The sequence below is a fragment of the Actinomadura harenae genome (assembly GCF_003696215.1).
GTDB classification, from domain to species: Bacteria; Actinomycetota; Actinomycetes; order Streptosporangiales; family Streptosporangiaceae; genus Spirillospora; species Spirillospora harenae.
Window position 1 is genome coordinate 1 of the sequence record NZ_RFFG01000037.1, and the last position, 56367, is coordinate 56367.

The following is a 56367-nucleotide window of genomic DNA, read 5'->3' on the forward strand; positions in this document are numbered from 1 at the left end:
GGCGGGCGCGGCGTCGGCCTGCTCGGCCGCGATCAGCGCCGCGAGCCGGGTGCGGGCGGCGGCCGTCTCGTCCTGTGTGGGGGGCCGGGGCGTGCCGTAGCCGTCGCGGACCGTCCGGATCTCATCCATGGTCGTCCTCCTGAGCATGCATCGGGTTGGTTCCGCCGAGCGCCTCGCGCAGCTTTCTTCGAGCCCGGTTCAGCCGTGAGCCGACCGTCCCGTACGGGATGCCGAGCGCCGCGGCGACCTCCTGGTGGCTGAGGTCGGCGAGCGCGACCAGCAGCAGGACGTCCCGGTCGCCGTCGGACAGCGCGGCGAGCGCCCCGGCCAGCGCGCCGCGCAGTCCGGCGGCGTCCACCGCGAGGTCGACGCGGTCGGCGTGCCCCTCGGCGTCCCGGTCGGGGCCGAGCCTGGCGCGGGCCCGCAGCGCGCGCACCTCGGCGCGGCGCTGCTTGCCGACCAGGTTGGTGGCGATGCCGTAGAGCCAGGTCCGGACGGTCGCCCGGGACGGGTCGTAGCGGTGCCGCACCCGGAACGCCTCCAGGAACGTCTGCGACGCGACGTCCGCGGCGGCGTCCGCGCCGAGGCGGCGGGACGCGTAGCCGTGGATCTCCGCGTGGTAGGCGTCGAAGATCGCGCCGAAACGCTCCGGATGCGTCCTGGACGAGGTCAGCACGGCCGAGTCGTCGACCCGGGACCGGGCGACGAGGGACTCCCTTGTCATGTGGGCCTTTCCGTGGCGCGGAGGGCGGTCGTCCGTTATCACCCGAAGCCCCCGGAGCCTTTCACGCCCCCTTCGGCCTGACTCGGACCGTTTCGTCCTCCTGAGGCAGGGGCCCGGCTCCTCCTCGGGGAGGGTTCGCCCCTGAGAAACCCGGAATCCGGGAACGGGAATAGGGCGCTCAGGCGTCCTGTTGATCGAGACGTCAGCAAAGTTGAGTCCGCTCGACTCAAGTCATTTGACAAGAGATCCTCGGGGCGGCACCCTGACAGACAGCGGAAGACTCTCGCCGGGCGCGGCGGGTCCCCCCGGACCCGGAGCCCCGGCGCACGGTTAGCAAGATCCACGGAGGACGAGACATGGGACGTGCGGTCGGCATCGACCTCGGGACGACCAACTCGGTCGTCGCGATTCTGGAGGGCGGAGAGCCCACGGTCATCGCCAACGCGGAGGGGTCGCGGACCACGCCGTCCGTCGTCGCCTTCGCCAAGAACGGCGAGGTCCTCGTCGGTGAGGTCGCCAAGCGGCAGGCCGTCACCAACGTTGACCGCACCATCCGGTCGGTCAAGCGCGAGATGGGCACCGACTGGAAGCAGAAGATCGACGACAAGGAGTTCACGCCGCAGCAGATCTCGGCGTTCGTGCTCCAGAAGCTCAAGCGGGACGCCGAGGCGTTCCTCGGTGAGACGGTGACCGACGCGGTCATCACCGTCCCCGCGTACTTCTCCGACCACCAGCGCCAGGCCACCAAGGAGGCCGGCCAGATCGCGGGCCTGAACGTCCTGCGCATCATCAACGAGCCGACCTCGGCCGCGCTGGCGTACCACCTGGAGAAGGAGAACGAGGCCACCATCCTGGTCTTCGACCTCGGCGGCGGCACGTTCGACGTGTCCCTGCTGGAGGTCGGCGACGGCGTCGTCGAGGTCAAGGCGACCTCCGGCGACAACCACCTCGGCGGCGACGACTGGGACAACAAGGTCGTCGACTGGCTGGTCGAGCGCTTCAAGAACGCCAACGGCGTCGACCTGTCCAAGGACAAGATGGCCCTGCAGCGGCTCCGCGAGGCCAGCGAGAAGGCCAAGATCGAGCTGTCAAGCTCGTCCGAGACGCAGATCAACCTGCCCTACATCACCGCCTCGGCGGAGGGCCCCCTGCACCTGGACGAGAAGCTCACCCGGGCCGAGTTCCAGCGCCTGACCAGCGACCTGCTCGAGCGCACCAAGGCGCCGTTCCAGCAGGTGCTGAAGGACGCGAACATCACCGTCGACGGCATCGACCAGGTCGTCCTGGTCGGCGGTTCGACCCGTATGCCCGCCGTCTCCGAGATGGTCAAGGAGCTGACCGGCGGCAAGGACCCGAACAAGGGTGTGAACCCTGACGAGGTCGTCGCGATCGGCGCGTCCCTCCAGGCCGGTGTCCTGAAGGGCGAGGTCAAGGACGTCCTCCTGCTGGACGTCACCCCGCTGTCGCTCGGCATCGAGACCAAGGGCGGCATCTTCACCAAGATCATCGAGCGCAACACCACGATCCCGACCAAGCGGTCGGAGACCTTCACCACGGCCGACGACAACCAGCCGTCCGTGGAGATCCAGGTCTACCAGGGCGAGCGCGAGATCGCGGCGTACAACAAGAAGCTCGGCACCTTCCAGCTGACCGGCCTGCCCCCGGCGCCCCGCGGCGTCCCGCAGATCGAGGTCACCTTCGACATCGACGCCAACGGCATCGTGAACGTCTCCGCGAAGGACCTCGGCACCGGCAAGGAGCAGTCGATGGTCATCACCGGCGGCTCGGCGCTGCCGAAGGACGACATCAGCCGCATGATGCAGGAGGCCGAGCAGTACGCCGAGGAGGACCGCAAGCGCAAGGAGGAGGCCGAGGTCCGCAACCAGGCCGACACCCTCGCGTACTCGACCGAGAAGTTCCTCCGCGAGAACGGCGACAAGGTCCCGGACGAGCTGAAGACCGAGGTCGAGGCGGGCGTCGCCGAGGTCAAGAAGGCCCTGGAGGGCACCGACGTCGAGGCGATCAAGTCCTCGGCCGAGAAGCTCGCCCAGACCAGCCAGAAGATGGGCGCCGCCATGTACGCCCAGAACCCGGAGGGCGCCGCCCAGCCGGGCGGCGAGCAGGCCGGCGGCGCGGCGGGCGACCAGCCGCAGGACGACGAGGTCGTCGACGCCGAGATCGTGGACGACGAAAAGCCGAAGGGTGAGGCCAAGTGACCTCACCCCGTGAGGAACACGACGGCCCGGTGATCCGCGACCGGCGGCGCATCGACCCGGAGACGGGCAAGGTCCGGGAGGCGGGGGCGGACGAGACGTCCGCCCCCGCCCCCGGGGCCCCCGCCGCCGAGCCGGAGAACGGCGAGGCCGCCGCGTACAAGCAGCAGCTGGCCGAGCGCACCGCCGACCTGCAGCGGCTGAAGGCGGAGTACGACAACTACCGCAAGCGCGTCGAGCGCGACCGCGTCGCGGTCCGCGAGCAGGCGCTGGCGAGCGTGCTCTCCGAACTGCTGCCGGTCCTGGACGACATCGGCCGGGCCCGTGACCACAACGAGCTGACCGGCGGGTTCAAGTCGGTCGCCGAGGCGCTGGAGGGGGTGACCGGCAAGCTCGGCCTCGAGCGCTTCGGTGAGAAGGGCGAGCCGTTCGACCCGATGGTGCACGAGGCGCTGATGCACTCCTACTCGGCCGAGGTCACCGAGACCAGCGTCGCGGACGTCCTCCAGCCGGGGTACCGGATCGGTGAGCGCGTCATGCGGCCCGCACGGGTCGCCGTCGCCGAGCCGCAGGACGGTGACGCCGCCGAGCAGGCCGGGAACGACCTGCCCGAGTAGCGGTCCGCCGCCCGGACGAGGGTCCGGGCGGCACCGACGGCCCCGGGCGACCGCCTGGGCCGCGCCACGGCCCGGCGACCGCCCGGGCCACGGCCCCGGCGGTGGACGCGGGCCGACCGGCACGACCCGTTCCGGGCCGTCCTCCCCAGCGTGGGGCGCGGGACGGCCCGGGGCACCCACCGGCAGCAGACAAGGGAAGACGCGGAAGGCGAGGATCATTTGAGCACCAAGGACTACCTCGAGAAGGACTACTACAAGGTCCTCGGTGTCTCGAAGAACGCCTCGCAGGACGAGATCAAGAAGGCCTACCGCAAGCTCGCCCAGCAGTACCACCCGGACCGCAACAAGGGCGACGCGGACGCCGAGGAGCGGTTCAAGGAGGTCTCCGAGGCGAACAGCGTCCTGTCGGACGAGCAGCGCCGCAAGGAGTACGACCAGGTCCGCTCGATGCCGAGCGGCTTCCGGGGCGCCGGCGGCGGGCAGGGCGGCGGCTTCGGTTTCGACCTGGGGGACCTCTTCGGGCAGGGCGGCCAGCCCCCCGGCGGCGGCGCGGGGACGCACGGCGCCGGCGAGCGCATCGGCGACCTGTTCGGCGGCCTGTTCAACCGCGGCGGCACCCGCACCGGCACGGGCCAGCGGCGGGCGCGGCGCGGCGCCGACGTCGAGACCGAGGTCGGCCTGACGTTCGCGCAGGCCATGAACGGCGTGACCGTCCCGCTCAAGCTGACCAGCGAGGCGGCCTGTCCCACCTGCCACGGCACCGGCGCGAAGGCCGGCACCGTCCCGCGGGTGTGCCCCAACTGCGAGGGCACCGGGCAGGAGACCCGCAACCTCGGCAACTTCGGGTTCAGCGAGCCCTGCCACATCTGCCGCGGCCGCGGCCTGGTCGTGGACGACCCGTGCCCGACCTGCAGCGGCAGCGGCCGCGCGACCGGCACCCGCACCATCCAGGCCCGCATCCCGGCGGGCGTCGCCGACGGCCAGAAGATCCGTCTCAAGGCCAAGGGCGCGCCCGGCGAGAACGGCGGCCCCTCGGGCGACCTCTACGTGAACATCAAGGTCACGCCGCACAAGGTGTTCGGCCGCAGCGGCGACAACCTCACCCTGACCGTCCCGGTGACGTTCCCCGAGGCCGCGCTCGGCGCGGAGATCAGGGTGCCGACGTTCCAGGGGCAGCCCGTCACCCTGCGCGTCCCGGAGGGCACGCCCAACGGGCGGACGTTCCGGGTCCGCGGCCGGGGCGCGGCACGGCGCGACGGCAGCAAGGGCGACCTTCTGGTCACGGTGGACGTCCAGGTGCCGGACAAGCTCGACGACCAGACCCGCACGGCGCTGGAGTCGCTGCGGTCGTCCGGTGTGGGCGACGACCTGCGCGGCGGACTGCTCCGGCAGGCCGGGGAGGAGTAGGTGCACCATGGACCCCTTCGGCGATGACACGCCGGTCTATGTGATCTCGGTGGCGGCGCAGCTGTCCGGGCTGCACCCGCAGACGCTGCGCACCTACGACCGGCTCGGCCTGGTGTCCCCGGGCCGCACGCAGGGCCGGGGACGCCGCTACTCCATGCGCGACATCGTGGCCCTCCGCGAGATCCAGCGGCTCTCGCAGGAGGAGGGCATCAACCTGTCGGGCATCAAGCACATCCTGGAACTGCAGCGCGAGAACGCGCGGCTGGGCGACGAGCTCCACCGCGCGCAGGACGCCCTGCAGGACCTCGCCAACGAACTCGAATCGACCCGCGCGGTCGCGGCGCGTCTCGCGCAGCAGCGCCGTCGCGGTGAATCCGGTGACGCTCCCGGGGGAGACCTCGTGCCCGTCCGCGCCACGGGCGTGGTCGTGTGGCACGAGCGCGGCCGGGACCACTAGCCGGGACCAGGGGGATATCCGACGATGGACTACAAGCTCACTCAGAAGTCCCAGGAGGCGGTGTCGCTCGCGGTGCGCCGCGCGGCCGCCGAGGGCAACCCGCAGGTCGAGCCTCCGCACCTGCTCGTCGCGCTGATCCAGCTGACCGACGGCACCGCCGTCCCGCTGCTGGAGGCCGTCGGCGCGGACTGGAAGGCCGTCCGCAGCCGCGCCGAGGAGCTGCTCGGGGCGCTGCCGAAGGCGGCCGGCTCGACCGTGGCGTCCCCGCAGATGTCGCGGCAGCTGATCGTCGCGGTGAACACCGCCGCCAACCGCGCCCGGCAGCTCGAGGACGAGTACGTCTCCACCGAGCACCTGCTGGTCGGCCTCGCCGCCGACGGCGGGCCGGTCGCGGGGCTGCTGAAGGAGTACGGCGCGACCCCGAACGCGCTGCTGGAGGCGTTCGAGAAGGTCCGCGGGCACGCCCGCGTCACCTCCGAGAACCCCGAGGAGACCTTCCAGGCGCTGGAGAAGTACGGCGTCGACCTGACCGCCGCCGCGCGCGACGGCAAGCTCGACCCGGTGATCGGCCGCGACGCCGAGATCCGGCGCGTCGTGCAGGTGCTGTCCCGGCGCACCAAGAACAACCCGGTGCTCATCGGCGAGCCCGGCGTCGGCAAGACCGCCGTCGTCGAGGGCCTCGCCCAGCGGATCATCGCCGGTGACGTGCCCGAGTCGCTGCGCGGCAAGACGCTGGTGTCGCTCGACCTCGGCGCGATGGTCGCGGGCGCCAAGTACCGCGGCGAGTTCGAGGAGCGGCTGAAGGCCGTCCTGAACGAGATCAAGGAGTCCGAGGGGCAGGTCGTCACGTTCATCGACGAGCTGCACACGGTCGTCGGCGCGGGCGCGAGCGAGGGCTCGATGGACGCCGGCAACATGCTCAAGCCGATGCTGGCCCGCGGCGAGCTGCGCATGATCGGCGCGACCACGCTGGACGAGTACCGCGAGCGGATCGAGAAGGACCCGGCCCTCGAGCGCCGGTTCCAGCAGGTCTTCGTGGGCGAGCCGTCCGTCGAGGACACCGTCGCGATCCTGCGCGGGCTGAAGGGCCGCTACGAGGCGCACCACAAGGTGCAGATCAACGACTCGGCGCTGGTCGCCGCGGCGACGCTGTCCGACCGGTACATCACCTCCCGGTTCCTGCCGGACAAGGCGATCGACCTGGTGGACGAGGCGGCGTCCCGGCTGCGCATGGAGATCGACTCCCGTCCGGTCGAGATCGACGAGCTGCAGCGCTCGGTCGACCGGCTGAAGATGGAGGAGATGGCGCTCGCGAAGGAGACCGACGCGGCGTCCGTCCAGCGCCTGGAGCGCCTCCGCAAGGACCTGGCCGACAAGCAGGAGCACCTGAACGTCCTGAACGCCCGCTGGGAGAAGGAGAAGGCCGGGCTGAACCGCGTCGGCGAGGTCAAGGAGCGCATCGACGCGATGCGGTCCGAGGCCGAGAAGGCGCAGCGCGAGGGCGACTACGAGACCGCGTCCCGGCTCACCTACGCGGAGATCCCGCAGCTGGAGAAGGAGCTGGCCGAGGCGTCCGCCGAGCAGGCCGACGAAGACCACGCCATGGTCAAGGAGGAGGTCGGCCCCGACGACGTCGCCGACGTCGTCGGCTCGTGGACCGGCATCCCCGCCGGCCGCCTGATGGAGGGCGAGACCGCCAAGCTGCTCCGCATGGAGGACGAGCTGGGCCACCGCCTCATCGGCCAGCGCGCCGCCGTCCAGGCCGTGTCTGACTCCGTCCGCCGCGCCCGCGCGGGCATCTCCGACCCGGACCGTCCGACGGGCTCGTTCCTGTTCCTCGGCCCGACCGGCGTCGGCAAGACCGAGCTGGCCAAGGCCCTCGCGGAGTTCCTGTTCGACGACGAGCGGGCGATGACCCGCATCGACATGTCGGAGTACTCCGAGAAGCACGCGGTGGCCCGACTCGTCGGCGCGCCTCCCGGCTACGTCGGCTACGAGGAGGGCGGCCAGCTCACCGAGGCCGTCCGGCGGCGCCCGTACTCGGTCGTCCTGCTGGACGAGGTGGAGAAGGCGCACCCCGAGGTCTTCGACATCCTGCTCCAGGTCCTCGACGACGGCCGCCTCACCGACGGCCAGGGCCGCACGGTGGACTTCCGGAACACGATCCTGATCCTGACGTCCAACATCGGCTCGCAGTTCCTCGTCGACCCGTCCCTGGAGAACGGCGCCAAGCGCGAGGCGGTCATGACGGCCGTCCGGTCCTCCTTCAAGCCCGAGTTCCTGAACCGGCTGGACGACGTCATCGTCTTCGACGCCCTGTCCACCGACGAGCTCACCCGCATCGTCGACCTCCAGGTCGACCGCCTGTCCCGCCGCCTGGCCGACCGCCGCCTGCGCCTCACCGTCACCGAGGCCGCCCGCGAGTGGCTCGCGCTCACCGGCTACGACCCCCTGTACGGGGCCCGTCCGCTCCGCCGCCTCGTCCAGACCGCCATCGGCGACCGCCTGGCCAAGGAACTCCTCTCGGGAGCCATCCAGGACGGCGAGGAGGTCCGCGTGGACCTGGACGAACTCGCCGACACCCTCACGGTGACCCAGGCCCCCTGACCCACCACCGAGGGGCGCCCCGACGGGCGCCCCTCGACATGACACAACTCACCCCACACCGACCACGAGCCCCTCGCCCGCACGCCGGCCACATGGGCAGCGCGGGCGTCGGCAGTGGGCGGGGCTCCTCTGGGTCAGGGGTGGGTGGGGCGCATGCCTTCCAGGAAGCGGTCCAGGCCGTAGTCGAACTCGTCCTGGGGGACGCTCTCGGTGACGGGTGAAGCATCGCGGTGGGCCTCGTAGAGCCTGGCCAGGCGGGGGTGGGCGCTCACCGCGTGTTCCATGGCGGGACGGACCTGCTCCAGCCACTCCTCTTCGGTCTTGCCGCTGCGGGCCAGGGCGAGGAGCCAGGCGGCCTCGGACATCGTCCAGCCGATGACGTAGGCGAACAGGGCCTTCACGGCGCTGTCGCCCTCCCGCAGTCCGAAGCCGGCGTCCTCGAGCAGGCCGAGCATCTCGTCGGTCAGGCGGACGACGTTGGGGCCGAGGTAGGTGGAGCCGACCAGGCCCAGGATGGGCGCGATCCACGGGTGGCGCAGGATCATCTCGCGCATCTCGTGCGCGAGGGCGCGGACGGCGGGACGCCACTCGGCGGGGTCGTCGAGGGCGGGGACGCGCAGCTCACCGTAGATCTCGTCCACCACCAGCTCGAGCAGCTGGTCCTTGTTGGCGACGTGCCGGTAGAGGGACGTCGCGCCCGCGTTCAGGGCCTGGCCGAGCTTGCGCATGCTCAGCGCGTCCACGCCTTCGGCGTCCAGAAGCTTGATCGCCTCGGTGACGATCTGCTCCCGGTTCAGTGCCGGGCGCGTGGTCCGGATCTTCTCCGGACGCGCCCAGACCGAGGAGAACACCTGGTCGTCGGCCATCTGCGGCCTCCTTTCGGGATCGGATCCAGCCTAGCGCACGGCGTACTCGCTTGCGCACACTGTTCCGCCATGCGTACAGTGTTCCCAACGACGCGAACACTGTACGCACCGGGAGACGAGATGAACCGCAATCCACGACGCTGGTGGATCCTTGTGGTGCTCTGCCTGAGCACCCTGGTCCTGGTCATCGACAACATGGCCCTGAACGTGGCGATCCCGCCGCTCACCGAGGACCTCGGCGCCAGCGCCCAGGACATCCAGTGGATCCTGGACTCCTACATCCTGGTCTTCGCCGGGCTCCTGCTCACCGCGGGCAGCCTGTCCGACCGGTTCGGACGCCGCCGGTTGATGATCATCGGGTTGGCCCTGTTCGGGGTCGCCTCGCTGGCGGCCACGCTCGCCGACTCGGCCGGGATGCTGATCGCCGCGCGGACGGTGATGGGCGTCGGCGGCGCGCTCGTCCTGCCGAGCACCCTGTCGATCCTGATCACGGTGTTCGACGAGGACGAGCGGCCGAAGGCGATGGCGGCCTGGGGCGTCGTCTCCATGGTCGGCCTGGTCGGCGGCCCGATCCTCGGCGGCGTCCTGATCGCGCACTTCTGGTGGGGCGCGGTCTTCCTGATCAACGTGCCGATCGCCGCGCTCTCCATCCTCGCCGCCGCCACCCTGATGCCGGAGTCGCGGGGCCCGTGGCGCAAGCCGGACCCGCTGGGCATGGTCCTGTCGGCCACCGGGATGGTCGCCCTGGTCTGGACGATCATCGAGTTCCCGAAGAACGGCCTGGACGCGCACACCCTGATCGGCGGCGCCGCCACCGTGGCCACCCTCGTCGGCTTCGTGGTCTGGGAGATCCGGGTCGAGTCGCCGATGGTCCCGCTGCACCTGTTCCGCGACCGCGACTTCGCCGGCGGCAGCCTCTCGCTCACCCTGGTCCAGATCGGCAACGGCGGGCTGCTGCTCGCGCTCACCCAGTACCTGCAGTTCGTCCTCGGCTACTCGCCCATGAAGACCGGCCTCTCCTTCATCCCCATCGCGGTCGCGGCCCTGGTGTTCAACGGCGTCGGCGCGGGTCTGGTCGGCAAGCTCGGCAACCGGATCACCGCGGTCACCGGCCTGCTGGTCGTCGCCGCCGGGTTCGGCATGCTCGCCGGCCTCGCCCCCGGGGACGGCTACTGGCCCGTCGCGATCGGCCTCTTCCTGATGGGCGCCGGCAGCGGCCTGGCGATGCCCGCCACCATCGGCGCGCTGATGGGCGCGGTCCCCGCGGAGCACGCCGGGGTCGGCTCGGCCCTGAACGACACCATCCAGCAGGCGGGCGCCGCGCTCGGTGTCGCGCTCCTCGGCACCGCCCTCACCAGCGCCTACGGCGCGGCGATGCCCGACGGCGCGCCCGAGCAGGCCCGCAGGTCCATCGGGGACGCCCTCGCGGTCGCCGCCCGGACCGGCGACGCCTCCCTGGTCCACGAGGCCCGCGACGCCTTCACCACGGCCATGGGCACCACGTTCCTCGCCAGCCTGACCGGGGTCGTCGCCGCGTCCGTCCTCGCCCTGTTCGTCCTCCGCGGCCGGACCGCCCCCGACACCGACGCCGACACCACCACCGTCCCCGCCACCGCCACCGCCACCGCCACCGCGGACGACACGATCGGCGCGGCGAACGCCGACCTCGAGATCACGACCTTCGAAGCCTCCACCGAGAACCCCTCCCCCGTCCGGAAGTCCTGAGCCCGGGCCCGTCCCCCCTGGACGAGCCGCACGGATCCAGCCTGACCGGACGGAGCCCCCGCTCGGAAGCCGGTCCCCAACCTGTGGACAACTCCTGCTGAGCCGCCGATCCGCCAAAGGACGGCGGCTCAGGGCTGTGCGTGGCGAGAGACGGCGTGCTGCGCGATCTTCTGGACGGGGTTCGGGGGCGGCGGCAGTACGCCCGCCGCCAGGACCGTCCCGAGCAGGGCGCCGACCAGGATGACGCGACGCGGACGGATCTCGGTGCGGTGGTTCTCCCTCATGCCACCGAATCTAGGGAATCGAGCAGGAGGGAGACATGGGACCAGCACCCCAAACCCATGGTGGGGCTGGCCCCACCATGGTGAGTTCGCCTACCTAGGCAACACTCACCCGGAACATGGCCCTTTCCTAGTAGAAATGGGTATGTGCCTGTACTGATCGCTCCGGAAGCCCGGGTCCGGGTCTCGTTCCTCGCCGCGATGGAGGAGTTCCGCGCCGAGGGACGTGGCGCCCCTGAGGACGACAGCTGGCTCGGGCGCGACATACGCGTCTTCAGCAGCCATTGGGACGAGCCGGAGCCGTTCGGCCGGTTCGTGGAGCACGTCCGCTCGCTGGCGCTGGAGGAGACACCGCGTCCGCCGGAGCACGTCCCCACGACGATCCTGTGGTGGGTGGACGGGGACGAGTTCGTCGGGCGGCTGACGCTCAGGCACCGGTTGAATCCCTGGCTGCTCGAGTCGAACGGGCACATCGGCTACGACGTCCGGCCGTCGGCCCGCCGTCGCGGGCACGCGAGTGCGATGCTCGGCGCCGCCCTTCCCGTCGCGCGTGAGCTCGGCATCGACCGGGTGCTCGTCACGTGTGACGCTGACAACACCGCGTCACGGTTCGTCATCGAGAGGAACGGCGGTGTTCTCGAGGACCGTCGTGGGATCAAGCTGCGCTATTGGGTCCCCTGCGCTCACGCGTCCTGACGGAAACAGCGTTTTCCCGGCTCTCACCATGGCGGACACGCCGGGCAAGTCGAACTCGTCAACCCATGGACGGCGAAGGCTCGCATCCAGTAGAGAGGCGAGTTATGACCGCTTTGGTACTGGGACCCCTCCTCCGGCATGTCGGCGAACGCACTGCGACGGTGTGGGTGGAAACCGACCGTCCATGCCGGGTTCTCGTGCGCGCGGAGAACGTGGAGGCTGTGGCCGACACCTTCACTCTCCACGGGCATCACTTCGCCCTTGTCGAGGTCGGCGGCCTCGCTCCTGGCGCCCGGGTTCCGTACCAGGTGGAGTTGAACGGCGCACGAGTTTGGCCCGAGGAGGGCTCCGCGTTTCCCGCCAGCCAGTTGCGCACGCTCGATCCGTCCGGAACGCTGCGCGTCTCGTTCGGGTCGTGCCGCCGCTCACCGGACCGTGAGGGCAAGCACGGTTTCGACACTCTCTCCGCTCTCGCGCACCACCTCGTGCGTCCGGACGCGACGTGGCCCGACATCCTGCTCATGGTCGGCGACCAGGTGTACGCGGACGAACTCGACCCCGCGATGCGCGAAATCGTGCGCGCGCGACGCGGTGGCCACGGGAGCAACATCCGCGAAGTCGGCATCCCGGCGAACCTCTCCCACGACACCCCCGCCAAAGCTCTCGTTGGGAACGACACATCCGGAAGCACCGGGTTTCAGGAAGCCAAGCCCTCCGAAGCATGTCCGGATGATGAGATCGCGGACTTCGAGGAGTACACGCACCTTTACAAACTCGCCTGGCGCGAGGATCCGGCCGTCCGTTGGCTGTTGTCCACGGTGCCCACGCTCACAGTGTTCGATGACCACGACATTCGCGACGACTGGAACACCTCGTACGCGTGGCGGCAGCAGATGTGGGCGCTGCCCTGGTGGCGGGACCGCATCGTCGGCGGGATCAGCTCCTACTGGGTGTATCAGCATTTGGGCAACCTCTCCCCAGAGGGACGTCTGGCGGACGCGGTGTACGCGGCTGCCCGGGAGGTGTCCGCTAGCGGCGGTGACAGCGGCAAGCTCGTGGACGAGTTCGCCGAGCGCGCCGACCGCGAGCCCGTGACGGCGCACTGGAGCTACGCGCACGAGTGGGGAGGGACCCGGCTGGTGGTCGTCGACAGCCGATGCTCACGGCTGCTGACGCCCGACCGTCGCGGCATGCTCGACGACGAGGAGTTCGACTGGCTGGACCGGCAGTTCCAGGGCGACGTGGACCATCTGCTGGTCGCGTCGTCCCTGCCGTATCTGCTCACGCCCGCCATTCACCACGCGGAGTCGTGGAACGAGGCCGTCGCGGAGGGCGCGTGGGGCGCGCGCGCCGCCAACGTCGGGGAGAAGATCCGGCAGGCCGCCGACCTGGAGCACTGGGCCGCGTTCGAGCGGTCCTTCCGGGAGGTCGCGAACGACATCGTCGCCGTGGCGCGCGGCGAGCGGGGTTCCGCGCCCGCCACAGTCGCCTTTCTCTCCGGTGACGTCCACTACTCCTACCTGGCCCGTGTCACCTCCCCGGACGTGACGTCCGAGGTCGTGCAGGTCGTGTGCTCGCCGCTTCGCAACCCGTTGCCCAGCAAGTACCAGTGGGCCAACCGTGTCGCGTGCGCGCGAGGCGTCGGCGTGCCGTTCCGCTGGCTCGCCCGGATGGCGCGCGTTCCGCGTCCGCCGCTGCGGTGGCGCGTCACGGACGGTCCCTGGTTCGACAACGCGATCGCGACGGTCGAGCTGACCGGACGCGACAGCCGCGTCCGCTGGCAGTCGCCTACGGCGGCCACCGAGCTGACGCAGGTGTCCATGGTCTCGCTCACCCGGTGAGGTGTGTCCGTTCCGCCCCCTCTTGCATCGGAACGGACACACACCCATCGGGCCATCGGCGCCGCGCCCCCGCCCCCTCGCCGGGGCCGCGAGTGGCGCCGATGGCGTCCGCCGGCCGGGACCGCTTAGGTCCCGGCCACTCAGCGGGGCTGCGGGTCGAGCAGGGCCAGGGCTTCCTCATGCGCGCGAGGTAGGCACTCCACCCACATCAGGAACCGTCCGGCGAGCACATCGCTGCGCAACGCCCGGACGATCCGACAGTGCAGGATCGCCAGACGAGGCGACAGATGCGGTGAGAGCGGCACGAGGACGGCCTCGCGCCCCGGCCCAAGCTGCGCGGCCGTCTCGCCGTTCCGGAACACCATGCGCAGCTCGTGGGCGACGCCGATGGCGCGAGCCAGCTTCCGCCACGGTTCGCAGCCACCTGCAAGGTCGAGCATGACCAGGCAGTGCGTTTCGGAGGGTCCTCGCCCGTCCAGGTCGCCGGCCGCGTACAGCTCGCTCAGGCGCGCGCGCATGTACGAGACCGTCATCAGTCCCGTCAGCGGATCCCGGCACGGCTCCGCCGTCAGTGGTGCGAGCGCGACGTCCGCCCAGCCCTCGGCCATCCGCCGGACGAGTTCCAGCGGCGGTTGCGATCCGTCCAGAACGTCGAAGAACGCACCCAGGTCTACCAGCGTCTCGCCAACGCCGATTCCGGCCGCGCCGCGTTCCTGGCCTAGTCGCATGCACGCGTCCGCAAGGGCGTCCCAATGCCGGGCCGTGTTGCGTGCCGCGCTGGCGAGCTCTTCTACGGCGGGGGCCCACCAATCGCCCGGCGGTCCCCATCCCGCCGCGGCGCTTTGCCGCCGCCATGCCTCCACGAGGAGACTCGCCGGATTGTCGCCGGAAGCTCCCGGCACCTGCGCCGAGCTCCGCAGTCCGGTCCTACGCACACCCGATCACCTGCTCGTTCGTCGGTCGTATCGGAGGGTGGACTGTCCCTTCGGTGCGTCCTCCCAGACCTATGACGCGGAAGCGGTTTAGTCATGACGCGGTTTGCGGAATCATTCCCCGCGACGTTTCGTGGTCAAGCCGTCACCTACAGCTTCCATAGGTGGGGGTGACCGCGCGACGCTCCGTCCCCGGATTTCCTTGGTGGACGCTCCATGCCTTGCTTCGACCTGGAGGATCCGTGAGCGAAACCGCGTTCGAGGTGGCCCCGGCCGGGGACGGCGGGGGCGAGGCCAGCGACGCGGCACTCATCTCACGGATCCGTGAAGGCGACCTCACGGCGTATGGCGAGCTGTACGAGCGGCACGTGAACGCGGCGCGCGCGCTGGCGCACCACCTGGTCACCGGGGACGCCGCGGAGGACGCCGTCCAGGACGCGTTCGCGAAGATCCTGGACGTGCTGCAGCGCGGCGGCGGCCCTCAGTCGGGATTCCGGCCGTACCTGCTGACGTCGGTCCGGCGGACGGTGTACGACCGCTACCGGGGTGAGAAGCGCCTGCAGAGCACCGACCAGATCGAGCTCTTCGACCCAGGCACGCCCTTCGTGGACTCGGCCCTGGAGGGCCTGGAGCGCTCGATGATCGTGCGCGCGTTCAGGTCGCTGCCGGAGCGCTGGCAGGCCGTCCTGTGGCACACCGAGGTGGAGGGAGCGAAGCCCGCCGAGGTGGCGCCACTGCTCGGCCTCACGGCCAACGGTGTCGCGGCGCTCGCCTATCGCGCGCGTGAAGGACTGCGTCAGGCGTACCTGCAAATGCACCTGGCGACCTCGTATGGCTCCATGCCTGAGGAGTCTGCTGCGACCCGCTTGCCCGATTCCCGCGATTCCGAGGAGTCGGCTCCTGCGCGCGCGATCTCTCGAAGCGGTGTCGCGTTCACGGGCGGGGTCTCAAGCCCACCTTCCACTCCAGAAGCACTACCGGCGACGACCTTGGCGTTCGCCAACACACCGGTCGTCGTGGACGAGAAGTGCCGTCCCATCCTGGAGATGCTGGGCGCGTACGTGCGTGGGGGGCTCGCCAAGCGAGACACGCGACGCGTCAAAGGGCACCTTGCCGACTGTGAACACTGCAAAGGGCTCTACGTCGAACTCGCCGACATCAACACCGCGCTGCGCGAGGCCCTCGGCCCGCTCGTTCTTGGTGGCGCGGTCACCGCGTACCTTACGGCGGCCAAAGGCGGCGCCGTCGGAGGTGGCCTTTGGACCTGGTTCCGGCACCTGCCGAAGCGACAGCAGCAGGCGCTGAGCGCGGGCGGTGTCGCTGCGGTCGTGGCAGCGGCAATCGCACTCGCCATGAACCTCGCCTCCAACAGCCAGCCGCTTACGCACGCGCACAAGCCGGTGTTGGCGGCGCCGCATGCAGCTCCCCCGGCGCCGCCCGCGAAACCGAAACCGCCCGCCGCGAAGCCTCAGCCCCCGCACCCCAAGCCCAAACTCATCCCGCCTAAGCCCGCTCCCAAGGCGAGGCCCAACCAGCGGCCGCCCAAGCCGGAAGTCCCCGTGCCCGCGATTCCCGCGAAGCTGGACGTCAATATCGGCCCTGTCGGGGCGCTCCTGCACAACCAGCCGGGCATTGTCGGGATGACCGTCCACAACTCCGGCGGCCAGACGGACGACCTTCTCGCGGACGTCGCGCTTCCTCCGGAGGTCTCCTATGCAGGGGCCGCCACCGGACGTCGCAGTGTTCTTTTCAAGCCGCTCGTGCCGGCAGGGGACGGCTGGTCCTGCCGCCCTGTTCAGGCCCCGACGGGCAGCGTTCGCTGCACGCACGCCGCGCTGCCCAAGGATCAGAGCACCTCGGCCTACCTGCGGGTCCAGGTCGGCAATACGGCGCCTGTCGGGCGGCCTCCCACAGTCACCCTCCACTCGGGAAAGCAGAAGGTCGCGGCGAAGGCGTCCTGGGGAGTCGTCAAAGGCGGGATGCCCGCACGGTTCGCCACGGACGGCAAAGCCAGCGTCGTGTCTGTAGGCAACTCCCTACTCAGTTGCGACGAAACCAAGCCGAGGTGCAGGCAAGCACTGAATCGCCAAGGCGACGAGCAGGACGACGACTTCTGGAACATGCAGCCTGTGGACCGCGACGACGACCCGTCCACCAAGTCGTCGAGTGCAGCGCGCCTAGACCTTCCGAAGGGCTCGTCCGTTCTGTGGGCGGGCATGTACTGGTCCGGTGTGGCGAAGGGCTCGGACGTAGGTCCGGTCACCGCTCGCCTGCGTCCGCCTAACGGCAAGTACGAGACAGTGAAGCCAAGCGATGTGCAGAGCGGCCGCCTCCCGGACTTCACCGCTTACCAGGCGTTCGCGGACGTCACGAATCTCGTGCGCGCGCACGGGGGCGGCGAATGGTGGGGAGCTGACGTCCCGACCGTTACAGGAGCCTCGCACTATGCGGGGTGGAGCCTGGTCGTCGCCGTGAAGGATCCGGCTGCCCCGCTTCAGCAGATCGTGGTTCTGGATGGTCCGCGCGCGCTCAGTTCCGGGGGAGACCGCAGCACGGACATCCCGCTTAGCGGACTCGACCCTGCGGCCCGTCCCGCGCACATCGGGGTTGTCGGTTGGGAAGGCGACGCCGGCCTCAAGGGCGACCGGGTTCTCTTGGACGGCCGTCCGCTCACGCCTAATACGGGCACCCGTGCGGCGGACAACGTCTTCGACAGCTCCTCCCTTGGCGCGGTCGGACCGCAGTTGACGTTCGGCACGGATGTGGACGACTTCACAGCCGTCCTTGGCCGCCGTTCGAAACTCTCTGTGGAAACTAAGGACGACGCCGTGCTTCTGGGCGTAGTCACAGTAAGTGCGCCTATGCGGAGCTGACGTCCGCACCGGTCCGCACGCGACCATCTGACGTCTGACGTGCGCGAACCACGGTCGCACCATGGGCGGGTCATGAGCTCTGAGGACGACTCGCCCGCATTGGACCGTGTGCCGGGAGTTTCCGTAAAGATCATGGACGAAGCATTAGGGACCGACCGGAACGGCTGGTAGCGTCCGCGCAGGAGCGGCCCGTTCGACGGACGGGACGCGCGTGGGAGCACGGGCCACCAGGGGGCTCGCGCACGGCGGACTGTCGTGAAAGAGTGTCGAATCGCCGTATTGGCCTACCGGTCTTACGGGCTTCACTACGCTAAGAACGCCCGGGGTCTTCGACCGGCCCACGTCCGTAAGCCAGGAGAGCGGGCCCGATGAGGGTGCCCCATGCCGACCTCGCCACCGGGTGGGAGCCGCATGAGGTCCCGTGTTGACGAAAGGCGGAGCCGCATGGATCGCTGTGCGCTGTTCGTAGACGCCGGCTACCTGCTGGCGGACGGCGCCATGGCGGTGCACGGCACACGCCATCGCGAGGCCGTGTCCTGGGACTTCGGCGGCCTGTTGCAGTTGCTGGGCAACCTCGCGCGCGAGCGCACGAGCCTGCCCATGCTGCGCTGCTACTGGTACGAGGCGACGGTCGAGGGACGCCGCGCTCCCGAGCACGAGGCGCTCGCCGACCTGCCCGGCCTCAAGCTGCGGCTCGGCCGCGTCCGTCCCGGCCGCCGTGAGGGCGTCGACACCGAGATCCACCGCGACCTGATGGCGCTCGCCCGCAACGGCGCGCTCGCCGACGCGGTCGTGGTCAGCGGCGACGAGGACCTCGCCCAGGTCGTCGCGGACGCGCAGGACCTCGGCGTCCGCGTGACCGTCGTGCACGTCGCCGTCGACGGCAACTGGACGATCTCGCGCGTGCTGCGGCAGGAATGCGACGACCTCATCGAGATCGGCTCCGGCCACCTGCGCCCGTACGTCAACCTGCTGACCGGCATGGACGGCGCGAGCGGCACCGGCGGCTCCTCGACGACGCCCGCCCCCCTGGCGAACGGGCACGGCAACGGCCATGGCGGCGTCGGCACGGGCACGCTCAGCCCCCTCCACTCCAGCACGCACAGCAGCCCTCCGCCGTCGTCCCCGATCACCTCCCCGCCCTCGCACATGAGCTCGGCCGGGCTCGACGGCGGAAGCGGCCTCGGATCCGGTATGCCGAGCCTCGGCGCCGGAACCCCCCCGTCGCTCGGCGCGGGCACGGGCGGGCTCGGTTCGGGCGGGCTCGGTTCGGCCGGCCTCGGATCGTCCGTTCCTGGGCTCGGAGCGTCCGCCTCCGGGCTCGGCTCGTCCCCGCCCGGTCTCGGGACGGGATCGCTCGGTTCGTTCGGTACGAGCGGTCTGGGCTCGTCCAGCACCTCGAGCTCGCCGTCCGGCATCCCCTCGCCTCTGCACGCGGCTCCCACGCCCGGCCCGTCCGCCACCAAGGCGCCCACGTCGCCGCCGCCGTCCACCGGGCCGCTCTACAGCTCGTCGCCCTCACCGACGACGCCGCCTACGGCGCCTCCGCCGTCCTTGCCACCGACGGCGTCCCAGCCGCACGGCCCCTACACGGGCCCGCAGCAGATCTCGCCGTTGCCCATCCCGGCGCAGAGCGCGCCGAGCCTCTCGGACGCAGTGAAGGCCGCTCACCAGGAGGGGCAGGACTTCGGCGAGTCCGTCGCCCGCGACGCGCCCGCGCTGTGGCTCGAGGCCGTTCTCGCGCGCAAGCCGCGCATGCCCTCCGATCTGGAGGCCCGCCTACTCCAGGGTTCGTCGCTCCCCATCGACTTCCTTCTCCATGACGAGGTGCGGCACGCCCTCCGCCGCGGTTTCTGGGACGCCCTGGAACGCTCGCGCCGCTGAATCGTCCGCGCGCCCGCGAAAGCGCAGGTCCACGTCCGTTCAGGGCGTCGTCGACGCGTCCGTCCAGGCGGTTCCGCCGTGGGTGCGAACGACCGTCACCGCACGGGTTCGACCCGCCTTGCCCGTGTTCACACCCCCGATGACCTGCGGGAAACGCGAATTCATCAGCGATCATCCGAGATTCGCCCGCTTCGGGCATGCGACGCCGGGTAGCGTTGAGGCGTGACGCATGTGACGGAAGACGATCTCGACGATCTGGAGTTCGACACGCTGCGCACGGGCGATCACATCGCGGCGGCACGGCGGCTGGCCGAGCTCGCCGACGCCGTGTCGGGCGGGGTGTCACGCGCCAACGTGCTGCTGCGCGCGGGCGAGCAGTGGCAGCACGCCGGCGAACACGACCGCGCCGCCCAGTTCTACCGCCGCGCGGTGGAGGACGGCGGCGAGACCTACGGCGACCCGCGCGCGTATCTGGCCGACGCCCTGTTCGAGCTGGGACACGTCGCCGAGGCCCGCGCCCTGGTGCGCGACATCCGGTCGGACGAGCCGCGCGACCCCGAGGTGTACCGCGCGGTCTCCGAGACGCTCTACGCGCACGGCGACGTCCTGGGCGCGCACGAGTGGTCGACGACCGGTGTGGACGTCGTCCTGGCGCTGCGCGACCGTGCCGCGGGGAGGCGCCCGGCGGGGCCCGGCGGTGAGGCGGTCGACGTCGACGACGCGGCGCTCGCCGAGGACAGCCTCGAGGCGCTGCTCCGGCTCCGCTATCGCGCGCGCATGGACCTCGGCCGTCCCGAGGACGACTACGACGCGATGCTCGACGACCTGCTCAAGAACGCCGACTCCTGACCCGGGCGACAGCGACCACTCTCCTCATCAACCCCTCTGACCTGCGCGAACAGCGTCGCGTGAGGACGTCGTCGCGGTTTGTCAGAGGGTGGCGATAAGTTCGCCGAGGGTCTGGGCGACGGCGGCGGGCGGCTCGTGTTCGACGACCGTCCAGCCGCGCAGCGACGCCTCGCGGACGGCCTGGTCGTGGGAGTCCGCGCCGTCCCGGGGTGGGGTGGCGGTGCGGTCCGCGTGGGTGCGCAGGTAGCCGCAGGGCGCGTCGGGCCAGTCGGCGGGCACCGGTGCCGGTGGCGCGGCCTTGGCCTGCCCGGGCGGCGTGCCGTTCCGGTGGAGCACCTGTCCGTTCACGTGGACGTGCGGGTGCGCGTCGCCCGTCCCGTGCGTGTTGGCGAGGCCGTGCGCGTTGGGAAGCCCGTGCGCGTTGGCGTGTGCGGGGGCCGGTGAGGGCGGCTGAGCGTTTTCCGTCGCGTGCGTGTGGTTCTGGAAGGCTCGAGCGTTACGAGGGAGGGAGGCGTCCACGAAGACGTAGGCACCGACTGGACGGTGCGCCGCGCGCTGCGCCGACGCGATCGCCGGGAGAAGCGGGCCCGACGAGCCATGGCCGACGAGGACGAGCGGGACGTCCGGGGCGGTCGCGGCGATGATGAGGGAGGCGCGGGCGACGTAACCCACGCCTTCCAGGTCCGGAATGTCGGGGGTGACGACGTCGAAGCCGTACGAGCGCAGCATCTCGGGCAGGTCGCCCCAGGCGTCGGCGCTCGCGTGCGGGGTGTGCAGCAGGACGAGGGTTCCGGGCGTCACGTCTGCGTCATCCTGACTCCGTGTGAACCGTGCCGGACCCGGCGCGGAACGCGCCAGGTCGCGCGGGTCGCGCGGGCCGCGCCGCGCCTGACTCCGAGTGGACCGTGGACACGGTCGGCCGCGTCCTCGTCCTCGTCCTCGCGTTCGGCGAGCTGAGCGCGGGCAAGGGACGTGGGGCCGCGGCGGCCGTCGGCTGCCCACCGTACACGTCCGCGCCGTCCGCGCGCCGTGCGCAACGGCGGTCCCTCCGCGATCACCGCACGATCACTCCGCGGCCCAGATCCGGTCGGCGAAGGCGAGGAAGTTGGCGCCCATGACCTTGGCGATGCGGTCCTCCCGCCAGCCCTCGCGTTCGAGCAGGCGCGCGAGGCGGCGGAACTGGTCGGGGCCGGTCAGGTCCGGGACGAACGGGAGCGTGTCCGGGGCCTCGCCGGTCGCGCCGGATCCGGTGCGGGCGCGCTCGGCGACCTCCTCGGCGAGCCGGACGCGGTACTCGTCGAGGTCGTCGATCGCGGTGACCGCGCCGTCGGTGCCGATGCCGACATGGTCCTCGCCGCACACGTTCACCGCGTGCGCGAGGTGCGCGACGACGTCCTCGGCGGTGGCGCGCCCGGACGGGTTCAGGAACGGCATGAAGTAGACGCCGACGAACCCGCCGCGCTCGGCGACCTGGCGGAGTTCGGCGTCGGTCTTGTTGCGCGGCAGGTCGGTGAGGGCGCGGCAGCCGGTGTGGTTGATCGACACGGGCCGGGTGGAGTGCGCGATCGCGTCGAGGCAGGTGCGTTCGCCGCTGTGCGACAGGTCCACCATGAGCCGCTGCTCGTTCAGCGCGTCCACGACGTCGCGGCCGAAGGGGGTGAGGCCGCCGCCGGACGCGTCCATGCAGCCCGAGCCGAGCTGGTTGGCCGGGTTGTAGGTGAGCTGGACGATGCGCACGCCCAGCTCGGCGAGCGTGGCGACACGTCCGGGGTCGTCGCCGGTCTGGACCGCGTTCTGGAGGCCGTAGATCACGCCGACGCGTCCCTCGCGTCCGGCCCGGCGGACGTCGTCGGCGGTCAGGACCTTCAGCAGGCTCTCCGGGCGGGCGGCGATCAGGTCGTCCCAGACGGAGATCTCGTCGAGGGTGTGCTCGAACGGCGGGAAGTCGCCCATGACGTAGCCGAGCGTGACGTTCACGGCGGTCAGGCCGGACGCGCGGGCGTCGGCGAGCGCACGCTCGTCGATCACCAGGTCGCGGCTGGTCGCGGACGGTCCGTCGGCGAGTCCGGCGTTGGGGTTGTCCAGGCCGCCGAGCGCGTTGATGATCATTGATGGTCCTTCCGGTGGCCGTGTCGGGGGCGGAGCCTGAGCGAGCCGGGGCCGAGGCCAGGCGTGTCGGGGCGGAGGCTAGGCGAGCCGGGGCGGAGGCTAGGCGAGCCGTGTGTTCAGGGCGTGGGCGTGGCCGCGTTTCACGACCAGTTCGGCGGTGCACAGGTTGTGGATATCGCGGAGCGGGTCGTCCGCGAGGACGAGCAGGTTGGCGAGCTTTCCGGGCTCGACCGTGCCCATCTCGTGTTCGGCCGCCAAGGCGCGCGCGCCCACGAGGGTCGCCGAGCGGATCGCCTCCAGCGGCGTGAATCCGCATCGTTCGACTAGGAACGCGACCTCGTCCAGGACGGGCGGGTGGTCGCGCTCAGGGTCGGGATCGCTGTCGGTGCCCGTCGACACTTCCACGCCTGCGCGATGGGCCTGTGCCGTGAGGACGGCGGCGAGTTCCCCTGAGGGGGACTCCGGGTTCCACATGCTGCCGGTCGCGTCGAGGACGGTTCCTCGTGCGCGCATGTGGGCGAACAGGGCCGCCACGGCCGGATGAGCGCCGTCCATGAAGCGCGCGTGGTCGATCGGCGGCTTGTCCGCGTAGGTCGTGAGCGGCCGGGACGGCTCCTGGAACGCCAGCATCGTGACGTGCGAGACGGCGTCCACGCCCGCGCGGACTACCTCGGCGGGCGTGGCCGGGAAGACGGCGGCGTGCGCCCAGACCCGCAGGCCCTGGCGGTGCGCCTCGGCCGTCAGCGCCGCGACGGTCTCGCCCGGCAGATCGGCGTAGATCTTGATCGCGGTGGCGTGCGTGCCCCGTGCGAGGGCGACCGCGAGCCGCAGGTCGGTGTCCGGCGCGATCGCCTGCATCCAGGGCACCGCGCCGGGCGTCTCGCCCTGGCTGACCTGCGCCGTCCGGGGATCGTCGAAGAAGGACGGCCCGGCCGTCAGCGCCGCGTACCGGACGTCCGGCGCGGCGATCTCGCCGACCCGGGCGGCGCGCGCGACGTCGGCGATCTGGCGCAGGTCGTCGGCCATGATCCGGATCGCGGTGACCCCGCCGCGCAGGTCGCGGCGCAGCGTCGCCTCGGCGAGCGGCCGGTCCGGCGGTGTCGCGAGGTGCTGGTGGGTGTCGATCAGGCCGGGCAGGACGAACCGTCCGGCGAGGTCCACGACCCGCGCGCCCGCGGGAGCCGACACGGACGCGTCGGGCCCCACCTCCGTGATCCGTTCCCCGGACACCACGACGCTCGTGCCCGGACGGGCCGGCGCGCCCGTGCCGTCCACGAGCGCACCTCCCCGGTAGACGACGGTCTCGGCGGCGGCGGGCGGGGCGTGCGGCGTCGGGGCGCCGGGAGGGGTGACACTCACCTCACCATCATGGACCCGCAGGTCAAGAGCCGTGTCCGCAGCCCCGTCGCCCGGTTCGGTCCGCCCGGGGCAATACAGTGCTCAGCGTGAGCGATCGTGATGACCTGCTGGAAGAGATCAAGGCCAAGGCCGTGGTGCACGGCGACTTCGTGCTGTCCTCCGGGCGGCGGGCGTCCTGGTACGTGGACCTGCGCCGGGTCACCCTGGACGGCGCGGTCGCGCCGCTGGTCGGCCGGGTGATGCTGGACGCCACGTCCGACCTGGAGTACGACGCCGTCGGCGGGCTCACGCTCGGCGCGGACCCGGTCGCGACCGCGATGCTGCACGCCGCCGCCGCGCGGGGCCGCAAGCTGGACGCCTTCGTCGTCCGGAAGGCCGACAAGCAGCACGGGCTCCAGCGCCGCATCGAGGGCCCGGACGTCGCCGGACGCCGCGTCCTCGCGGTCGAGGACACCTCGACCACGGGCGGCTCCGTCATGACCGCCGTCGAGGCGCTGCGCGCGGCGGGCGCCGAGGTCGTCGCCGTCGCCACGATCCTGGAGCGCGGCGCGGCCGACCGCATCGCCGCCGAGGGCCTCGAGTACCGCCACCCCTACGCCGTCACCGACCTCGGCCTCGACTGACCACCGACTGGCCACTGTCCGGCCTGACCGGAACGGCCTCGTATGACACGGCACGCCCCGCGGAACCGACGTTCCGCGGGGCGTGTCTCGTGGTCGCAGGGGTCGGCGGCCGGAAGGCCGCCGGGACGATCGTGGAGGGTGGCGCGGACGGTCAGCGGGACGTGATCGGCGGGAGGCCGGTCTTCCCGTCCGTCAGCACTTGTCGACGAACCAGGTGCCGCGCTCGCCGCTCGTCTTGCGGGGCTGCACCTTGCCGCAGATGGTGACCTGGACGGCCCCGCCGTCCGAGGCGACCACGTTCAGCGGCGCGTCCTCGATCTTGCGGCCCTCGCCGGGATTGAGCATGCCCTGGGCCAGCACCTTGTTCGAGCCGGCGACCGTCACCAGGACGCTGGTCGCGGGCCCGACCACCTTGATGACCAACGGGGTCGAGGCGTTCGCCTTCTCCCCGCCCGACTGCTGCGATCCGCCGGGCGACGACGCACCGGCGGACTGCCGCGGCTTGGAGTCGTCCCCCGTATTCACCGCATTGAACAGCGCGATACCGCCGACGACGAGCAGCGCCACGACGGCCACGACGGCCAAGGCCGCGAGGAGAATGCGCGCTAGACCACGAGGGTCCGACCGATGACGTCCCACATGCGGAGGTTAGCGATAACTGTCGCCGCTGAGCGACGGGCGTGACTGTTCAGGGCCATTCTTGTTCGGACCGTTGCCCGGACCGCCACGGTGCTTACCCTTCTGAGGGCGCCCGCCGCCCGGCTGCTCGGTGGGCGCGCCACCGCCGTGACCTGCGCCATAGCCTCCCCCGCCGTAACCGGCGTCCTGGCCGGTGCCGTAGCCGGATCCCTGGGGGCCTCCAAAGCCGCCGCCCTGATTTCCATAGCCGCCCTGGCCGGGAGTCTGGTTTCCGTAGCCGCCGCCGTGGCCGCCGCCCTGGCCACCCTGGCCGCCGTAGCCGCCGCCCTGGCCACCCTGGCCGCCGTAGCCGCCCCCCTGGTCGCCATAGCCACCGCTCGGGGCGCCCTGGCCGCCGTAGCCGCCCTGCTGGCCGCCGTAGCCGCCGCCACCCTGGCCACCCTGGTAACCGCCGCCCTGGCCGTATCCGCCGCCCTGACCGCCCTGGTAGCCGCCGCCCTGCGAACCGCCCTGGTAGCCGCCGTAGCCGCCCGGCTGGCCCGCGCCCTGGCCGCCGTAGCCGCCGCTGCCCTGAGGGGCAGCGCCGTAGCCGCCATCCTGGCCGCCGCCACCGAAACCGCCGTCGTGACCCCCGCCATAGCCGCCGCCATAGCCGAAGCCGCCCTGACCGCCGTCCTGGTCACCGCCGCTGTTGTCGTCCTTACCGTTCTTGCCCCGGCCTTTCAGCACCTCGCGGGCGACCGGGATCATGGACGCCACGACCGCCAGCAACACGACCGGCAGCACGTACTTGTCGATGCCCTTGACCCGCGAGCCCAGGTAGTGACCGGCGATGATGATCGACTCGGTCCACAGCACGGCGCCGACGGCGTTCCACAGGAAGAACGTGCGGGCGGGCATCTCCAGCGTCCCGGCGAGCGGGTTCAGGAACGTCCGGACGACCGGGATGAAGCGGGCCAGGACGACCGCCTTGGCCGGGCCGAACTTGTTGAAGTAGTACTCGGCCTTCTCCACGTGCTCCGGCCGGATCAGCCGGGAGTTCGGCCGGTCGAACAGCCGCCGCCCGTACCGCGCGCCGAGCCAGTGCCCGACCTGCGCGCCCGCGATCGCGCACACCGGCGCGCCGATCATGAGCAGGGGCAGGGGCATCTGGGTGATGCCCGCTCCGTGCGCGGCGGTCGCCGTGCTGAAGAGCCCCGCCGCGAACAGCAGCGTGTCGCCGGGCAGGAAGAAGCCCACCAGCAGGCCCGTCTCGGCGAAGATGACGGCGAAGATCCCGAACACTCCGAAAGTGGAGATCAGATCGTTGGGATCAAGAGGATTAAGGGCGAGGTCCACGCCGCGAGCCTACCCGGACGCCCCCATACGGCCGGTGTAAAGCGGAAGGCCGATCTTGACCGGTTTGTCCGTGGACACCCCGGTCCGGCCCCCGGAGTGGCCTGATCTGTGGAATCCGAGATACTGGCAAGGTGGCGCCCCACCCCCGCGGGTCGGGCCAGGACCAGAGACGACGACAGCACACGGTGCCGCCGGGATCCGGCCGGAAAGGACGCTGAACCATGCCCATCGCCAGCCCTGAGGTCTACGCGGAGATGCTCGACCGCGCCAAGCGCGACGGCTTCGCCTACCCCGCGATCAACGTGACGTCCAGCCAGACGCTGAACGCCGCGCTGCGCGGTTTCGCGGAGGCCGAGAGCGACGGGATCGTCCAGGTCTCGACCGGCGGCGCGGAGTACCTGTCCGGTGCGACCGTGAAGGACATGGTCGTCGGCGCGACGGCGCTCGCCGAGTACGCGCGCGTGGTGGCCGACAAGTACCCGGTCAACATCGCGCTGCACACCGACCACTGCCCGAAGGACAAGCTGGACGGGTTCATGCGTCCGCTGGTGAAGATCTCCCAGGAGCGCGTGGCGCGCGGCCAGGAGCCGCTGTTCCAGTCGCACATGTGGGACGGCTCGGCCGTGCCGCTGGCGGAGAACCTGGAGATCGCGCAGGACCTGCTCGAGCAGTGCCGCCAGGCCCGCGTGATCATGGAGATGGAGATCGGTGTCGTCGGCGGCGAGGAGGACGGCGTCGCGAACGAGATCAACGAGAAGCTGTACACCACGACCGACGACGCCATCGCGACCGCCGAGGCCGTCGGCCTGGGCGAGCAGGGCCGCTACATCCTGGCCGCGACCTTCGGCAACGTCCACGGCGTGTACAAGCCGGGCTCGGTGAAGCTGCGTCCGGAGGTCCTCAAGGAGATCCAGGACGCGGTCGGCGCCAAGTACGGCAAGCAGAGCCCGTTCGACCTGGTCTTCCACGGCGGTTCGGGCTCGACGCTCGAGGAGATCCGCGAGGCCGTGTCCTACGGCGTGGTGAAGATGAACATCGACACCGACACCCAGTACGCGTTCACCCGCCCGGTGGCCGCGCACATGTTCAGCCACTACGACGGCGTCCTCAAGGTGGACGGCGAGGTCGGCAACAAGAAGCAGTACGACCCGCGCGCCTGGGGCAAGGCGGCCGAGACGAACATGGCCGCCCGCGTCGTCACCGCCTGCGAGGACCTGCTCTCCGCCGGCAAGAAGATCAAGTAACACCGCACGCGTCCCGTAGACGGGGTCCGGCCGCCTTCGCGTGGCCGGACCCCGTCCGCGTTCCCGTCCGCCGCGAGAGCCCGTCACGGCCTGTTCTCCTTGCGGCCCAGGCCGTCCGCCGGACGATCCGTTCGGCGGACGGGAGGGGCCGCTGGGCTTTTCGGACGGTCCGCCTGACGCATCCGTGCGCATCCGCCGGTTCGGGGCCGTTCGGGTGAGGACATGCCCGGATAGGCTCGGTGCGTGGCTCTCCCCCGCACGTACGAGGACCAGAACTGCTCGATCGCCCGCGCTCTGGAGATCGTCGGCGACCGGTGGACGCTGCTGGTGATCCGTAGCGCGTTCGAGGGCGTGCACCGGTTCGACGACTTCCAGGAGGCCCTGGGAGTGGCCCGGAACGTCCTCACCGACCGGCTGTCCCGGTTGTGCGAGGAGGGGCTGCTGCGACGCGTCCGGTATCAGGAGCGGCCGGAGCGCTACGAGTACCGGCTGACCCGCAAGGGCGTCGAACTGTGGCCCGCGATGATGACGCTGCTTCTGTGGGGTGACCGGCACTACGCCCCGGAGGGGCCGCCGATCCTGATCCTGCACTCGGGTTGTGGCGGCGAGCTGACCGCGCGGCTGACCTGCGCGTCCTGCGGTGAGGCCCTCGGCCCGACGGACGTGGACCTGCGTCCCGGCCCCGGCACGCCGCCGTCCGCCTGATCCTCTGCTCCCCTGCCCGGCCGACGATCCGCTCGGGCGACTTCTCCGATATGGGTTGCTTCACGCAACTCCTTGCTGTGCAATGAGTTTTGTGACGCTACTTACAGAGCCCACCCTCATCGACGTCCGGATCCGTCCTTTCGGGAAGGGCGACGACGACCGGCTGCGGAGCATGTCCGGCACCCTGTCGCAGGGCAGCCTGTACACGCGTTTCTTCTCCGGGACGCCCCGCGTCCCGGAGCCCTATGTGTCGATGCTCGGCCGTCTCGACCACTGGAACCGGGACGCCCTCGTGGCGATCTGCGACGACGCGATGGTCGGCATCGCCGAGTACGCGCGTGCGCCGTCCCGCCCGGACGAGGCGGAGGTGGCCGTCCTCATCGCGGACGCATGGCAGCGGCGCGGCCTCGGCGCCCTGCTCATGCGCCTGCTCCTCCCCCTGGCCACACGTCGCGGGATCACCGACTTCCGCGCGGACGTCTGCAGCACCAACCTCGGCGCGCTGGGACTGATCCGGCACACGTGGCCGTCGGCCCGGCCCGTCCGCAGCGGAACGACCTCGACCTTCCTCATGTCCACGTAGATCTTCCCGGCCCCGCCCACGGAGGCCCGGGAACCGTTCCCGGAGCTCGGCGGCACCGGGGGCCCGTTCCGGTCCCGGCCGGAACCTCGGCGGGAGGGCGACCCGGGGTGATGGAGCGCGGGCGTTCCCACCTACGATGACCGGCATGACCCAGAACCTGCTCGGCGGGCCGGCACCGACCGAACTCCCGGACCACCCCGAGGCCCGCGAGGCGCTGGAGAACGGCGTCGATCCGTTCGAGGTGGCCGCGCGCCATCCCGAGTACCCCGGCGCGTGGGCCGAGCTGGCCGACCGCGCGTTCGCGCGGGGCGGGGTGATCGACTCGTACGCGTTCGCGCGCACCGGCTACCACCGCGGCCTGGACCAGCTGCGCCGCGCGGGCTGGAAGGGCCACGGCCCGATCCCCTGGGAGCACGAGCCGAACCGCGGCTTCCTGCGCGCCCTGCACGCGCTCGGCCGCGCCGCCGCCGCGATCGGCGAGGACGCCGAGGCCGAGCGCGTCCGGACCTTCCTCCGCGACAGCAGCGAAACGGCCGCCAAGGCGCTGGCGGAGAACGGAAAGTAAAACCCGCTTAACCCCGCCCCACTGGGCTTTCGGCCCCCTAGGCCACGACGTGCGGTTTCTTCGGCTCCCCGCTACGGGTACGCTTTGATCGCAAGAGGCCCCTTCGCACTTGCGATCAGGGGCCTTCGTCGTGGGAAGGATAAGTGGCATGCCGGCCATCGTTCTTGTCGGAGCCCAGTGGGGAGATGAGGGCAAGGGCAAGGCCACCGACCTGCTGGGTGGCGACGTCGACTACGTCGTCCGCTACCAGGGTGGCAACAACGCCGGCCACACGGTGGTCATCGGCGACAAGAGCTACGCCCTGCACCTGCTCCCGTCCGGAATCCTGTCGGACGACGTGGTGCCCGTCATCGGCAACGGCGTCGTGATCGACCCGGCCGTGCTGCTCCAGGAGATCGACGGACTGGCCGACCGCGGGGTCTCCGCCGACCGGCTCCTGATCTCGGCGAACGCGCACCTGATCATGCCCCACCACCGGGCCCTCGACAAGGTCACCGAGCGGTACCTGGGCAAGGCCCGGATCGGTACCACCGGCCGCGGCATCGGCCCGGCGTACGCCGACAAGATCAACCGGATGGGCATCCGGGTGCAGGACCTGTTCGCCCCGAACATCCTCACCCAGAAGCTGGACCTCTCGCTCCGCGAGAAGAACCAGGTCCTGACCAAGGTCTACAACCGGCGGCGGATCGAGACCGGCCCGATCGTCCAGGAGTACCTGGCCTACGGCGAGCGGCTGCGCCCGTACGTCGCCGACACCACGCTGGTCCTGAACCAGGCGCTGGCCGACGACAAGGTCGTGCTGCTCGAGGGCGCGCAGGGCACGCTGCTCGACATCGACCACGGCACCTACCCGTTCGTCACCTCGTCCAGCCCGACGGCGGGCGGCGCGTGCGCGGGCTCCGGGATCGGCCCCACCAAGATCACCAAGGTGATCGGCATCCTCAAGGCCTACACGACCCGCGTCGGCTCGGGCCCGTTCCCGACCGAGCTGCTGGACGAGTGGGGCGAGTTCCTGCGCACGACCGGCGGCGAGTACGGCGTGACCACCGGCCGCGACCGCCGCTGCGGCTGGTTCGACGCGGTGATCGCCCGCTACGCGACCCGGGTGAACGGCATCACCGACTACTTCCTCACCAAGCTGGACGTGCTGTCCGGCCTGGAGCGGGTCCCGGTCTGCGTCGCCTACGACATCGACGGCGAGCGGGTGGAGGAGCTGCCCGCGAACCAGACCGACTTCCACCACGCCAAGCCCGTCCTGGAGTACTTCGACGGCTGGCAGGAGGACATCACCGGCGCCAAGACCTTCGACGACCTGCCGGCGAACGCCCAGGCGTACGTCCGGGCGCTGGAGGAGCTGTCCGGGGCGCAGATCTCCGCGATCGGCGTCGGCCCGGGCCGCGACCAGACGCTCCAGCTCCGCTCGCTGGTGTCCTGACCCACTGGTGTCCTGACGCTGTCCCAAACCCATTCCGGGCGTCTCCGCGGGGGCGGAGGCGCCCGGGGCCCGCTCCTCGCGGGCGGGCCCGGATTCTGAAGCGCCCCAAGCCGTTCAGCGGCATCTCACCGATCTTTCATCGCGAGATAGGGGCCGCCCGGTAGGTTTCGGGCGTGACGTATTTCGGGGGGACTGTGGAGATCCACGGTCATCGGGGCGCGCGCGGCCTGCGCCCGGAGAACACGCTGCCCGGGTTCGCGCACGCGCTGGAGATCGGCGTCGACGCGATCGAGTTCGACGTCGGCCTGACCTCGGACGGCGTGGTCGTCTGCAACCACGACCAGATGCTCTCGCCCGGCAACCTCGCCGACACCGCCCCGGCCAGGCCGGGCGATCCGCTGTTCCCGTACGTCGGCCGTTCCCTGCGGGAGCTGACGTTCGAGCAGGTCAGGACGGTCGACGCGGGCGTCCGGACGCCGCTGGCGTTCACCGCGACGCAGCGTTCGGTCCCGGGAACGCCGCTGCCGACGCTGGACGAGGCGTGCACGCTGCTCGGCGCCGTCCCGGACGTCCGGCTCGCGGTCGAGCTGAAGACCGATCCCGGCTGGACGGCCCGCGCCGTCGCCCGCTTCACGTCCGCCGTGGCCGAGGTGCTGGGCAGGCACGGCCTGCTCGCCCGGTCCCGGCTGCTGGGGTTCGACTGGCGCGTGCTCTCCGCGGCCGCCCGGTACGCCCCCGGCGCCGGACGGGTCGCCCTGGTCGAGCGGAAGACGCTGCTCCCGGGCACCGAGTGGCTCGCGGGCCTGCCTCCGGAGGATCCGGTGGGCGTCGCCCTCGCGGCGGGCGCGACCATGCTCTCGCCCGAGCATGATCTCGTCACGTCCGCGCTGGTCGATGACGCGCAGGCGCTCGGCCTGCCGGTCACGACCTGGACCGTGAACGACCCGATCGACATGGGCCGCCTCACCGACCTCGGCGTCGACGCGATCGTCACCGACCACCCGGACCGGCTGCGCGCCGTCCTGCGCGCGCGAGGACTCCCCGTCCCGTCCCCCGCCCTCCTGCCCGCCTGAACCGGGGGCCTCCGCGTGCCGGAGGTCCTTCGGGGTGGGTGGGGGTGGTCAGAGCCAGCCGTTGTGGCGGAAGCCCCGGTAGAGGCCGAAGCAGATCGAGGCGATCAGGCCGATGATCATGAAGTAGCCGTACCGCCACTCGAGCTCCGGCATGAACTTGAAGTTCATGCCGTAGATCCCGGCGATCGCGGTCGGGACCATGAAGATCGCGCCCCAGGCGGAGATCTTCCGCATGTCCTGGTTGTCGGCGACGGTGACCTGGGTCATGTGCGCCTGGAGGATGGGGTTCAGCAGCTCGTCGAAGGACTCCACCTGCTCGCGGACGCGGGTGAGGTGGTCCTCCACGTCGCGCAGGTACTCCTTGATCTCGGTCGGCACGAACCGCCGTCCGGACAGGCTGCGCACCGGGCCCGCGAGCGGCCCCACGGCCCGCTTGAGCTGGATGACCTCGCGCTTGAGGCGGTAGATCCGGCGCGACTCGTCGGTGCGCTCGGGGGAGAACACCGCCTCCTCGACCTCGTCCACGTCCTCCTGGATGGCGTCCGCGACGGCGGTGTAGCCGTCCACGACGTGGTCGGTGACGGCGTGCACGACGGCCGCCGGGCCCTGGGCGAGCCGTCCGGCGTTGGCCTCCAGGCGGCGCCGGACGGGGGCGAGCCCGCCGTGCTCCCCGTGCCGGACGGTCACCACGAAGTCGGCGCCGACGAAGACCATGATCTCGCCGGTCTCGACGACCTCGCCGTCCTCGGGATCGCGCTCGACGTACCCGACGGTCTTCATCACCAGGAAGTGGACGTCGTCGTACCGCTCCAGCTTGGGCCGCTGGTGGGCGTGGATCGCGTCCTCGACGGCGAGCGGGTGCAGGCCGAAGACCTCGGCGATCTCCTGGAGTTCGGCGGCCGACGGCTCGTGCAGCCCGACCCAGACGAACCCCGCGCTGCCCTCGCCGGACTCGGCGGGTTCGAGGCGTCCGTCCCGGACGAGGCGGACGGCGTCGCCCACCGAGTCGGTGCACACGCGGTGCCCGTCGATGTAGGCGGCCCAGTCGATGACCGCGCTGTCGCGGGCACAGGACGGGGACGTGGACGACTGGACGCGTCCACGCGGCTTGAACAGGGACATCGTCGCGCGTGTGGGACGGACCCGGGTCATGGCCATGAGGTGCTCCTAACCCCCGGCCACAGCGCGCATGCGCGCTCGACCCGCCTTGTCAGAGCGGGGAGCGCGTGGAGGGCGTGGCCGGACGCCTCGAAAGGGCGATCGGACGGACAGTCCAGCTCGGACTGTGAGGGTTCTCCGGCGAACTGCACGTATCACCAGGAATCATCCCGACCACCTCCTTCCGGACGCGAGGCCACAACCTCTGTAGGCTACCAGCGACATTTAAGACGCGTCGGACAACCACCAGGTTGACGTACCGGTATGTCGCGCTCGTCACAACAATGCCCTGTACTCCCTGATGTTTCAGGCCCGGGGCCGTCGGCGCCCACGCGCATCCGAGCCGCTCCGGGCGGGCGTGAGCGGGCCTCGGCGGGCGTAAGGGCGGGTGGGAAGCGGACGCGGGCATAAGCGGACCGTTAAGCTCCTGCGACGTGCGAGTACTCGTCCTTGGATCGGGGGGCCGCGAGCACGCGCTCGCCCGCGCCCTGCATCGCGACCCTTCCGTGACCGCCCTGCACTGCGCCCCCGGCAACCCCGGGACGGCGGAGATCGCGGCCAACCACGCGATCGACATGCTCAACCCGACCGCCGTGGTCGAGCTGGCGCAGCGCCTGAGCGTCGACCTCGTCGTCGTCGGCCCGGAGGCCCCGCTGGTCGCGGGCGTCGCCGACGCCCTGCGCGAGGCCGGCCTCTCCTGCTTCGGCCCGGACAAGGCCGCGGCCCGGATCGAGGGCTCCAAGGCGTTCGCCAAGGAGATCATGGAGGCGGCCGGGGTCCCGACCGCGCGCGCCCGCGTGTGCGAGACGAGCGGGCAGGTCGAAGCCGCGCTCGCCGAGTTCGGCGCGCCCTACGTGGTCAAGGACGACGGCCTCGCCGCGGGCAAGGGCGTCGTGGTCACCGACGATCTCGGCGAGGCGATGGAGCACGCCGCCGCCTGCGGCCGCGTCGTCATCGAGGAGTACCTGGACGGCCCGGAGGTCTCCCTGTTCGCGCTCTGCGACGGGCAGGACGCGGTCCCGCTCGTCCCGGCGCAGGACTTCAAGCGCGCCTACGACGGCGACGCGGGGCCCAACACGGGCGGCATGGGCGCCTACACCCCGCTCCCCTGGGCGCCGCCCGGCCTGGTGGACGAGGTCATGGACACCGTCGTCCGGCCCACCGTGAACGAGCTGCGCCGCCGCGAGACGCCGTACGTCGGCGTCCTGTACGCGGGCCTGGCGCTGACGTCGCGCGGCGTCCGCGTGATCGAGTTCAACGCGCGGTTCGGCGACCCGGAGACCCAGGTCGTCCTGGACCGGCTGGCCACGCCGCTCGCCGGGCTGCTCCAGGCGTGCGCGCTCGGCGGCCTCCCGGCGGACCAGAAGCTCGCCTGGCACCCCGGCGCGGCCGTCACGGTCGTCGTCGCGGCCGAGAACTACCCGGCGTCCCCGGCGAAGGGCGACGTGATCACCGGCCTGGACGAGGCGAACGCCGTCCCGGACGCCTACGTCCTCCAGGCGGGCACGGCCCTGAACGCGGACGGTCAGCTGGTCTCGGCGGGCGGACGCGTCCTCACCGTCGTCGGCGGCGGGGACGATCTGGACGCCGCGCGCGCGACCGCGTACGAGGCCGTCAGCAAGATCCAGCTCCGCGGCTCGCACCATCGCTCGGACATCGCCCGCGGCATCTGATCGGGTCTCCGCCCCTGACGAGAGGCCGCGCCTGGCCGGGGGCGCCGCGCTGTTCCTGCTCGGCGACGCGTGGTTCCGGCGGATCATGCGCATCGGGCCGTCCCGGATCCGGATCGCGGCGGCGGCCGCCTGCGTGATCGCCGTGCCGCTCGCGCACTGGTCGGCGACGGTCGGACTGGCCGCGCTCACGGGCGTCCTCGCGGCGGCCCAGCTCGCCGAGCACATCGCGCGCACCCGCCGGACGGAGCCCGCCGCGGCGTAGCGGGCCGGGCACGGCCGACCGGCTGGGCGGCGGGTCCGGGCCCGGAGCATCGGCTCCTCCCTGCGAGAATGGCAGGGTGATCGAACGCTACACCCTCCCCGAGATGGGGCGCGTCTGGAGCGACGCGCACAAATACGAGCTCTGGTGCAGGGTCGAGACCCTCGTGGTCGAGGCGCACGCCGAGGCCGGGACGATCCCGGCGGAGGTGGTGGAGCCGATCCGCAAGGCCGCACCGCCGACCCCTGACGCCGTCCACGCGATCGAGGCCGTCACGCAGCACGACGTGATCGCCTTCCTGTCCGCGTGGGCCGACAACACCGAACCGCGCGAGGCCGCCCGCTTCGTCCACTTCGGCATGACCTCGTCCGACCTGCTGGACACCGCGCTCGCGCTCCAGCTCGTCGAGGCCACCGACATCCTGCTCGCCAAGGCCGACACGCTCGTCGAGACCCTGCGCGACCACGCCCTCGCGCACAAGGACACCCTGCGCGTCGGCCGGACGCACGGCATCCACGGCGAACCGGACGTGTGGGGCCACCGCGTCGCCGACTTCGCGTTCGCCGCGGCCCGGTCCCGGGACCGGCTGCGCCGCGCCCGCGAGGCGGTCGGCGTGATGGCCATCTCCGGCGCCGTCGGCACCTACTCCAACATCGACCCGGCCATCGAGCGGTCGGTCGCGGAGAAGCTCGGCCTCCAGCCCGCGGACGTGTCCACGCAGGTCGTCATCCGCGACGGCATCTCCGAGTGGACGTCGTCCCTGGCGATCATGGCGACCGTGCTCGAGGCCGTCGCGCTGGAGGTCCGGCACGGGCAGCGCACCGAGGTCCGCGAGCTGTGGGAGCCGTTCGGCAAGGGCCAGAAGGGCTCCTCGGCCATGCCGCACAAGAAGAACCCGATCATGTCGGAGCGGCTGGCGGGCATGGCGCGGATCGTCCGTGCCCAGATCGTCCCGGTGATGGAGGGCATCCCGCTCTGGCACGAGCGTGACATCTCCCACTCGTCCACCGAGCGGATCGCCCTGCCGGACGCGGCGACCGCGCTCGACTACATGCTGAACCTGACGAACCGGCTCATGTCCGGACTCGTCGTGGACGCCGACCGGATGCGCGAGAACCTCGACTCGACCGGCGGCCTCATCTACACCTCGACCGTCCTGCTGGAGCTGGTCGAGGCGGGCATGTCGCGCGACGACGAGGCGTACCCGCTCGTCCAGAAGGCGGCCATGGAGACGTGGCAGACCGGCGTCCCGTTCCGCGAGACGCTGCGGACGCAGGCCGCCGAGGCCGGGCTCACGCTGGACGAGGCGCGCCTGGACGAGGTGTGCCGTCCCGAGCGGTTCGTGGCGCGCCTGGCCCCGATGTTCGAGCACCTCGAGGCTCTGAAGTAGCGAAGCCCTGAAGTAGCGAGATCGAGGAACCGTCCATGGACGCCGTGCTGGCCGAACTGAACGTCCACCCGTTGAAGAGCGGTGGCGGGACGGCCCTGACGAGCGCGGAGCTGACCCCCACCGGGCTGCTCCACGACCGTGAGTTCATGCTGGTCACCCCGGAGGGGCGGCACCTGTCCCAGCGGGAGCACGCGCACATGGCGCTGCTGCGGCCGTCGTTCGACGGCGCGACGCTCCGCGTGTCCGCGCCGGGGGTCGAGCCGCTGGAGCACGCGGCGTCCGCGGACGGGCCCGTCGTGGACGTGACCGTCCACGGCAGGCCCTGCCAGGGCGTGGACCAAGGCGACGCGGCCGCCGCCTGGTTCACCCGGTTCCTGGCGGCCTCGGCCCCGGAACGCCGCGGGCCGTTCGCCGGATGCCGCCTGGTGCGTTTCACCGGGCGGCGTCCGACGAGTCGCGGCGGCGGGGAGGTCGCGTACGCCGACGGCTACCCGCTGCTGGTCCTCTCGGCCGAGTCGCTCGCCGACCTCAACACCCGGCTGGACGCGCCGCTCCCGATGAACCGGTTCCGTCCCACGCTGGTGCTCGACGGGCTCGGCCCGTACGGCGAGGACGGCGTCCGGCTGCTGCGCGTCGGCGAGACGGTCGTGGAGATGGTCAAGCCGTGCACCCGGTGCGTGATCACCACGACCGACCAGCGGACGGCCGTCCGGTCCCGTGAGCCGCTGCGGACCCTCGCGACCTACCGCAACCTGGACGGCGGCATCCAGTTCGGGCAGCTCGCCGTCCCGCGCCGCCTCGGCACCGTCCGCGTCGGCGACCCTGTCGAGGTCCTCGACCGCGCCTGACCGCTCAGGCGCTCGAACGGCGTCCGGCGGGCGGCGGTCGGCGTCCGGCGGTCGGCGTCCGGCAGCGGGTCAGCCGACGGTCTGGTCGGTGGGGTTGCCGTACTGGTCGCGGATCACGGTCTGGACGACCTCGACGACCAGGTCCTCCAGGCCGGGGACGGCCCGGACGCCCGCCTCGGGACGGAGCGTCTCGATCAGGGCCCGCAGCGCGGACGCGGGGATGCCGAGCGCGACGTTCCCCTCGTCGAGCTCCTGGACCAGCAGGCCGTCGCCGTCCGCCGGGACGAGCACGACCATCGTGTCGTCGCCCTGAAGCAGCAGGTCACGGTCATGGGCGAGGCGTCCGGGGAGGGTGTCGGCGACGCCCGCGGCCTGGAGCGCCCCGATCGTCAGCCGGATCTTGTCCCCGTCCTTGGACCAGCCGATCTCGGGCACGAACAGCGCTCCGCTGCTCGATCCGTCCGCCTCGATCCCGGCGCGGACGGCCTCGGCGACCTCCGGGTCCTCCAGCAGCGAGGGCCGGGTGATGTCGGAGACCAGCAGCGGCAGCCGGGAGGCGAAAAGCTCGGTGAGGGCCTGCGAGTTCCACTTCCGGGACGCCTCGTACTCGTCCGCCGTCAGGCCCACGACCTGGAGGAACAGGACGCGGCCGTTGGGGGTCGCGATCTCCGGGAGCTCCGGGTCCTCGGCGAAGATCAGCGCGCTGAGCGTGCAGTCGTCGCGGTCGGCGGCGATCGGGCCGTTGGCGTTCATGTGGTGCCCGGGCGCGAACCAGTTGCCGGACGAGTAGACGTACCGGGCGAGGTTCTGCAGCAGGTTGACCGGCCAGACCGGCGGCTCGTCCTCGCCGCCGACGCGGGCCAGGCGGAACGTGAACTCGAAGCCCCAGCCCGACTCGTCCGGGTTGTCGGAGTGCTTCTCGTACAGCTCGGACATGCCGTACGAGACGTAGTGCCAGTGCCCGTCGCGCGGATAGGCGCTCACGCCGTCCAGGGGGTCCGGGCCGCCCAGCCGGTGGGGGACGACCGTCCCCCAGTGCCGCGGCTCGACGCTCCCGTACAGCGGATGCAGGGCCTCGTCGATGGCGGTCCAGCCATGGCTCTCGTCCATGGATGATCACTTTACGCAGATCCGCGCGAACCTTGCCGGTAGATCCGGGGTCTAAAGGATCAGCCGTCGGCGGCGGGCGGCGAGGCGGACGCGACACACCCGCCTCGGTGGTTTACTGGGGCTGCGTCCACGAGGGGGCACGACCTCCCCCAGACCTCGTGTCCCGCTCGCCCGGAACGGCGACCGGACGGGACGGGCCGACCCGCTCCCGCGTCCGGCAGGCACCGAAACCCGCAGTTAGGAGTCAGACGGCATGAGCATGGGCCACGAGGTCCGCTACCGCGTGCGCGGCGGTCGGCGGTTGCAGGGCACCGTCTTCGTCCAGGGCGCGAAGAACGCCGTCCTGCCGATGATCGGCGCCTCGCTGATGGCCGGCGAGGGCCGCACGGTGCTGCGCAACGTCCCGATCATCGAGGACGTGCGCCGCGCCGTCGAGCTGGCCCGGGCCATCGGCGCCAAGGCCGAGCTGCACGAGGCCGAGCGGACGCTGGTGATCGACGCGTCCTCGCTCGACAACCCGGTGCTCCCGGCCGACATCGCGTCCCGGTTCCGCGGCTCGTTCCTGTTCGTCCCGGCGCTACTCCACCGGCTCGGCGAGGCGGTGATCGAGGGCGTCGGCGGATGCAACCTCGGCAGCCGCAACCTCGACTTCCACTACAACGGCTTCAAGCGCATGGGCGCGACCGTCACCGAGCAGGTCGACGACAACGGCGACGGCGTCATCCACATCAAGGCCGGCGACATGCGCGGCGCCACGCTGTACTGCGACACCCCGTCGCACACCGGCACCGAGAACCTGATCATGGCCGCGGCGCTGGCCCGGGGCACCACGCTGATCAAGAACGCGGCGCTGGAGCCGGAGGTGCTCGACAACATCGAGTTCCTGCGCGCCATGGGCGCCAAGATCACCGGTGACGGCACCGGCTTCATCACCGTCGAGGGCGTCGAGGGCCTGACCGCGGTCGAGCACACCGTCATGCCGGACCGCATCGACGCCGGCGTCTTCGTCATGGCCGCCGCGATCACCGGCGGCGAGCTGTCGCTGGTCGGCGCGAACCTCGAGCACCTCGGCGTCGCCGCCGACAAGCTGGAGCAGATGGGCGTCGAGTTCCACCAGGAGGGCGCGGTCCTCCAGGTCCGGCGCGACCGGACGCTGCGTCCGATCAACGTCATCACCGACGAGTACCCCGGCTTCGCCACCGACCTCCAGTCGCCGATCATGGCGCTGTCCTGCCTGGCGGACGGCCCGTCCTACATCTACGAGCGCATCTTCGACGGCCGCTTCAAGCTGGCCGGGGAGCTCGCGAAGATGGGCGCGAACATCGAGGTCGACGGCAACCGCGCCAAGGTGAACGGCGTGACCCCGCTGCGCGGCGCCGAGGTCGAGGCGCACGACCTGCGCTGCGGCTCCGCGCTCGTCCTCGCGGGCCTGGCCGCCGAGGGCGAGACCACGATCACCTCGGCGTACTACCTCGACCGCGGCCACGCGCACACCGCCGGCCGCCTGTCGCAGCTGGGCGCCGACATCGTCCGCGAGACCGTCTGACCTTCCCCTCCCGTCACACCGGGCCCGCAAGGGCCTTCGGGCCGCGTCGCACTCTCCGCGACGCGGCCTTTCGCGTTTCCGGGGGCGCGCGGCGGGTCGGCCGGCGCCCGCGGGACGCTCCGCCGGGTGACGAGGTCACGCTTTGTGGGGGACGGGCGCCGGGGCGCGCCCTGACTCGATCCTCTGACAGCGGCGTCCACTTTCGGCCGCGCTGAAGAAAATTGACGATCAGCGTCCTGGCCGGGGCTCCTGGACCGCCTCCGACGACTTTCCAGCGGTCGGGACGCCGAGTCGAGCGGATTTCGGCTCGGAGGTAAACCAAACGGACGCCGCAGGGGTCTCCTCAGTACGCGAGACCGCCTGGGAAGGGCCCTTGCGGGCTTTTCGGGTCTTGTTTTTCTACTTCGGACATCCGAAGATGCAGGATCAAGACTGGCCGTATGGTGACAAGTTACTGACCAGGGGGTCGCGTAGGTTACTTTTTCGCCGCACTCTTGATTCGATTTCGCGTCTGGGCGTCACGCAGCGTCGCCCTGACCCGATCTGCCCACTGAGGAACGAATCGCACGGGAACTGCGGTGCTGGGTCAGAAGGCAGGGGCGACAAGCCATGAGTCAACCGTTGGGCGGAGCGTGCGCGAACGCATGGCCGGGACAGGGCCCCCGTCGAAAGCATGGACGGGAAGCGAGCGGCCGATGACGGCCGCGCGGACAGGGTCGGTGGCACCCGACCTCACTATCGGTGTCGTGGGACCGCATGACCTGGTCGAACGGGTCATGCTGATGGGCCATGGCCCCACGCCGGTGCCGAGCCGGCTGGTGGCGGCGGCCTACCGGGACGAACAGGAAGCGGCCGACAAGGTCGTCCGGCTGGGGTCTGGGGTGGACGTGTGTCTGTTCGCCAGTCCGGTGCCGTACGACTTCGCCCGCAAGGCGGGCGTGCTCACCATGCCGGCCACGTACGTCCCGCTGAACGGCGCGGCGCTTCAGGGGGCGCTCCTGCGCGCCTCACTGGACGAACGCTTCGACCCCGCGCGCGTGAGCATCGACGTGCTCGGGCGCGCGGAGGTCGAGGAGGCGTACGCGGAGATCAACCTGGCCACGGACCAGGTGCACCTGCGGGAGGAGGCCGCCGGTCCGGGGACCCTGGCCGCCTTCCACGAACGGCTGTGGCGGCGAGGGGCGACGACGGTCGCGATGACCTGCGTCCACGCCACCGCCGAGCGGCTGGAACTGGCCGGGGTGCCGACGATCCGGGTGCGTCCGACCGGCGCGGCGATCCGCAGCTCGCTGCAGACCGCGGCCCTGCTCGGCGCGCACCACCGGCTGGAGGAGTCGCAGCTCGTGGTCGTCCTGGTGGACGTCCCGACGCTGCGGGAGACGCCGCGCCGGGTCACGCCGCGTTACTGGCGGGACGAGCTGAAACTCGCCCTGCACCGCGTGCTCCTCCAGGAGGCGCACCGGATGAACGCGTCGGTGTGGCCGCTGGACGACCACTCCTACCTGGTCATCGCGACGCGGGGCTCGGTCACGGCGTCCACCGAGGGGTTCCGGACGCCGCCGTTCGTCGAGCGGGTGCGCGAGGAGCTGGGGCTGGCGATCGAGGTCGGCATCGGCATGGGACGCACCGCCCACGAGGCGGAGAACCACGCCCGCGCCGCGCTCGCGCGCTCGCAGAGTTCGCAGCGCACCCAGGGGTTCACCCTGGACCGGGACGGCCGGGCGCTCGTGCCCGCGCCGCGCACCCCGCCGCGCGCCCAGCCCCAGGCCAAGCCGAAGGGCCTGGAGATCCTGGCGCGCCTGGCGGACAAGCTCGGCGACCAGGAGCAACCCCTCATCGTGGACGCGGAGAACGCGGGCAGGATGCTGGGCGTCACCCCCCGGACGGCGCGCCGCCTCCTGCGCACGCTGGTCGAGGAGGGCCTCGCCTGGCCCCTGCCCCCGAACCGCACCCCACAGCCGGGACGGCCACGCCAGCTCTACCGCCTCATCGTGGAGAAGCTGGGCCCCAAGGCCGGCACCTGACAACGGGAGAGGCCCGGTCGGCGATGGGCGACCGGGCTTGTCCGTTGGGCGGTTCGGCCGGCGGTCAGTGCACCGTGTAGGCGTGGGTGAGCGTCTCGTCCACGGTGTTGCCGGAGCCGTCGCGGGCGAGGGCGCGAAGCGTGACCGCGCCCTTGGCCGGGTTGTGGACGCGCACGACCCAGTGGTCGCCTTCGCGGGTCACCGGCAGCGTGCGCCAGTGGGCGCCATCGTCGTCGGACGCCTTGACGGTCAGGGAGACCACCGGTCCTGTCGGTGTCGCGCCGGCCTGGTGCTCGACGCGGACCGGGATGGACACGTCACTTCCGGCCGGGCCCTGGTTGAGATCGTTCAGGGACGGCGAGAACCGGACGGCCATCAGCGGCGGCACCGTGGTCGAACCGTTCCCCGCGGAGCCGAACGTCCAGGACGTGCGGACGCCGGTCGTGGCCTGCCAGTCCGGTGCGCCCACCCTGGCCTCGACGTCGAGGCGGTACGCGCCCGCCTCGGCGGGAACCTGGAAGGCGCCCGTGCCCGGCTCGGCGGTCTCACCGACGAGGGCGCCGTTCCGGTAGAGCCGGGTCGCTCCGGCGGAGTCCTCGGAGTCGGCGTAGTTGCCTCCGAAGTGACCGGGCCGGTCGTCGGCGAACGCCGGGACGCGCACATCGATGGTGTCTCCCTTGCGGAAGATCCACGCCAGCCGGCGGGTCCCCTTCATCGGCCCGGGCGCGGGGGTGAGCCAGGGGCCCAGCACGCCCTTGAACATGGTGTCGGTGAACTTCTCCCCCCGCCGGTACTCGCGGTCCACGGTGTACACGTAGGGGGCACCGTCTCCCGCGCCCATGATCACGCGGTTGAAGACGAGACCGGGGGCCGCCGAGACGTACTCGGTGCGGACGCTCGGGATGCGGACGGCTTCCGCGAGACCGCCGAGCGACAGGTCGCCGAGGGCGGCTCCCGGGGCGAGAACCGCCCTTCCGGCGGCTCCCGGACCGCGGTAGGTGACGCGGCCGGTCGCCAGATCCTCGTCTCGGTCCCGGAAGACGGGGTTGTCGGGGATGCCGCCGACCGCCGGGTGGACGATCTTGTAGTTGTACGGGCTGGCCTCGATCCCGTGCGTCGTCACCTGGACCGGAGCGGTCTCGGTCAGGCGTCGCAGCCGTTCGGCCGCGTCCCCCGACGCCACCAGGGTCGGCAGCGCGAGGTCGCCGCTGTAGGAGGGGGCCGTGCCGGTTCCCGCCAGCAGGACCGCTCGTCCCCCCGCCTTCGCGACGTTCTCCACGCGTTCGGGGAGGGGCGTGTCCCCGGCGGACGGGTCGAGGACGACCAGAGCGCCCGCCGCGTCCTTGAGGTCGTCCGGTGTCCCCGCGCCACCGCGCACCGCCTTGAGGCCGAGGACGCCGAGGAGCGAGGGTGAGGGCCGGTCGTCCACGTCCACGGCGTAGGCGACGTCCACGGGGAACGGGGAGTCGCCCTCGACGTCGAGCCGGATGAGCGGCTCCTCGAACTCGCCCTGGATGTCGAAGACGAAGTCGGGGGTCGGGTCGAGGACGTCCGCGTAGAGCTCGTCGCCCTCCGAGAGGAACATCGAGGCGCCGTTGTAGGGGTAGTCCGCGCCGGGCGGGGCTTTGACGGCCGCCCCGGCCACCAGATACCGGGCCCTCGCGGTGGGCCGGGCGACGCTCAGCTCGACCCGGCGGGCGCGGGTTCCGTCGAGCGTCACCGTCTTGTCCTGGTCGAGCCGCACGTCCGGCGCCGAGAGCATGAGGAAGGGCCCCTTCCTCCCGTTCTCGCCGGCCATGACGGTCACGAAGTACCTGCCGGCGGGCAGGCGCTCCTCCTCACCCGAACCGAGGACCCACACCCCGCCCGCGGGGTCGTCACGGCTGGTCACGAAGGCCCTGGCCGCCATGGGCTCGCCGTTCCGGCCGAGGACGTCGATCGTCAGCCCGTGCTCGGTCTCCGCCGCCGCGCGCCGGACCGGCGCGGGGGCCCCTCCGATCCTGAACAGGTTCGGGTCGAGCTTGCGCTGGACGGCGTCCGAGGGCAGGACGACCAGGTCGCGCCCGCGGCCGATCTGCTGGAAGGCGAGGTGATCGCGGCCCGGCCCGGGGTCGATGCCGACGACCGAGCCGTCCTGGACGCGGACCCGGTCGCCGGTGGGCAACTTGACCGTCGTGACGGCGGTGCGGACGCCGGGCGCGACCGCCGCCTTCGGCGTGCTCGGCGCCGGGGTCGGCTTCGGCGCGGCCTGGGCCTGGGGCGCCAGGGGCACGATGAGTCCGGCCGTCAGCAGGACGGCCTGGGAGAGACGCTTCACGGGATCCTCGGTCCTTCGTCGGTCCAGCCGGCGGCCAGGTACAGGAGCGTCGAGGTGAAGGGCGTCGTCTTCGTGACGCCCTCCCTCGTCCGCCCCGTCTTGGAGCCCGCGATCGTCTTCGCCAGCACCTGCGAGGTACCGGTGTCGATGATGAGCTGCGTCGTGACCCGCTGGACGCCGGGCGTGGAGGTGGAGTAGGCGAGCGCCGTGCCGTGGCGGCCTCGGGGGTCGGTCGCCGGGCCGAGCGACCGCACCCCCGGCACGTCGGCCAAGGCCCGGAACGCCGCGGCGCGGACCTTGGGAGGGGCGGGCTGGTCGGTCAGCAGACCGATCAGCACCTCCACAAGGGTGTAAGGCATGTCGTGCTTGGCGACGCTGCGGTCGGCGAGCGCGCGCAGCGCCTTCGGGTCGGTCGGCAGCTTCTGCAGCGCGGACAGAGGCGGATTGGGGCCGAGCACCGTCACCATCAGCGGCACCCCCTTCTTCTCCTTGAACAGTCCGGTGCTCTTCTCGCCGGGCTCCGGCTTGGGGGTGCGGAAAGCGAGCCAGTACTGCCCGTCGAGGGTCATCCATTCGGCGTCCACCGACGCCCCCGGACGGGCGTAGGTGGTCTCCACATGCCAGTACTTGCCGGTGGGACGGGTCTCGGCGTGTTCGGCGGCGGTGAGCAGCACGGTCCGCGCGGAGTCGGCCCGGGGCGGGGCCTCGTGTGCCGGGCCGTTGCGGGACGGGGTGCCGTTGGGCTGGCCGGCGACCAGCGCGACGGCGAGTGTGCCGGCGGTGGCGGCACCGGCGAAGGCCAGTCCCCAGGCGGGCCGGACCGGGCGGCGCTTCGTGGACGGCGTGGCCTTGGCCCTCCCGGCCTCGCCCTCCTTGGCCGAGGCGTCCATGTGTGCGGTCAGTCGTGCGCGCATCCTGCCGACGCCGTCGGGCGCGGGGCCCGGCTGGGCGTCGTGGTGGCGCTCCAGGGGGCGCAGATCATTCATCGTTCACGGCCTCCAGGGCGGCGCGGAGCCTGCGGCGCGCGCGGTTGACGCGCGAGCCGACGGTGCCGGGCGGGACGCCCAGGGCGAGGGCCGCCTCGGCATAGGTGAGGCGGGCGAAGGCGATCAGGGTCAGGGCGGCGCGATCGTCCTTGGAGAGCTTGGCCAGGCCGCGGGCGAGCGCGGGATGCAGCTGCCCGGCGGCCATCCGGTCGATCACCTGGTCGGCGTGGCCGGGCTGGACGTCGTCGGCGCCCGAGCGTTCCAGCGCCCGGTAGAACCGGGTCTCGGCACGGCGGTGCCGCCGGATCAGGTGGGTCGCGATGCCGTAGAGCCAGGGACGGGCCTCGGCGTGCGCGAGGTCGTAGCGGTGCCGCTGGTCGAAGGCCGCCAGGAACGTGTCGGCGGTGACGTCCTCGGCGGCGGACGCGCCGAGCCGGGCGGCGGCGTAGCGGAAGATCCGCTCGTGGTACCGGTCGAAGATCAGCGAGAACGGCTCGGGATCGGCGAGGGACCGTTCGATCAGCGACGCATCGGACGGCTCGGACGCGGAGGTCGCGCCGGACTCGGAGGTCGCGGAGGTCGTGCCGGACGGAGGGGGCGGATGGGTCGCGCCGGCCGGGGCGATCGCGTCACCGGCCGACCGGGCGGGCGGCGGATGGGTCACGTGCATGCTCGGGTGCCTTCCTCTAGGGAAAGATCACCGCTGATTGCCCGTCACTTCCGCTCTTTTCACGCCCGAGAACCCTTATTTGAGTGATCTGTGTCACATAAGGGAGGTGGGGCCGTCCGAGGAGGACGGCCCCGGACGGCTCAGTTGCGGTGGGGGTAGGCGTGGGCGACCGCGAGGAAGGCGTCGTTCTCCTCGGGGGAGCCGATGGAGATCCGGGCGCCCTCACCGGCGAAGGGGCGGACGCTGACACCGGCGGCGTCGCAGGCGCCGGAGAAGTCCATGGTGTGCTCGCCCAGGCGGAGCCAGACGAAGTTGGCCTCGGTGGGCGGGACGGTCCAGCCGTCGGCGAGGAGGGTGTCGCGCACGCGGTGGCGCTCCTTGACGGTCTCGTCCACGCGGGCGAGGAGCTCGTCGGTGGCGGCGAGCGAGGCGACGCCCGCGGCCTGGGCGATGGAGTTCACGGTGAAGGGGAGGTAGGTCTTGCGGATCGCCGTCGCGACGACGGGGTGCGCCACCAGGAAGCCGATGCGGAGGCCGGCCAGTCCGTACGCCTTGGAGAAGGTGCGGAGGATGGCGAGGTTCGGACGGTCCAGCTCGCGGAAGAGGTCCATGCCGTCGGGGACGTCCTCGTCGCGGATGTACTCGCGGTACGCCTCGTCCAGGACGACGAGGACGTGCGGCGGCACACGGTCGAGGAAGCGGATCAGTTCGGCGCGGCGGACGATCGTCCCGGTCGGGTTGTTGGGATTGCAGACGAAGACCAGGCGCGTGCGGTCGGTGATCGCGTCGGCCATCGCGTCGAGGTCGTGCGTCTCGTCCACCAGAGGGACCTGGACGCCGGTCGCGCCGGACAGTCCCACGAGAAGGGGGTAGGCCTCGAACGAACGCCAGGCGTAGACGACCTCGACGCCCGGCTCGGCGACGGCCTCGAGCAGCATCTGCGAGACGCCGACCGAGCCGCAGCCGACGGCGATGTGCTCGGGCGTCATGCCGAAGCGGTCGGCGATCGCCTCGACGAGCGCGGTCGCGTTGTTGTCCGGGTAGCGGTTGACGTTGCGGGCCGCGCGCTCGATCGCCTCCTGGACGGAGGGCAGAGGTCCCTGCGGCGACTCGTTCGACGACAGCTTGAAGGACCGGCCCTCGGGCGAGACCACGACCTTCCCGGGCTTGTAGGCCACGAAATGATCGAGGACGGAGCGAAACTGTGGGGTGGCTTCCTCGGACACCGGGGTCCTCCTTCGGAACGGAGTGCGTGGTGCCCAGCTTATGAACACCCCGGCCCCACCCGAAGGGCGACAATCGCCAAACCCCCACCCAAGATCGGCGAGCGCTCCCGAGCCCGCCGGGCTTGGGGGTGGGGTGGTGATCTAGTGGACCGGGGCGTTCCGCATCATCCAGCAGACGGCGACGATGCGGACGAACTCCCAGTCGTGGGTGTCGCCGGGCCACCAGCCGCGCCGGAAGGCGTCCTCGGCGAAGCCGGAGAGGTAGTCCATGAGGGCGGGCTGAGAGGGATCCGGGACCAGTCCTCGCACTTCGGCGACGTGCTGGTCCACGGCCGCGGCGAGCCCCGGGGTCTCCGTCATCCGCTCAACGCCGGCGTCCCCGATGTCGCGGACGAGCAGGCCGAGTTCCTCGAAAACTTCCCCATTCATTCGCCCGAAGCTAGCAATCACCGGGCAATGCTCGCGTCACAAAACCGGCTGTTACGCAGGTAAAACTTCTCGCTCCGCCCACGTCCTCCCCACACAAAAACCGCCTCCAGCCCTTACCGGGCAGGGCTCGAAGGGGTTGGGGGGCGGGGGTTGCGCGGAGATAGTCGCTGTGTAGATAATCTACGCGAAGGCTAAACGAGAGGCAGGGCATGTGGGAGTACGAGCACTCGGTGGAGACGTCGGCGGCGCGCGTGGAGCTCTGGCGGCACTGGGTGGACATGGAGTCCTGGCCGAGCTGGAACGACGGCATCGCGAAGATCGAGGTGGACGGGCCGTTCGCCGTCGGGACCGCGTTCGTCATGACGCCGCCGGAGGGTGACCCGGTGCCGCTGCGGATCGTCGAGATCGTGGACGGTGAGTCCTTCAGCGACGTGGCGGACGCCGGGGACTTCGTCGTCACCACGCGGCACATGCTGGCCGACCTGCCGGATGGACGGACGCGCGTCACCTACCGCACCGAGATCACCGGGCCGCTCGCCGACCAGGTCGGGCCCGCCATCGGGCCGGACATCACGTCCGACTTCCCGGACGTTCTCGCGGCGCTGGTGGCGCTCGCCGAAGGCTGAGCCGGAAGATCGTCGTGGGCTCTGCGGGAGCACGGGGCGGGGAGCGGACATCTGGTGGGCATGAACCCGCACACGCCCACGGACGATGAGTTGTGGAGCCGGGCGCGGGACGGTGACGAGCAGGCCTTCGGGGCGCTCTTCGACCGTCACGCGCGCACGGTCTACAACTACTGCTTCCGGCGGACGGCGAGCTGGTCGGAGGCGCAGGACGTCACCTCGGTGGTGTTCCTGGAGACCTGGCGGCAGCGCGCACGTGTCCAGCCGCAGTCCGGTTCGCTGCTGCCCTGGTTGTACGGGGTCGCGACGAACGTCCTGCACAACCACCGGCGGAGCATGCGCAGGCACCGGGACGCGCTGTCCCGGATGCCGAAGCCGGTCCCGCACCCGGACGACATGGACGAGGTCACCGCGCGCCTCGACGCCGAGCGGCGGATGCGCCGCGTCCTCGACGCGGTCCAGAGGCTGCCGCGGCGCGACCGCGAGGTGCTGGTCCTCAGCGTCTGGGAGGAACTGGACCACAACCAGATCGCCGAGGCGCTCGGCATCGCCGCGGGCACGGTCCGATCGCGGCTCAGCCGCGCCCGGGCCCGCCTCCGCGACCTCTCGGACCACCCCGCGTCCGGCCCGGCGACGACGGGGGTCGGTGGCGCGGCGTCGGGACGGGGCGCTGCCGTCCGTCATTCCGTGAATGTTCGTCTTCCCGGGGAGAGCCGATGAACGACATGATGCCGCCGTCTCGGCGGGACCTCGTTGAGCACGACGCCGTCCGTGACCAGTTGCTTCGGGAGACACGTCAGATGCCCACGCGTGCGAGGTCGCCGCGCCTGATCCTCGGCGGACTGGCCGCCACGCTCGTCGCCGGGGCCGCCGCCACCGCGATCGCCGTCGTGCCGTCGGGTGGGGGCGGTCAGCCGACGATCGCGCCGGTCGCCGCGACCGAGGTCCTGGACCGGGCGTCCAAGGCCGCCGGTGGGCTGCCGGACTTCAAGCCGAGGGCGGACCAGTACCTCTACATGCTGTCCAAGTCCCGGCAGCGGCCCGAGGGGGAGGCCCAGGGGCGCACGGTGAGCCGCGTCGACTGGCGGTCCGCCGACGGCAGGCACGCGGGTCTCACGAGCGGTGGGGACTTGGGCCGCGACCTGTGGTTGTGCGAGAACTCGCGCGAGTACGAGGAGATGTTGACCAAGTCGAAGGCCGCCGGGATCGTCCGGCCGAAGGTGGACCTCGCGAAGCCGCCCCAGGGCTGCCACAGCGCGCCCGTCATGCTCAGTGGGCTGCCGACCACCGTGCAGGGGATGCGGTCCTGGTTGTACAAGAACAGCCGCGGCGGGAACCCGGCCGACGTCCAGGCGTTCATCACGCTGTCCGACACGTTGCTGACCCGGTACGTGCGCCCGTCGTCGCTCGCGCTGATGTTCAAGGCCGCGGGCGCGATCCCGGGTGTCACGGTGACGCGGAACGTCACCGACCTGGCCGGACGCAAGGGCATCGCGGTCGGGCAGACCTTCGACGGACGCCGACTGGAGCTCATCTTCGACGTGAAGAGCTACCGCTACCTCGGGTACCGGCAGTTCGTGAGCCACAAGGACTCGCACGCGTTCCCGGCGGGCCCGAAGGCGGACGTCACTCCGTCCGCCGACGCGCGGTACCCGGACGGCACGGAGCTCTACTCGTACGCGCTGCTCAAGGTCGCCGTCACCGACAAGGTGAAGCAGACTCCGCGTTGATCTGACGCGACGGCCGCGGCATCCCGTCCCGCCGGGCGGGATGCCGTCGTGTCGTCAGGCGTTGGCGCGGGCGCCGGGCGCTCTCGGCTACGGGGCGAAGGTCGCGCGGGCGAAGTCGTCGGGGGCGGTGCCGGCCTCGGCGAGGACGTCGCCGGTCGCCGACCAGATGCCGGAGCCGCCGCACGTCTCGTCGAAGCCTCCGCCGGTCGGCCCCGCGAAGGACGCCCCGGCCACCCACACGCCGCGCGCGGCGATGATCCGGCGGGCGCGTTCGGGGAGGAGGTGGGCCTCGTGGTCGGCGTGGAGGACTCCGGCGAGGTAGCCGTCCATGCCCAGGGCCGCGAGCGCGGCGTCGTGTTCGGGGATTCTGGTGTCGCGGCAGATGGCGAGGCCGAGTCGCCAGCCGTCCACCTCGATGACCGTGGGCTCGCCCGGCACGAAGAGGTCGTTCTCGACGCCGTGCAGGTGCGCCTTCCTGTAGGCGACGCGCGCGCCGGTGCCGTCCACGGCCAGGAAGGCGATGCTGGGGCCGGGCACGGGGGCGCCCACGAGGGCGAGCGCTCCGGTCTCGGCACAGGCGGCGATGATGGGCGCCAGGCGCTCGTCGTCGGGGGCGATGGGCGGGGCGTCCAGTTCGTACCCGGTCAGCGACAGCTCGGGGAACACCACGACGCGCGCGTCCGCCGACCGGACGGCCCGCGCGTGCGCTTCCGCGTTGGCCTCCACGTCGTAGGAGACGCACTTCGGCTGCGCCGCCGCGATGGTCAATGACTGCCGCATATCGGCCTCCCCGCTGGTCGAATCCAAGATCAGCCTATTCGCGGATGATCACGACGGACAGGAGATGTCCGTCACCCAGTCAGGGAGGGCCGGGCAGAGGGCGGCGATCTGCTGGTCGCGGCGCCGACGGGTTCGCGGCCGCAGCGGAAGGCGCCGTCGCAGTCGTCCTCGATGAGAAGTCCGCCGGTCGCGCGTCCAGTCGATGGCGGCGTCAGTGGGTCGGCGGATGCCAGGCCGGCTGGTCCGGTTAAGGGACGCGCCGCGTTCGGGACTCCTCGATCTCGTTGATGTGCTCTTCGGTCCACCGCCGCAGCGCGGTGATGGGCTCGGCCAGGCTGCGGCCGAGCGGGGTCAGGTCGTACTCGACGCGGGGCGGGATCGTCGGGTGGACGGTCCGGGTGACGAACCCGTCGGCTTCGAGCGCGCGCAGTGTCTGCGTGAGCATCTTCTGTGAGACGCCCTCGACGCGCCTGCTCAGTTCCGTGTAGCGCATGGTGCCCGCCTGGAGTGCGTCCACGACGAGGACCGTCCACTTCCCCGCGATGTGGTCGAGCACCTGCCGGGTCGGGCACTTCGCCGAGAACGCGTCGGCCGGCAGCCCGGAGGACTCCACGAGGGTCGTCATGGAGGGAGAGTAACGCACTAATTAGTGCCCTCTTCCCCCTGGAGACCCACTCTCCAATAGTTAGTGCCATGACAGCAACGCACACGATGTCCGTCGCCGAAGCCATCCGCACCCGCCGCACCGTCCGCCACTACCGTCCCGACCCGGTTCCCGCGGACGCCTTGGACGCGTTGCTGGCCCTCGCCATCGAGGCCCCCACCAGCTGGAACCTCCAGGACCGGTCCGTCGTCGCCGTCACCGGCGAGGACGGGCGCGCGGGCCTGACCTGGGCCACCGGCGGCCAGCCCCAGCCGCAGGAGGCGCCGGTCGTGCTGGTCTTCGTGGCCGAACCGCTGGCCTGGCGGGACGACCACGGAGACGTCTACGACCAGGCCCTCCGCAACGGCGCGTGGAGCGAGGAGTTCGTCTCGGCGTTCTCCCAGGACGCGCACGCGTTCCAGACCGGCTTGGAGGAACGCGGCCTGCTACGGGAGTACGCGGTCAAGGACGCCATGATCGCGGCGACCTACGTGATGCTCGCCGCCACCGAGATGGGACTGGCCACATCCCCCATGAACGGCTGGGACGAGGCCAGGGTGAAGAAGGTCATCGGCGTCGACGACCGCGACGACCTGGCCATCGCCCTGCTCATGTCCATCGGCCACCCGGCCGAGGAGCGCCGCCACCCCGGCCGCCGTCCCCAGGAACGCAACGTCTTCCGCGAGTCCTACGGATCGCCTAGGACTTGAGCCGGGCGAGCAGCTCCGCGAATCCCGGACGGGTCACATGCAGATGTGGCCCGTCCGGATCCTTGGAGTCCCGAAGCCCAACCTCCGGCGCCAGCGCAGCGACTTCCACGCACTCGCCGCCTTCGCCAGAGGAGTAGCTCGACTTGCGCCACTTCACAGGGGGATGGTTCACAGAGCCTCCATGAGTGTCCTGACCAGCCTCTCGGTCTCGGCCGTCGGGGACGCCGTACCGCGAGTGAGATCCAACGCTACGCGCATGCGGTGAAGGATCACAGACTCCTGGACGAGGTGCCCGAAACCGAACCCGGCCTCGGTCCAACCGACCGGACACCCCTCGACGTAGTTGAGCAGGGAGTAGCCGCTGGAGACGAAGACGCCCGCGCCGTTCGGGACGACTTCGATTGAGATGTTGGGCCTCTTGCCCATCTCGATGAGATGCGCGTACTGCGCCTGCATGACATCCCGACCGCCGATCAGCTCGCGCAGGGCGGCCTCCTTGATCAGCGCCACGACCAGCGGCGCCTCCCCGCCCTCAAGCAGTTCCTGCCGCCGCATGCGGATCGCCACCGCCTCGTCACGATCCTCCGTGTGCGGCGTCTGGCTCATGAGCTCCCTCGCGTACGCCTCGGTCTGGAGGAGACCGGGGACGTAGCCGTACTGGAAGCTGTAGATGATCGCAGCCTGCTCCTCCTGCACGAGGTACTGGTCGAAGCCTGCGGGCAGGTGAAGTTCGCGGTTGATCTGGTGGTACTGCTCCTCGAAGAAGTCCACCTCGTAGAACTTGTCGAGGCGCTGGCTGACGTCCTCGCCGGGGAGTCTGCGGAGGGTCTCGATGGCCGAGATGAGTTTGCCGGAGACGATGCAGGCGCTACCGACCTCCGCCTGGCTGTGTCCGGCCTCGGTGCGGAGGCGCTTGAGCTTGCGCGCGTACACGGCCCACGCGCTCTCGTGCGGGTTGAGGATGTGGCATTCGCTGTGCTTGTCAGGCATGTCGTAGCTCCTTTGCTACATCGACCCTGTGGCAGCGCACCTCTTCCGACCGGCACTCCGTGTCGGGAGAGTAGTGGTGAGATCACGCACAGTTCCTACTCCCCCGACCTCGGAGGGTGCCGATGTGTGACGACACGACTCGCATCTGTGACCGTAGCTTCGATTCACCGGTTGAGATAACCCGTTTGGCGAAAAGGACCAGACTCCTCGCGCTCGCCGGCGGGCTGGACGACATCGGGCTGCGGGCGCGGCTCGTCGAGAACGTCCTCAAACCGACCATCCTGCGCTGCTGGAATCCGGACACGATGGGCCGGACGATCAGCGTGACGTGCGAGAAGCCCACGGGCGGCGCGTGGACGTACTGGCTGTATCCCGGCGGGATCCGGCTCGGCGACGCGCAGGACGTCCGCGATCCCGACGACACGATCTCCACCGCGCTCGCGATCGCGACGGAGCTGGCCCGATGAGCCTGACCTTGCGCGGGGTGGGGGTTCGGGCGACCGACCTGGACGCGTGGCGGGCGCGGCGGCTGCTGTGGCGGTTGGCGCTCGACCTGCGCGGACGCGGCTGGACGACGGAGGCGCGGACGGCCGAGTTCCCGCCGATGCTGCGCGTCCGGGCCCCGGGGATGCCGTCGATCGGCGAGACGGTCACGGCCGTCCGGCACGTGGACGGGTGGTGGTTCCGGACGTCCGGCGGACGGAACATCGCGCACGCGACCGACACCGCGTCCGCCGCCGGGACGCTCGACGAGCTGCTGCGGCCCTGGCTCGACGCCGCCTCTCCCTGAGGGGACCGGGTCAGCGGCCGGTGTGCTTGGCGATGAAGTCGGCGATGGTCTCCTGCATCTGCGTCAGGCCGGGCTCTTCGAGCGGGTAGTGGCCCGCGTTGTCGAGCATGACCGTGTCGACAGGGACCTTCGTGATGCGGGACAGGAAGGGCGTGCTCAGGTAGAGCGGCGTCCAGCGGTCCATGGCGGGCTGGGTCAGCAGGACGGGACAGGCGTCGAAGTCCTCGGGCTCGACGGCGGGCGTGTAGTTCATATACGTGTCCAGGAACCGGATGCTGACCCGGTTCGCGGCGGACGTCCGGTCCTTCATGAAGATCTTCATGGCGGCCGGGTCGTTGGCGAGCGCGGACATCTTGGCGGCGAGGCTCATCGGGTACTTCACGGACGCGAGCGGCGTCCGGGCCAGCGTCGACAGGAGCGGGATCCCGTAGCGGGCGGTCAGCCTGTCGTGCGCGGTCTCCTCGCGTACCAGCCGGTCACGCTGGTCGAGGAAGGTCATGCCGACGATGCCCGCGACCGTCCCGCGCGGCGCCTTCGCGGCGGCGTGGTAGGTCACCATGCCGCCCGCGCTGAGCCCGTACAGGACGATCGGCCGGTCGTCGCGGGCGCGCTCGCGGAGCAGGAAGTCGACGAGCAGGTCGACCCAGTCGTCGTAGGACGGTGTAGTACCGGGCTTGACCCGGGTGAGGCCGTAGCCGAGGTTGTCCAGGGCGATCGTCTCGTAGCCCTTGCGGGCGAGCGGGGCGCCGAGGATGAGCGACATCTGGCGTCCGTTCGTCCCGACGCCGTGGTGCAGGACGACCTTCGCCCTCGCCTTCGGGTTCGGGTAGCGGTCGAGGTGGACGCGGTGTCCGCGCCACTCCCAGAAGTCCTCCTCGGGTGCGGTCCGGTCGTCCAGGCGCAGCCGATCCGGCAGGCGTTGTTGCAGGTCACGCCATGCTCGCTGGTCTCGGTAGAACGCGGGACCACTCATCCCTCCCCCTTTCGTCCGGCGCGTCCGCCCAACGCCCCGGCGGTGATCATCCGCACTCCGGCGCGGAGCTCGCGCCGGACCGCCTCGACGTCGCGCAGGTCGTCCTCGAGGCCCCGGGTGAAGGTCAGCAGGACGCCCGCCGCCTGCCGCGCCGTGTCCGGGGCGACCTCGGCCAGGGCCTGCGCGATCAGCTCGGCGAGCCCGTCCACGTATGCGCCGATCATGTCGGGGACCTGCGCGGACGCGACGGACAGCAGCTCCCGCGCGTGCGCCGGGCCGTCCCGCCGGAGCCGGAACGCGACCTCGAGCTTCACGCCGAGCACCGCGAGCACCTTCTCCTCGGGTGTACCCGCCGCGTCCGCCGCCACCCGCGCCGCCGCGGCCGCCTCGTCCAGCCGGGCCCGGACGACCCGCGCGGCCGCCTCCTCCTTGGACCCGACGTACTTGTAGACGGTCGGCCGGGACATCCCCGCCTCGTCGACGATGTCGGAGATCGTCGTGCGCCGGTATCCGTACCTGCAGAAACAGCGGTACGCGGCGTCCAGCACGCGCTGCGCGGAGCCCTCCTTCACCATGCTGACGAACTTAACACCTGAGTCGAATCTGTAAACCCATCACGCGGGCTTGTTCCGATTTGGCGCGCCGACGTCCGTGACTTGGCGAACGCGCGGGGATAGCTACCGGGACTTGGCCGTCGCAGCGCGAGGAGGCGTCGTGGACGTGCCCGTCCCCAGATGGGACACCGTGCTGGGCCTTCCGGCCCCGCAGAACCTGGACGACCTGTACGACCTGCGCGACCTCCAGGCGGCCTGCCTGCTCTACCAGTGGGGCCTGCCGATCGTGGCGATGGCCCGGCTGGAGCGGGCCGTCCGCGAGGTCGTGCACGCGCGCGCCGAGGACGTCGGCGCCTTCGTCACCTACGCCGAGCGGCGCGGCATCCTCACCCCGAACACGATCACGCCGTACTACATCACCTGCGTGGACCTCTCGGTCACCGGCCCGATCATCCTGGACGTCCCGGACGGGCCCATCGCCGGCGGCGTCACCGACTTCTGGCAGCGCCACATCACCGACATCGGGCCGGACGGCGGACGCCACGTCGTCACCGGCCCCGGCCACTCCCCGCCCGATCTCGGCACGGACGTCCGTGTCGCCGAGTCCCGGACCAACAACATCATGTGCGGCCTGCGGATCCTCACCCCCGACGCCGACGGCGACCTCATCCGCCGGTTCCGCGTCCGGCGCTTCGACCAGCGCGACGACCCGCCGCCCACCCGCGTCCTGCACCCGGACGGCACCACCTGGTTCCAGGCCCAGCCCGCCGGGCTCGACTACTTCCGCGAACTCGCCGCGATCCTCGCCCGCGAACCCGTCGAGGAACGCGACCGCTTCTTCGCGGGCATCGCCGCCACCCTCGGCATCCGCCGCGAACGGCCCTTCGAACCCGGCGAACGCGTCCAGGAGATCCTCACCGAGGCCGCGCGCCTCGGCGAGGCGTTCGCGCAGGCCACGGCCTACGCCAAGCGCTTCCCCACCGCCACCTACCGGCCCGACTCGCGCTGGACCCGCGTCGCCAACGTCGAGCCGTCCCACGTCCGCGACGGCCTCGGCCAGTTCTTCGAACGCGCCGCCTGGTTCTACGAGGCCACCGGCATGTCCGAGGGCATGGCCCACCCCACCCCCGGATCCGGGCAGGGCTACCTCGGCACCTACACCGACGGCGACGGCGACTGGCTCGACGGCGGACGCGCCTACACCCTCCGCGTCCCGGCCGACCCGCCCGCACGCCAGTTCTGGTCCGTCTGCGTCTACGACGCCCTCGACCGCACCCTGCCCGGCAACCCGTC

Annotated in this window: 53 protein-coding genes (1 of these 53 only partly in view); 31 read left to right on the forward strand and 22 right to left on the reverse strand. The window is 71.4% G+C overall.

Annotation, left to right across the window (positions count from 1 at the left end):
• Positions 1-121: 121 nt before the first annotated feature.
• The gene (locus EBO15_RS20950) at positions 122-724 is read right to left on the reverse strand and encodes an RNA polymerase sigma factor (RefSeq protein ID WP_122196124.1); all 603 of its coding nucleotides are present in this window, start codon (positions 722-724) and stop codon (positions 122-124) included.
• 356 nt (positions 725-1080) lie between these two features.
• Between EBO15_RS20950 and dnaK the strand changes: the two genes are divergently transcribed.
• From dnaK to clpB, 5 genes are all read left to right on the forward strand, one after another.
• Positions 1081-2940: a molecular chaperone DnaK gene (dnaK, locus tag EBO15_RS20955; RefSeq protein ID WP_122196125.1), complete on the forward strand. Its 1860-nt coding sequence runs from the start codon at positions 1081-1083 to the stop codon at positions 2938-2940.
• Complete coding sequence (gene grpE, locus EBO15_RS20960; protein ID WP_122196126.1) at positions 2937-3554, forward strand: nucleotide exchange factor GrpE; 618 nt, start codon at positions 2937-2939, stop codon at positions 3552-3554. Before dnaK ends, grpE begins: the two co-directional genes overlap by 4 nt.
• A 219-nt stretch (positions 3555-3773) precedes the next feature.
• Positions 3774-4961 (forward strand): molecular chaperone DnaJ, encoded by a 1188-nt coding sequence (dnaJ, locus tag EBO15_RS20965; protein ID WP_122196127.1) that lies wholly within the window; start codon positions 3774-3776, stop codon positions 4959-4961.
• A 7-nt stretch (positions 4962-4968) separates the two neighbouring features.
• On the forward strand, positions 4969-5418 hold the full coding sequence (locus EBO15_RS20970; protein WP_122196128.1) for a heat shock protein transcriptional repressor HspR: 450 nt from the start codon (positions 4969-4971) through the stop codon (positions 5416-5418).
• A gap of 24 nt (positions 5419-5442) precedes the next feature.
• A complete protein-coding gene (gene clpB / locus EBO15_RS20975) occupies positions 5443-8025 on the forward strand; it encodes an ATP-dependent chaperone ClpB (protein WP_122196129.1) in 2583 nt (860 codons plus the stop codon).
• A 134-nt stretch (positions 8026-8159) separates the two neighbouring features.
• Here the strand turns inward: clpB and EBO15_RS20980 are convergent, their stop codons facing one another.
• Complete coding sequence (locus EBO15_RS20980) at positions 8160-8891, reverse strand: TetR/AcrR family transcriptional regulator (RefSeq protein WP_122196130.1); 732 nt, start codon at positions 8889-8891, stop codon at positions 8160-8162.
• Positions 8892-9011: 120 nt separating this feature from the next.
• Here EBO15_RS20980 and EBO15_RS20985 point away from each other — a divergent pair, with 120 nt between their 5' ends.
• Positions 9012-10616 carry an MFS transporter gene (locus tag EBO15_RS20985; protein WP_122196131.1) on the forward strand — a complete coding sequence of 535 codons (1605 nt, stop codon included), beginning with the start codon at positions 9012-9014 and terminating at the stop codon, positions 10614-10616.
• A 128-nt stretch (positions 10617-10744) separates the two neighbouring features.
• Here EBO15_RS20985 and EBO15_RS44310 read toward each other — a convergent pair whose 3' ends face one another.
• Positions 10745-10900 carry a hypothetical protein gene (locus tag EBO15_RS44310; protein ID WP_158628309.1) on the reverse strand — a complete coding sequence of 52 codons (156 nt, stop codon included), beginning with the start codon at positions 10898-10900 and terminating at the stop codon, positions 10745-10747.
• 144 nt (positions 10901-11044) lie between these two features.
• Here EBO15_RS44310 and EBO15_RS20990 point away from each other — a divergent pair, with 144 nt between their 5' ends.
• On the forward strand, positions 11045-11593 hold the full coding sequence (locus EBO15_RS20990; RefSeq protein WP_199744702.1) for a GNAT family N-acetyltransferase: 549 nt from the start codon (positions 11045-11047) through the stop codon (positions 11591-11593).
• Positions 11594-11697: 104 nt separating this feature from the next.
• Entirely contained in the window at positions 11698-13434 is a 1737-nt protein-coding gene (locus EBO15_RS20995) for a DUF7800 domain-containing protein (protein WP_456047876.1), read from the forward strand.
• 140 nt (positions 13435-13574) lie between these two features.
• On the opposite strand, the gene EBO15_RS21000 is transcribed toward EBO15_RS20995, so the two are convergent.
• Positions 13575-14162 (reverse strand): nucleotidyl cyclase domain-containing protein, encoded by a 588-nt coding sequence (locus tag EBO15_RS21000; protein ID WP_122196132.1) that lies wholly within the window; start codon positions 14160-14162, stop codon positions 13575-13577.
• A 446-nt stretch (positions 14163-14608) separates the two neighbouring features.
• On the opposite strand from EBO15_RS21000, the gene EBO15_RS44315 reads away from it, so the two are divergent.
• From EBO15_RS44315 to EBO15_RS21015, 3 genes are all read left to right on the forward strand, one after another.
• Positions 14609-17239, forward strand: a complete 2631-nt coding sequence (locus EBO15_RS44315) for a sigma-70 family RNA polymerase sigma factor (RefSeq protein WP_158628310.1) — start codon at positions 14609-14611, stop codon at positions 17237-17239.
• A gap of 444 nt (positions 17240-17683) precedes the next feature.
• Entirely contained in the window at positions 17684-19123 is a 1440-nt protein-coding gene (locus EBO15_RS21010; RefSeq protein ID WP_122196133.1) for an NYN domain-containing protein, read from the forward strand.
• A gap of 222 nt (positions 19124-19345) precedes the next feature.
• Positions 19346-19972: a tetratricopeptide repeat protein gene (locus EBO15_RS21015; protein ID WP_233616331.1), complete on the forward strand. Its 627-nt coding sequence runs from the start codon at positions 19346-19348 to the stop codon at positions 19970-19972.
• Positions 19973-20053: 81 nt separating this feature from the next.
• On the opposite strand, the gene EBO15_RS45385 is transcribed toward EBO15_RS21015, so the two are convergent.
• The 3 genes from EBO15_RS45385 to EBO15_RS21030 form a co-directional block, all read right to left on the reverse strand.
• Entirely contained in the window at positions 20054-20773 is a 720-nt protein-coding gene (locus EBO15_RS45385; RefSeq protein ID WP_199744703.1) for a hypothetical protein, read from the reverse strand.
• A 264-nt stretch (positions 20774-21037) separates the two neighbouring features.
• Positions 21038-22081, reverse strand: a complete 1044-nt coding sequence (locus EBO15_RS21025) for a dipeptidase (protein WP_122196135.1) — start codon at positions 22079-22081, stop codon at positions 21038-21040.
• Positions 22082-22180: 99 nt separating this feature from the next.
• Positions 22181-23440, reverse strand: a complete 1260-nt coding sequence (locus EBO15_RS21030; protein WP_122196136.1) for an amidohydrolase family protein — start codon at positions 23438-23440, stop codon at positions 22181-22183.
• Between the two features lie 86 nt (positions 23441-23526).
• Between EBO15_RS21030 and pyrE the strand changes: the two genes are divergently transcribed.
• Entirely contained in the window at positions 23527-24063 is a 537-nt protein-coding gene (gene pyrE, locus EBO15_RS21035) for an orotate phosphoribosyltransferase (RefSeq protein ID WP_122196184.1), read from the forward strand.
• Positions 24064-24255: 192 nt separating this feature from the next.
• Here the strand turns inward: pyrE and EBO15_RS21040 are convergent, their stop codons facing one another.
• Together EBO15_RS21040 and EBO15_RS46165 are read right to left on the reverse strand one after the other, a co-directional pair.
• On the reverse strand, positions 24256-24639 hold the full coding sequence (locus tag EBO15_RS21040; RefSeq protein WP_233616338.1) for a hypothetical protein: 384 nt from the start codon (positions 24637-24639) through the stop codon (positions 24256-24258).
• A 72-nt stretch (positions 24640-24711) separates the two neighbouring features.
• A complete protein-coding gene (locus tag EBO15_RS46165; protein ID WP_147481595.1) occupies positions 24712-26040 on the reverse strand; it encodes a DedA family protein in 1329 nt (442 codons plus the stop codon).
• A gap of 221 nt (positions 26041-26261) precedes the next feature.
• Here EBO15_RS46165 and fbaA point away from each other — a divergent pair, with 221 nt between their 5' ends.
• The 6 genes from fbaA to EBO15_RS21085 all read left to right on the forward strand — a co-directional run bounded on the left by fbaA (position 26262) and on the right by EBO15_RS21085 (position 31645).
• Entirely contained in the window at positions 26262-27284 is a 1023-nt protein-coding gene (gene fbaA / locus EBO15_RS21060; RefSeq protein ID WP_122196138.1) for a class II fructose-bisphosphate aldolase, read from the forward strand.
• 243 nt (positions 27285-27527) lie between these two features.
• Positions 27528-27989: a winged helix-turn-helix transcriptional regulator gene (locus EBO15_RS21065; protein ID WP_122196139.1), complete on the forward strand. Its 462-nt coding sequence runs from the start codon at positions 27528-27530 to the stop codon at positions 27987-27989.
• Positions 27990-28071: 82 nt separating this feature from the next.
• Positions 28072-28572 (forward strand): GNAT family N-acetyltransferase, encoded by a 501-nt coding sequence (locus EBO15_RS21070; protein WP_199744704.1) that lies wholly within the window; start codon positions 28072-28074, stop codon positions 28570-28572.
• A 136-nt stretch (positions 28573-28708) separates the two neighbouring features.
• Positions 28709-29137, forward strand: coding sequence for a DUF3151 domain-containing protein (locus EBO15_RS21075; protein WP_122196141.1), 429 nt, complete (start codon positions 28709-28711; stop codon positions 29135-29137).
• Between the two features lie 148 nt (positions 29138-29285).
• Positions 29286-30572, forward strand: coding sequence for an adenylosuccinate synthase (locus tag EBO15_RS21080; protein WP_122196142.1), 1287 nt, complete (start codon positions 29286-29288; stop codon positions 30570-30572).
• A 173-nt stretch (positions 30573-30745) separates the two neighbouring features.
• Entirely contained in the window at positions 30746-31645 is a 900-nt protein-coding gene (locus EBO15_RS21085) for a glycerophosphodiester phosphodiesterase family protein (protein WP_122196143.1), read from the forward strand.
• A 48-nt stretch (positions 31646-31693) separates the two neighbouring features.
• Here the strand turns inward: EBO15_RS21085 and corA are convergent, their stop codons facing one another.
• Positions 31694-32803, reverse strand: coding sequence for a magnesium/cobalt transporter CorA (gene corA, locus EBO15_RS21090; RefSeq protein WP_199744705.1), 1110 nt, complete (start codon positions 32801-32803; stop codon positions 31694-31696).
• Between the two features lie 434 nt (positions 32804-33237).
• Here corA and purD point away from each other — a divergent pair, with 434 nt between their 5' ends.
• From purD to EBO15_RS21105, 4 genes are all read left to right on the forward strand, one after another.
• A complete protein-coding gene (purD, locus tag EBO15_RS21095; RefSeq protein ID WP_122196144.1) occupies positions 33238-34476 on the forward strand; it encodes a phosphoribosylamine--glycine ligase in 1239 nt (412 codons plus the stop codon).
• 85 nt (positions 34477-34561) lie between these two features.
• The gene (locus EBO15_RS44320) at positions 34562-34738 is read left to right on the forward strand and encodes a hypothetical protein (RefSeq protein WP_158628311.1); all 177 of its coding nucleotides are present in this window, start codon (positions 34562-34564) and stop codon (positions 34736-34738) included.
• Positions 34739-34814: 76 nt separating this feature from the next.
• Complete coding sequence (gene purB, locus EBO15_RS21100; RefSeq protein WP_122196145.1) at positions 34815-36125, forward strand: adenylosuccinate lyase; 1311 nt, start codon at positions 34815-34817, stop codon at positions 36123-36125.
• A 35-nt stretch (positions 36126-36160) separates the two neighbouring features.
• A complete protein-coding gene (locus tag EBO15_RS21105) occupies positions 36161-36973 on the forward strand; it encodes an MOSC domain-containing protein (RefSeq protein ID WP_122196146.1) in 813 nt (270 codons plus the stop codon).
• 69 nt (positions 36974-37042) lie between these two features.
• On the opposite strand, the gene EBO15_RS21110 is transcribed toward EBO15_RS21105, so the two are convergent.
• Positions 37043-38083, reverse strand: a complete 1041-nt coding sequence (locus tag EBO15_RS21110) for a suppressor of fused domain protein (protein ID WP_122196147.1) — start codon at positions 38081-38083, stop codon at positions 37043-37045.
• 253 nt (positions 38084-38336) lie between these two features.
• On the opposite strand from EBO15_RS21110, the gene murA reads away from it, so the two are divergent.
• Both murA and EBO15_RS21120 read left to right on the forward strand, forming a co-directional pair.
• A complete protein-coding gene (gene murA / locus EBO15_RS21115; RefSeq protein ID WP_122196148.1) occupies positions 38337-39629 on the forward strand; it encodes a UDP-N-acetylglucosamine 1-carboxyvinyltransferase in 1293 nt (430 codons plus the stop codon).
• Positions 39630-40390: 761 nt separating this feature from the next.
• Positions 40391-41653, forward strand: a complete 1263-nt coding sequence (locus tag EBO15_RS21120; RefSeq protein ID WP_158628312.1) for a GTP cyclohydrolase IIa — start codon at positions 40391-40393, stop codon at positions 41651-41653.
• A 64-nt stretch (positions 41654-41717) separates the two neighbouring features.
• Here EBO15_RS21120 and EBO15_RS21125 read toward each other — a convergent pair whose 3' ends face one another.
• From EBO15_RS21125 to EBO15_RS21145, 5 genes are all read right to left on the reverse strand, one after another.
• Positions 41718-43970, reverse strand: coding sequence for a hypothetical protein (locus EBO15_RS21125; protein WP_122196150.1), 2253 nt, complete (start codon positions 43968-43970; stop codon positions 41718-41720).
• Complete coding sequence (locus EBO15_RS21130) at positions 43967-44956, reverse strand: CU044_5270 family protein (protein ID WP_122196151.1); 990 nt, start codon at positions 44954-44956, stop codon at positions 43967-43969. The genes EBO15_RS21125 and EBO15_RS21130 overlap by 4 nt, the downstream gene beginning before the upstream one ends.
• Positions 44949-45626, reverse strand: coding sequence for an RNA polymerase sigma factor (locus tag EBO15_RS21135; protein WP_122196152.1), 678 nt, complete (start codon positions 45624-45626; stop codon positions 44949-44951). Before EBO15_RS21135 ends, EBO15_RS21130 begins: the two co-directional genes overlap by 8 nt.
• A gap of 140 nt (positions 45627-45766) precedes the next feature.
• A complete protein-coding gene (hisC, locus tag EBO15_RS21140; protein WP_122196153.1) occupies positions 45767-46852 on the reverse strand; it encodes a histidinol-phosphate transaminase in 1086 nt (361 codons plus the stop codon).
• Between the two features lie 141 nt (positions 46853-46993).
• Positions 46994-47281, reverse strand: coding sequence for a DUF6401 family natural product biosynthesis protein (locus tag EBO15_RS21145; protein ID WP_122196154.1), 288 nt, complete (start codon positions 47279-47281; stop codon positions 46994-46996).
• 209 nt (positions 47282-47490) lie between these two features.
• On the opposite strand from EBO15_RS21145, the gene EBO15_RS21150 reads away from it, so the two are divergent.
• Genes EBO15_RS21150 through EBO15_RS21160 form a run of 3 tightly spaced genes read left to right on the forward strand, consistent with a single transcriptional unit; the run spans position 47491 to position 49634 of the window.
• A complete protein-coding gene (locus tag EBO15_RS21150) occupies positions 47491-47907 on the forward strand; it encodes an SRPBCC family protein (protein WP_122196155.1) in 417 nt (138 codons plus the stop codon).
• 60 nt (positions 47908-47967) lie between these two features.
• Positions 47968-48624: an RNA polymerase sigma factor gene (locus EBO15_RS21155; protein ID WP_122196156.1), complete on the forward strand. Its 657-nt coding sequence runs from the start codon at positions 47968-47970 to the stop codon at positions 48622-48624.
• An 8-nt stretch (positions 48625-48632) separates the two neighbouring features.
• Positions 48633-49634: a CU044_5270 family protein gene (locus tag EBO15_RS21160; protein WP_267898424.1), complete on the forward strand. Its 1002-nt coding sequence runs from the start codon at positions 48633-48635 to the stop codon at positions 49632-49634.
• An 87-nt stretch (positions 49635-49721) separates the two neighbouring features.
• Here EBO15_RS21160 and EBO15_RS21165 read toward each other — a convergent pair whose 3' ends face one another.
• Both EBO15_RS21165 and EBO15_RS21170 read right to left on the reverse strand, forming a co-directional pair.
• The gene (locus EBO15_RS21165) at positions 49722-50414 is read right to left on the reverse strand and encodes a carbon-nitrogen hydrolase family protein (protein ID WP_122196158.1); all 693 of its coding nucleotides are present in this window, start codon (positions 50412-50414) and stop codon (positions 49722-49724) included.
• Positions 50415-50661: 247 nt separating this feature from the next.
• Positions 50662-51039 (reverse strand): winged helix-turn-helix transcriptional regulator, encoded by a 378-nt coding sequence (locus tag EBO15_RS21170; protein WP_122196159.1) that lies wholly within the window; start codon positions 51037-51039, stop codon positions 50662-50664.
• A gap of 68 nt (positions 51040-51107) precedes the next feature.
• On the opposite strand from EBO15_RS21170, the gene EBO15_RS21175 reads away from it, so the two are divergent.
• Positions 51108-51767 carry a nitroreductase family protein gene (locus EBO15_RS21175; RefSeq protein ID WP_233616332.1) on the forward strand — a complete coding sequence of 220 codons (660 nt, stop codon included), beginning with the start codon at positions 51108-51110 and terminating at the stop codon, positions 51765-51767.
• Here the strand turns inward: EBO15_RS21175 and EBO15_RS21180 are convergent.
• Entirely contained in the window at positions 51757-51939 is a 183-nt protein-coding gene (locus EBO15_RS21180; protein ID WP_122196161.1) for a DUF397 domain-containing protein, read from the reverse strand. The genes EBO15_RS21175 and EBO15_RS21180 overlap by 11 nt on opposite strands.
• On the reverse strand, positions 51936-52757 hold the full coding sequence (locus EBO15_RS21185) for a helix-turn-helix domain-containing protein (RefSeq protein ID WP_122196162.1): 822 nt from the start codon (positions 52755-52757) through the stop codon (positions 51936-51938). The genes EBO15_RS21180 and EBO15_RS21185 overlap by 4 nt, the downstream gene beginning before the upstream one ends.
• A gap of 185 nt (positions 52758-52942) precedes the next feature.
• Between EBO15_RS21185 and EBO15_RS21190 the strand changes: the two genes are divergently transcribed.
• Together EBO15_RS21190 and EBO15_RS21195 are read left to right on the forward strand one after the other, a co-directional pair.
• Positions 52943-53224 (forward strand): hypothetical protein, encoded by a 282-nt coding sequence (locus EBO15_RS21190; protein ID WP_122196163.1) that lies wholly within the window; start codon positions 52943-52945, stop codon positions 53222-53224.
• A complete protein-coding gene (locus EBO15_RS21195) occupies positions 53221-53547 on the forward strand; it encodes a hypothetical protein (protein ID WP_147481592.1) in 327 nt (108 codons plus the stop codon). The genes EBO15_RS21190 and EBO15_RS21195 overlap by 4 nt, the downstream gene beginning before the upstream one ends.
• A gap of 10 nt (positions 53548-53557) precedes the next feature.
• Here EBO15_RS21195 and EBO15_RS21200 read toward each other — a convergent pair whose 3' ends face one another.
• Both EBO15_RS21200 and EBO15_RS21205 read right to left on the reverse strand, forming a co-directional pair.
• Positions 53558-54520: an alpha/beta hydrolase gene (locus EBO15_RS21200; RefSeq protein WP_122196165.1), complete on the reverse strand. Its 963-nt coding sequence runs from the start codon at positions 54518-54520 to the stop codon at positions 53558-53560.
• Positions 54517-55095, reverse strand: a complete 579-nt coding sequence (locus EBO15_RS21205) for a TetR/AcrR family transcriptional regulator (RefSeq protein WP_122196166.1) — start codon at positions 55093-55095, stop codon at positions 54517-54519. The genes EBO15_RS21200 and EBO15_RS21205 overlap by 4 nt, the downstream gene beginning before the upstream one ends.
• Before the next feature lie 139 nt (positions 55096-55234).
• On the opposite strand from EBO15_RS21205, the gene EBO15_RS21210 reads away from it, so the two are divergent.
• Positions 55235-56367, forward strand: partial view of a DUF1214 domain-containing protein gene (locus tag EBO15_RS21210; protein WP_122196167.1) — the 5' portion only. 214 nt of this gene lie beyond the right edge of the window; 1133 of the gene's 1347 nt are visible here — the first part of the coding sequence; the start codon lies at positions 55235-55237; its stop codon lies off the right edge, out of view.

Bases quoted from the DNA above. Each gene is read 5' to 3' on its own strand.
- EBO15_RS20950 (WP_122196124.1), bottom strand. From the start codon at position 724: ATGACAAGGGAGTCCCTCGTCGCCCGGTCCCGGGTCGACGACTCGGCC.
- dnaK (WP_122196125.1), top strand. From the start codon at position 1,081: ATGGGACGTGCGGTCGGCATCGACCTCGGGACGACCAACTCGGTCGTC.
- EBO15_RS20970 (WP_122196128.1), top strand. From the start codon at position 4,969: ATGGACCCCTTCGGCGATGACACGCCGGTCTATGTGATCTCGGTGGCG.
- clpB (WP_122196129.1), top strand. From the start codon at position 5,443: ATGGACTACAAGCTCACTCAGAAGTCCCAGGAGGCGGTGTCGCTCGCG.
- EBO15_RS20980 (WP_122196130.1), bottom strand. From the start codon at position 8,891: ATGGCCGACGACCAGGTGTTCTCCTCGGTCTGGGCGCGTCCGGAGAAG.
- EBO15_RS20985 (WP_122196131.1), top strand. From the start codon at position 9,012: ATGAACCGCAATCCACGACGCTGGTGGATCCTTGTGGTGCTCTGCCTG.
- EBO15_RS44310 (WP_158628309.1), bottom strand. From the start codon at position 10,900: ATGAGGGAGAACCACCGCACCGAGATCCGTCCGCGTCGCGTCATCCTG.
- EBO15_RS20995 (WP_456047876.1), top strand. From the start codon at position 11,698: ATGACCGCTTTGGTACTGGGACCCCTCCTCCGGCATGTCGGCGAACGC.
- EBO15_RS21000 (WP_122196132.1), bottom strand. From the start codon at position 14,162: ATGCGACTAGGCCAGGAACGCGGCGCGGCCGGAATCGGCGTTGGCGAG.
- EBO15_RS21010 (WP_122196133.1), top strand. From the start codon at position 17,684: ATGGATCGCTGTGCGCTGTTCGTAGACGCCGGCTACCTGCTGGCGGAC.
- EBO15_RS21025 (WP_122196135.1), bottom strand. From the start codon at position 22,081: ATGATCATCAACGCGCTCGGCGGCCTGGACAACCCCAACGCCGGACTC.
- fbaA (WP_122196138.1), top strand. From the start codon at position 26,262: ATGCCCATCGCCAGCCCTGAGGTCTACGCGGAGATGCTCGACCGCGCC.
- EBO15_RS21070 (WP_199744704.1), top strand. From the start codon at position 28,072: ATGAGTTTTGTGACGCTACTTACAGAGCCCACCCTCATCGACGTCCGG.
- EBO15_RS21075 (WP_122196141.1), top strand. From the start codon at position 28,709: ATGACCGGCATGACCCAGAACCTGCTCGGCGGGCCGGCACCGACCGAA.
- EBO15_RS21080 (WP_122196142.1), top strand. From the start codon at position 29,286: ATGCCGGCCATCGTTCTTGTCGGAGCCCAGTGGGGAGATGAGGGCAAG.
- corA (WP_199744705.1), bottom strand. From the start codon at position 32,803: ATGGCCATGACCCGGGTCCGTCCCACACGCGCGACGATGTCCCTGTTC.
- EBO15_RS44320 (WP_158628311.1), top strand. From the start codon at position 34,562: ATGCGCATCGGGCCGTCCCGGATCCGGATCGCGGCGGCGGCCGCCTGC.
- EBO15_RS21105 (WP_122196146.1), top strand. From the start codon at position 36,161: ATGGACGCCGTGCTGGCCGAACTGAACGTCCACCCGTTGAAGAGCGGT.
- EBO15_RS21110 (WP_122196147.1), bottom strand. From the start codon at position 38,083: ATGGACGAGAGCCATGGCTGGACCGCCATCGACGAGGCCCTGCATCCG.
- murA (WP_122196148.1), top strand. From the start codon at position 38,337: ATGAGCATGGGCCACGAGGTCCGCTACCGCGTGCGCGGCGGTCGGCGG.
- EBO15_RS21130 (WP_122196151.1), bottom strand. From the start codon at position 44,956: ATGAATGATCTGCGCCCCCTGGAGCGCCACCACGACGCCCAGCCGGGC.
- EBO15_RS21135 (WP_122196152.1), bottom strand. From the start codon at position 45,626: ATGCACGTGACCCATCCGCCGCCCGCCCGGTCGGCCGGTGACGCGATC.
- EBO15_RS21145 (WP_122196154.1), bottom strand. From the start codon at position 47,281: ATGAATGGGGAAGTTTTCGAGGAACTCGGCCTGCTCGTCCGCGACATC.
- EBO15_RS21150 (WP_122196155.1), top strand. From the start codon at position 47,491: ATGTGGGAGTACGAGCACTCGGTGGAGACGTCGGCGGCGCGCGTGGAG.
- EBO15_RS21155 (WP_122196156.1), top strand. From the start codon at position 47,968: ATGAACCCGCACACGCCCACGGACGATGAGTTGTGGAGCCGGGCGCGG.
- EBO15_RS21160 (WP_267898424.1), top strand. From the start codon at position 48,633: ATGCCGCCGTCTCGGCGGGACCTCGTTGAGCACGACGCCGTCCGTGAC.
- EBO15_RS21165 (WP_122196158.1), bottom strand. From the start codon at position 50,414: ATGCGGCAGTCATTGACCATCGCGGCGGCGCAGCCGAAGTGCGTCTCC.
- EBO15_RS21170 (WP_122196159.1), bottom strand. From the start codon at position 51,039: ATGACGACCCTCGTGGAGTCCTCCGGGCTGCCGGCCGACGCGTTCTCG.
- EBO15_RS21175 (WP_233616332.1), top strand. From the start codon at position 51,108: ATGACAGCAACGCACACGATGTCCGTCGCCGAAGCCATCCGCACCCGC.
- EBO15_RS21185 (WP_122196162.1), bottom strand. From the start codon at position 52,757: ATGCCTGACAAGCACAGCGAATGCCACATCCTCAACCCGCACGAGAGC.
- EBO15_RS21195 (WP_147481592.1), top strand. From the start codon at position 53,221: ATGAGCCTGACCTTGCGCGGGGTGGGGGTTCGGGCGACCGACCTGGAC.
- EBO15_RS21200 (WP_122196165.1), bottom strand. From the start codon at position 54,520: ATGAGTGGTCCCGCGTTCTACCGAGACCAGCGAGCATGGCGTGACCTG.
- EBO15_RS21205 (WP_122196166.1), bottom strand. From the start codon at position 55,095: ATGGTGAAGGAGGGCTCCGCGCAGCGCGTGCTGGACGCCGCGTACCGC.